Here is a 57671-nt window from a genome sequence, read left to right on the forward strand (position 1 = left end):
CAAGACATGTTTGTCGCCTTTACCTAGCGACTGCACTGCATCGTTGTCATTATCGAGTTCAAAAGACCAGCTGCCATCCGCTTCTAGCTTGAATGTGCCGTATTCATTGGTCACTTCTTGTGGAGTAACAAACGCTTCGCCCGCATCTTTGTCTGAGATATCAAGCTGACCTTCAACAAACTGTTTGCTATCCACGTCTTCTTTTAAGACAACGCGCTCATCGCTGACGGTTGCAAGATCATTCGTACCTTGTACAACTACTGTTACAGTGCCTGTAGCCGTGCCATCGAGTGAAGTAGCATCAAATGACAGTTCGATCTCTTCACCTTCCGCGAGAGACTGAACAGTGTCGCTTTCATTGTTAACGGTGAACGACCAGTTACCTTCACTATCTACAGTGAAAATACCGTATTCATTAGTAATAGATGTAGGTTGAACAAAAGCCTCTCCTGCATCTACATCGACGATGGTTAGCTTACCTGACGCAACTTGTAATGCTTCACTGTCTTCAACAACTATGCCTGAGTCATCACCTACTGTTGCAGGGTCATTAACCGGTGTAACACCAATATTGACGACTAGCGTATCAGTACCACCGTTACCATCATCTACTGCCACTTCAAAGCTATCAGGGCCGTTGTAGTTTTCATTTGGTGTATAAGTCCAAGAACCGTCTGGGTTTACGGTTACAGAGCCATTAGACGGAGAAGAGGTTTGAGTAAATGTTAGTGTGTCGTTCTGGCTTGCATCTGTCGCGGTTAACTGGCCACTGATCGGAGTGTCTTCATCTGTAACTACCGCTAAGCTTTCGCCTAATGGTGAACTGGAGGAGTCTACAAAAATAGGATCGTATAAACGGAATTGTTCTAGTAAGGAGAGGCTTTGTGTTTCAGAAAGGCCTAATGATGCAAAGCCCGAAGTAACAAAGTCCGTTGACGCAATAGTTTCGGTACCATCACGAGTAACACTGCCCGAAGCAGTCAGACTTGACCCACTTTGCCCACCAGCAGCGGTTGCAAAATCTTCACCCAGCTGCGTCGGATCTTGCCCTTCTTCTAAAGCAGCAAAGATGTCATCGATCTCTGCTGTAAGATCTTGTGGTACACCACTATCATCGACCAAGCTTACCTGAGGTGATTGTTCCTCAATCGCATTCGGGTCGAAAACCACTTCACCTGGTTTTGGTAGCTCACCTTCACCTAATACTCGTAGATTTCCATTGATGTCGATTACGATAACTTGGTTAATACCTGAGTTACCCATTACTACGTAAGTACCAAATCCCATACTAAAGCCCTTTATCCTTGACTAACACAACACCTGCCTACGATTACACGACAAATGTTTGACTAATTATAGATTCACTTGCCTTATAAATTATCATTTTTCAGGCTACAGCCAAAACATTTTATTCATAGTTTTTAACATTAAACGCGATACAAGTTGCATTTCTCATCATTGAGATTCTGACTTAAGGTCTCATTTTTTGCCCATTTCTAAACGAAACGGCATACACATGTATCAAATTTGAGACAAATGTGCACTCGCACCAATAATTAACACCTGATTAACAGTAATTTACCCAAATGCATTAGTTTTCTTATTTCAAGAGTGTTACTTTATTGGCGCTATTTATGGATATGTATCAAATTTAAGACGGTGAATTTGATTACTATCCTCTACGAAGAGCACTTGAGGAGAACCAAAGTGAATTGGAATAAGTTGAAAGTACTAAGCTGCGCAGTTGCACTTAGCTTTCCAGCACATAGTCAGACACTAGAGCAAGCAGTCGCTCATACAATTACAACTAACCCAGAAGTTAAAGCTTCATACAACGAATTCAGAAGTAAGTTTTTTGATTCAGAAGCATCATCTGGTGCTTATATGCCAAGAATCGATTTAGATGCCGGTATTGGATATGAAGCTATCGACCCTGCAACCAATACGCCTTCAACAGAACTTACTCGTAAAGAAGCCACTCTTACGCTTACACAGTTGCTTTGGGATGGTTCCGCAACATTAAATGATATGGATAGAACCTCTGCCGATGCTGAATCGGTTCGCTTCCAATTACTTTCTGATGCTCAAGACATCGCTTTACAAGTGACAAAAATTTATCTCGATGCGACAAAAGCTTATGAAGTACTAGCGCTTTCTGAAAGTAACCTAGCCGTTCATAAAGACATTTATAGAGATATTAAAAAGCGAGTGGACTCTGGTATTGGCTCTACCGCGGATATGTCTCAAGTAGAAGCTCGTCTTGCTAAAGCCCACGGTAACCTGCTTGCTGCTCAGAACAACCTCTTCGATGCTCACACCCAATTTAAACGTATCGTTGGGCAAGCTCCTCAGGGCCTTATTTTCCCACGTGCTGATGAAACAGCGATCCCTTACACAGTTGACGAAGCAATTGATACGGCATTTAACCAACACCCTGTTGTAAAAGTCGCTCAAGCAGATGTTGACTCTGCCCGCTTCCAATACGATCAGACAAAAGGCGTTAACTACCCGACTCTTTCTATCGAAGCAAATCAAACATGGCGAGATGATGCAGGCGGCATCGAAGGCAGCAGCGATGAGTTCTCTGCAATGCTTCGCATGCGATACAACCTCTATAACGGCGGTTCTGATTCAGATCGTTCGGAAAGTGCAGCTTACCAGTTGAATAAAGCGAAAGACTTCCGCGACCGCACCTACCGCGCAGTTGAAGAAGGCCTTCGTTTATCTTGGAGTGCTCTGGACTTAACGGTTCAACAAAAAGAATTTTTATCAGACCACGTAGATTCGGCATCTGACACTGTTATCGCTTACGAAAAGCAATATCGATTAGGTAAACGTACGCTACTTGACCTTTTAAACACGGAAAACGAACTGTTTGAAGCGCGTAAAGGCTATTTAGACGCTAAATATGACGAACAGTACGCCAAGTATCGAGTGATGAATGCAACGGGTAATTTGCTTGCGTCTCTACGTGTTGACACCCCTGAAGAGTGGAATGAGAAGGTAGAATACTGATATGAACAAATCACTACTAACGATGGTTATTGCTGCGACAGTATTTACCGCGCCGCTTAAAGCAGAGGATGCGTACGAATACAAAGAGACACCAAAACCAAACCAAGTTGATGACCTACTTGATGACGATAAAGATGGCGTTATTAATGCGCGAGATCTATGTCCTCAAACCCCTGGTAAAGCTGATATTGATAATGATGGCTGTGGTACTTACATCAAAACAGAAGAAGAGATGAATCTTCACATTTTGTTCCAAAATGATTCGTCTGTTATTCAACCTATGTTCTTAACGCAGATCAGAGAGATGTCTGAGTTCCTAGAAGCGTACCCGTCTACTTCGATTGAGCTTCAAGGATACGCGAGTAAGGTTGGTAATGCTGAGTACAATCAAAAGCTTTCAGAGCGACGCGCAGAAGCCGTACAGGCAGCCTTACTCGACAACGGCGTTGCTTCGTCACGCGTACGTATTGTTGGCTTCGGCGACACTAGACTGGACGAGCTCGGTGATGACGAAGTCAGCCATGCGATTAACCGTAAAGTGGTCGCAACTGTGGTTGGACTTAAAGGCAAGGTCAAGGAAGAGTGGTCTATCTTCACTAAAATCGAAAAATAACGTTGAATACGATTTAAAGGGGGCTTATGTCCCCTTTTTTATTTGGCTTTTCAACGATGAGTGTTACTCTAGCAGCGAAATGACTTACGAGATTATTCCAATGAGCAAATTAACTTCTGATATTCAGGCAAACCTTGAACTATTCGTAGCTGAAACCAAGCAAAACAAACTTGTTTGGGGTATGCGCAATGAAGAAGGCTGGCTAGCTTGCGACTCTACTGAGTTTGAAAACAGTGAGGTTATGCCTTTCTGGTCGTCGAAAGAAGACGCAAAAGCACACAACGTTGAAGAGTGGGCTGACTTTGAAGTACTGGAAATTCCACTTGATATCTTTGTTGAAGATTGGCTACTTACTCTTGCTGAAGATGGTGTGCTAGTTGGAACAAACTGGAATGACCAACTTGAAGGTAAAGAGATGGAACCTTCAGATTTAGCAAAACTATATATTGCTTAATTGATACTAGGAAAGCGCTCTTAAGGGCGCTTTTCTTTTTCAGCCTCCCCCTACTTACCTCGTATTTCTCCAGCTTCTTTCGAACAATACATTGCACTCTATTTGTAGAATACTGAAAACAATTAGAACAACTCTACAATGAGACATTAATTCGTCAGTCCCTTCTTCATTTTAATTACTATCCTATTCTTTGCGCCAACGTGATTGGCAAAAGTGGGAGCACGCCTACCATGAAGTTTCCGCTAAAAGCGACAGCCGCGGGCTCATTCTGCTCGACCTAGATGACTTTAAAAGTATTAATGACAATTACGGTCACCCAAGCGGGAATATCGCACTGGCTCATGTTGCTGACATCATAAATCGCCACCTTCACGCAGGAGACATATTTGACCGATTAGGCGGCGATGAGTTTGTTGTTATTGTCAGGGAGGTCGACGAGTTAGATGTATTGGAGAAGGGAGAGAGCTTGCATCAGGCTATTTGACAGATACCTTTTGAAGTTGAAAACAAAGAGAAGGTTAACGTGACTGCAACCTTCTCGTATCTCGCCACTTCTATGAGCCTTTATGATTTTGATGAGCTTTATTCAATATTGGAGCAAGCTCTGTATCAGGCAAAACAAAGCAGCAAAAACTCTATCATTGATGCCTTAAACGAGCCTATTTATCTGCCTGCTTCTGCTTACGTACCAATTCAGCCATGATCTGCGCTCGGTTATCAAGGTAGCTATTTAAACCAACCTTACGCAACTCACAGGATGGACAATCACCACAGCCGTCACCAATGATGCCATTGTAACAGGTCAGTGTTTTTTCACGCACCAGTTGCAAGGCATGATATTGGTCTGCTAGCGCCCAAGTTTCCGCTTTGTCTAACCACATTAGTGGAGTAGCAATTTCAAGGTCACGATCCATACCTTGGACAAGCGCATTGTTCAACGCTTTAACGAAATCATTGCGGCAATCCGGGTAACCAGAAAAGTCCGTTTCACACACGCCAGTTATCACTGTCTGCGCGCCAATTTGGTAGGCGTAAATCCCTGCTAAAGTCAGAAATAAAATGTTACGTCCAGGAACAAAAGAATTAGGTAGGCCATTTTCTTGAAGTTCATGAGAGACAGGAATGTCATCACGCGTTAAAGAGCTAATAGCAAGCTCGTTAAGCAGACCAACATCCATCACTTTATGAGCAGCAACACCCAGCTCTTTCGCTAAGCTCTGCGCGATTTCGATTTCGAGTCTATGGCGCTGACCGTAATCGAATGTAATCGCATGCACTTCATCGAACTCTTTTAGCGCTTGCACTAAGCAGGTAGTCGAGTCTTGACCACCACTAAATACTACAACGGCTTTTTTCATCTTAATTTCCTTTATGCAATGCTAAGGTACTTGTGAGTTTGAATCGACAAACGCCAATTGCGCGCAACACAAACATCAATACATAGTTGAGTGGCACGTGGCTTTTGACTGATCGGCTGTAGGGCGATTGTTGTCTTATCAGAAACCAGAGCTCTTTCAATAAGCTCATCTAGCTGATCGATATCTTTTTGAGTTGCAACTGGATGCTTAATTTCATTGGCACGTAACAATGCACTATCAAGTACTGGCAGCTTACCTTTCATTGCCACCTTTGGTGACACTGTCACCCAAGTGTTTTTCGTAGCAAACACTTCAGACGTTCCACTGGTTTCGATCTGGCATTGACAATCAATATCTTCAAACGCCTGAGTCAAAGGTCGCAAGTCATAGATACAAGGTTCGCCACCAGTGATAACTATATGCTTGGCAGTGTAGCCTTGTTGTTTGTACTCATTAACAATCTCTTCCGCGCTGACGCTGCACCATGTCGGTGAATCTTCGGTCTTAGCGAGAATTTCATTTAACGGGCGTTCATCTGTTGGAGTCGCATCCCATGTTTGTTTTGTGTCGCACCATGCACACCCTACTGGGCACTCTTGCAGGCGAACAAACACAGAAGGAACGCCTGTAAACACGCCTTCACCCTGAATGGTCTCGAACATTTCGTTAATTTTGTACAATTTGATCTCAGCCTAACTCATCTACTAATTTCTGCAGGAACGAGACATTAAAGGGTTGGGCAAGCTAGGTCAACCCATTCATAAATTGATCAATCTAACTCAAGCGATTATGCTGCCTTCTTTTGCAATTTTTAACTCAACGTTTTTAGGTAAGAGATGTACAAACTGATCGCTCTGGATATGGATGGCACCCTGCTAACCAGTGACAAAACTATTTCGCAAAGAACTCAAAATGCAATTGCTCAAGCGAGAAAGCAAGGCGTTAAGGTGGTACTCGCCTCGGGGCGCCCTCTTGATGGTATGCAAGCCAAAATTGATGAACTTGATATCACTGGCGAGAATGAGTTTGTCGTCTACTTTAATGGCTCAATGGTACAAGAGATTGGTAGCGGTAAATTGATTCATTCCGCTATCATTTCAGGTCGAGACGCAAAACGCGTAGCCAACTTAGCTCGTGAACTTGGCGGGTACTGTCACGCATTCAGTACTGAACTGGGTCTGATCACACCAGAGTTAAACGAATTTACTGATATTGAAGCTAACATCAACAAAATCCCAGTCACCATTAAAGACTTTAATGAGCTGGACGATGATCACCCGATTATTAAGGTGATGATTGTTGCAGACCCGGATACGCTTACTCGTATTAGTCAAACGCTCCCAGCTCAATACCGTGAAGAATTCACCGTCGTGCAGAGTGCTCCAATCTTCTTAGAGTTTCTTAACAAACAAAGTAACAAAGGGGTTGGTGTCAAAGCGATTGCTGACCACATGGGCATTAGTGCAGAAAACGTGATTTGTATGGGTGATGCAGAAAACGATCACCACATGATCAAATATGCAGGCTTAGGCGTTGCAATGAAAAACGCGATGGAAGAAACCAAACATATCGCAGATATTATTACCGAAAGCAACAATGATGACGGCGTAGCGAAAGTTATTGAGCAATACGTACTCAATCAGTAAAAGACAAGGCAGCGATATGCTGCCTTGACTTTATTTAGGGTAATTAGCGCTGAAACTTGGTATTGATGTGAAGAATCATCACAAACAGAAAAATTATAATTGGATAACGAACAGTTTCAGCAATTAGAGACAACAAACCACTGTGTGATAACGTTACCACGAAATTATCCCACACTATATCCAAGGTAATAATCAACAGGCCAGCGATGGCAATTGCGAAACCCGAAGCTTTACTATGGTCATGCTTTAACGTTGCAACCAAAGCAGAGACAGTGATTGTAATCGCTAACCAATAGGTAAATGCCGGAATTGGCCAGAAGAATGTCAATACCGCGCACAGTACAACTAACGACAACCAGACCGCTTTTGACGATAACAGCTGCATTAGATTGACATCTCGCTTCACGTCTAAACGAATAATATGCCATGCGCACAACGCTCCTAAAAGAGCACCGCTGATACTATCCATCAAGAAGGCAGCACCACTATAAAACCTTGACAAACTCATCCAAGCAACCACGAGAATTAAGGCTACCGACCATTGATTAATGGAGAGTCGATTGGTGGCGTTGAGCGCGAGCGTACCGACACAAAACCAGATCGCTACCGACAGGCTAGGTAAACTGTAGCCATAGCTTTGCTGCAATTCGACGGCAGGAATATAGACATGCGGCCTTGGGTGCGCAAAACCCTGCTGAGCCACCAACGCCAGTAATGATGTCACCGTCACAGCAAAAAATACTTTGTAAGCAAAATGCTTACCGAACTTCCAGTAAAGTAGAGGTAAGATGATAAGTAATATCACAGGACTCGCTAGCAGCCCCCCAGAAAAGATCATCTGCTCGATTGTAAAACTCACATTACTCGGAAGGTGGTGAACCGCATTTTGAAGCTCAACCATCCAGCCGAGTTCAACCTGATTTATTTCAGGCGCAGCTTCGACGAGATTGCCCACATAGATAACCGGTTGATCGGATGCATTCGGTAGTGCATCGATAAGCCATGTTAGTTGCTGAGGGAAACGGTAAGATTCTTTTGGCACTACGCGCGGATCAATCAGCATGGCAGAGGCAACCTCCACGCCATAGTGGGGTGCAAACCAAACCGGAAGCTCATTACCATCAAGATGATTATTAAACTGGAATGCAACAATGTCCGAATCGGAGACACAATCAAAAATTATGGCTTCATCGGTTCGCCCTAACTCAGCAACAATTGAAACCACAAGCCCGGTTTCCTCCCAGGTTTCGCGCTGGGCGGCGATTGCTGGATCCTCCCCTTCAAGAATCGTCCCGGCAGGAAGAGCAAGCTTTTTGGTCAGTATTTCATTGACCATTACAACTTTATCATCAGAACGGATTACGCAAACTGCCCCTTTTAGATTTGTTGTTTCATTCGCCGACGCAATAGGTGGTGATGCAAGTAAGAACAAACCGATAAGGAATATAAAAAGGTTTCGAGTCAGTGTCATAATGTCCATGATTTAAGCGGTAACGGCTTTACGCATCCAATGGATGTGATGGTTAAAGCCTGAGTGGTTATAAAATTCAATAGCAAGCTGGTTAAACTCCCATACTTCAACGAAGATTTGTTTAACACCATACTCTTCAAATCGAGTTTCGAGTTCATAGCAAAGATGTTTAGCAATACCCTTCTCTCGATAAGCCGGCTTTACGTAAAGCTCATCGATACTTCCCATTTGTACAGGCTGACTCACCGTCGATACTAGCTCGCAAAAATGCCCGGAGATAAAGCCAATGACACTCTCTCCTTCACACGCAACCAAAACGATGCATTCAGGATCATCAATATAACGTGCAATGCTCTTCTCTTGCTCGATTTCCTGCGCACTTTTAAAGTGATCTGGGCATTGGCGGTGATGCTCATCATGCAACTCAAACATTTGATCATTAAGTTGCTCTAAATCGTTCATCGACGCCGCGCGAATAGTTACTTTCTGCATAAATATTTTCGCGTAACGAATAAAGTCATAGTTTGGCTGTTTAATAAAAATATATCAATAAAAAAGCCCCTACAATTAGGGGCTTCACTTTATATTTCCACAGCTTAAGCTTTTAGTACGCGCTCTATTTCTTCTAAGCTAGTCGGGTCATCAATCGTCGATGGCACCGTGTACTGTTCTCCATCCGCGATTTGGCGGATCGTCCTACGCAAGATTTTTCCTGAGCGTGTCTTCGGCAGGCGCTCAACCACCAATGCATACTTAAAGCAGGCTACCGCACCAATTTCATCACGAACCTTACCAACCAGCTCACCTTCGAGCTGATTGTCATCAACCTTAACGCCATCCTTGAGTACCACAAGGCCAAGAGGCATCTGACCTTTAAGTTCGTCATGTACGCCGACTACTGCACATTCGGCGATCGCAGGGTGGCCTCCAACAATTTCTTCCATCTCACCGGTTGATAATCGGTGACCAGCAACGTTAATCACGTCATCAATGCGGCCCATAATGAACAGATAACCCTCTTCGTCAAGGTAACCACCATCACCTGATACGTAGTAACCTGGGAATTGGCTTAAATAGCCAGACTCAAAGCGGTCATGGTTACGCCATACCGTAGGCAGACAGCTTGGTGGGAGTGGGCGCTTAAGAGCCACAAACCCCTGTTGGTTTGCTTTTACACTCTCACCGAGCTCATTAAGGATCTCAACCTGATAACCTGGAATTGGTTTAGTTGCAGAGCCCGCTTTCACTGGCATCAATTCAATACCTGTCGGGTTACCGGCAATCGCCCAACCTGTTTCTGTCTGCCACCAATGGTCAATCACAGGCTTATCCGCTTTACTTTCGACCCACTCTAGAGTCGGCGGATCAAGGCGCTCACCCGCCATAAAGATAGTTTTTAAGCTTGAGAGGTCATACTGGTTAATAAAGTTACCATCGGGATCTTCTTTCTTAATCGCACGGAACGCAGTTGGAGCCGAGAACAGCACATCAACTTTATACTCTTCACACACTCGCCAGAATGCGCCCGGATCAGGAGTTCGAACTGGCTTGCCTTCAAACAGTACCGTGGTACAACCATGAATCAGTGGCGCGTACACAATGTAAGAGTGACCAACCACCCAACCAACATCCGATGCAGCCCAGAACACGCCATCCTGAGGAATGTTGTAAATAGAGGTCATTGAGTACTTCATCGCGACCGCATGACCGCCATTATCACGTACAACGCCTTTCGGCTTGCCTGTCGTACCTGATGTATAGAGGATGTAAAGCGGATCCGTCGCTAAAACAGGTACACAAGCATGAGGAAGTGCAGCATCATACGCCGATGTCCAATCTACATCTCGCTCATTGTTTAGCTCAGCTTCACACTGAGGTCTTTGTAAAACCAAGACACTTTCTGGCTTCCAGCGACTGTCCATAATCGCTTTATCCACTAGCGGTTTGTATGGAATAACTTTCGCAACTTCAATCCCACAAGACGCCGTCATCACCACTTTTGGCTCAGCATCTTCAAGACGCACCGCAAGCTCGTTCGCGGCAAAGCCACCAAAGACCACCGAATGAATTGCGCCAAGCCGAGCACATGCCAGCATCGCCATTGCAGCTTCTGGTATCATCGGCATATAGATTACGACTCGGTCGCCTTTGGTTACGCCTTTCTGGGCAAGCATACCGGCGATTTTTGCGACTTTGTCTCGCAGTTGACAATAGGTGTATTGCTGCTTTGTCTCAGTCACCGGCGAGTCATATATCAAGGCAACATGATCACCTCTTCCCTGCTCGCAATGGTAATCTAACGCTAACCATGAGGTATTGAGAACGCCATCAGGGAACCATCGTTCTATGCCACTCTCATCGCTCGCTAGAATCGTTTTCGGGGTTTTAAACCAATCAATATTATTCGCCTGTACGCCCCAAAATGATTCCGGTTCACTGAGTGCCCATTGATATTCTTTCTGATATGCAGACATATTGCTTCCTCCAGTATGTCCTGACATTGCTTAATCTATGTCGTTAGGTAGTCGACCTATTGGCAACTACGCAAATATATCGGAGGGTACACGCACAAAGCCCTCCATTAAGATGCGAGCGCTTCGGCTCATTGACGCTTTTTCTGCGGTCCAGCCATCGCCAGTATTCAACGCTTTGGCACCGACTTTAAGTGTGCCTGATGGATGACCAAACATGACGGATTCACGTTCTCCACCACCACAGGCACTATTCACTATCGTGCCGGGAACACATGCTGCGACAGCGATAGCAACCGCCGCGGTGCCCATCATCGCATGGTGGAGCTTGCCCATTGATAACGCTCGCACCAGTAGATCAACCTGCTGTTTATCAATCTTCTTACCACTTGATGAAACATAGCTTTTGGGCTGTGATACAAACGCAATTTTAGGCGTGTGCTGTCGGCTACTGGCTTGCTCGACAGACTCAATGAGGCCCATTTTTAACGCGCCATGGGCTCGGATGGTTTCAAAACGCTCTAATGCAGCTTGATCACTGTTGATCACCTCTTGTAGCTCAGTGCCTTGATAGTTTAATGCCTCTGCATCAATAAAGATGGTCGGGATCCCAGCGTTAATCAGGGTCGCATTGAAGGTCCCCACATTAGGCACTTCCAAGGTGTCCACTTGGTTGCCAGTCGGGAACATACTTCCTTCACTTGCTCCCGGAGACATAAAGTCGACTTGTATTTCGGCAGCAGGAAACGTCACGCCATCAAGTTCAAACAACCCTGCTTCTTGAACGCAGCCGTCAACAATAGGAACATGAACGACAATGCTCTTGGCGATATTTACCTGCCAAACTCGCACCTCAACGATGCCGTTGTGTGGAATGCGCTGTGGGTCTATCAGGCCAGCATGAATGGCAAAAGGCCCGACAGCGGCAGACAAGTTGCCGCAATTGCCACTCCAATCGACAAACGGTTTATCGATTGATACCTGCCCAAACAAGTAGTCCACATCGTGATCAGGTCGAGTACTTTTCGAAACAATCACCGTCTTACTGGTACTCGATGTCGCCCCGCCCATGCCGTCAATATGCTTACCATAAGGATCAGGGCTACCAATGACGCGTAGCAATAACTTATCTCTTACCTGACCTGGCTGTTGCGCTTGCGCTGGGAGCTCTTCGAGATTGAAAAAGACCCCTTTGCTGGTGCCCCCACGCATATAGGTAGCGGGCACTTTGATTTGACTTGATGCCATGATTTCCTCCTACCTATTGTGCTAAGAAGTCTTGAGCAAAGCGTTGTAATACGCCACCTGCTTTATAGACATTCACTTCGTCTTCGGTATCTAAGCGACATGTTACCGGAACATCGACTTTTTCACCGTTTGTGCGGGTCACCACCAGCGCTAAGTCTGCTCCCGGCGTTATTTCACCAAGCACATCATAAAGTTCGCTACCGTCTAGTTGGAGCGTCTTACGATCTGTGCCTGCTTTAAACTGCAGTGGCAATACGCCCATACCCACCAGGTTAGTTCTGTGAATGCGCTCAAAACCTTCTGCTGCGATAGCTTCAACACCAGCCAAACGGACACCTTTCGCGGCCCAATCACGCGATGACCCTTGGCCATAATCCGCGCCTGCGATAATGATCAAAGGTTGCTTGCGCTGCATATAAATCTCGATGGCTTCCCACATACGGGTCACCTTGCCTTCAGGCTCGACTCTCGCCAGTGAGCCTTGAGCCACTTCACCTTCCTCTAATACCATTTCATTGAATAACTTAGGATTAGCAAACGTTGCTCGCTGCGCTGTTAAGTGATCGCCTCGGTGGGTTGCGTAGGAGTTGAAGTCTTCCTCCGGTACGTCCATAGAAGCAAGGTATTCACCGGCGGCACTACTCGCTAAAATGGCATTAGACGGTGATAGATGATCAGTGGTGATGTTATCCCCTAACACCGCTAACGGACGCATTCCTGACAGGCTGCGCTCTCCTGCCAGTGCTCCTTCCCAATAAGGCGGCCTGCGTATATAGGTACTCTTTGGTCGCCAGTCGTATAAAGGATTGCTGCTGCGCTCATCGTCATCAAGCTTAAACATTTGGATATAGACTTGCTTAAACTGCTCGGGTTTGACGTGCTTACCCACGACAGCATCAATCTCTTCATCCGTTGGCCATAAGTCATTGAGATAGACTGGATTGCCGTTTTGGTCAGTGCCTAATGAGTCACGTTCGATATCAAAACGCATCGTCCCAGCTAATGCATAGGCAACCACGAGTGGAGGTGAGGCAAGAAACGCCTGTTTCGCATACGGGTGGATACGCCCATCAAAGTTACGATTACCTGATAACACGGCTGTGGTGTAAACATCTCGCTCGATGATCTCTTGCTGAATGTCTGGGTCGAGTGCGCCACTCATGCCATTACATGTCGTACACGCATAAGCCACGATACCAAAGCCGAGCTTTTCCAATTCCGGTAACAGCCCGGCATCTTCTAAGTAAAGTTTGGCAACCTTTGAGCCCGGAGCAAATGAAGACTTCACCCAAGGTTTTCTGATAAGGCCTAGCTCATTAGCTTTCTTAGCCACAAGGCCCGCTGCAACTACATTACGTGGGTTACTGGTATTAGTGCATGAGGTGATCGCCGCGATAATGACCGCACCATCTGGCAATTGCAGAGAGGAGTGCTCTTCTTGCGTATTACCGGCAATGCCGCGTGCAGCAAGCTCAGAAGTAGGAAGTCGACGATGAGGGTTCGATGGCCCCGCCATATTGCGAGTTACCTGAGACAAATCAAACTCAAGCACACGCTCATACTGAGCCGTTTCCAAATCATCAGCCCACAAGCCAGTTTGCTTAGCGTACTGCTCTACCAGTGCAACCTGCTCTTCATCACGACCAGTCAACTTAAGGTAATTGATTGTCTGCTCATCAATATAGAACATACCCGCAGTGGCACCGTATTCTGGCGTCATATTAGATATTGTCGCTCGGTCGCCAATCGTAAGATTCCTTGCTCCTTCGCCAAAAAACTCAAGGTAACAAGAAACCACACGTTCATTGCGCAGAAACTCAGTGATTGCTAAAACGATATCCGTCGCGGTAATACCTGGTTGGCGCTTACCTGTAAGTTTCACGCCGACAATATCTGGCAGTCTCATCATCGAAGGACGCCCTAACATTACCGTTTCCGCTTCTAAGCCGCCGACACCGATAGCAATAACGCCTAATGCGTCAACATGGGGCGTATGACTATCAGTGCCCACACAAGTATCTGGGAATGCTATTCCTTGTTTCGCTTGAACAACTGGCGACATTTTCTCTAAGTTGATCTGATGCATGATGCCGTTACCTGCAGGTATCACGCTGACATTTTCAAATGCCGTTTTACACCACTCAATAAAATGAAATCTGTCTTCATTGCGACGCTCTTCAATCGCGCGGTTTTTTTCAAACGCGTCAGGATCGTACCCGCCATGCTCTACCGCTAATGAGTGATCAACGATGAGTTGCGTTTCGACCACAGGGTTCACCTTAGCGGGATCTCCCCCCTGCTCTGCAATGGCATCTCTTAGACCAGCAAGATCGACAAGTGCCGTCTGGCCAAGGATGTCATGACACACCACACGGGCCGGATACCAAGGAAAATCGAGGTCTCGTTTACGATAAATAAGCTGCTCTAGGCTTTGATTTAATTTGCTAGGCTCACAGCGTCGAACCAGTTGTTCGGCTAATACGCGCGAGGTATAAGGCAGTTTTTCATACGCACCATCGGCTAGTGCATTGACCGCCTCTCTGGCATCGAAATAGTCAAGTTCGGTTCCCGGGAGCGCTTTTCGGTATAAAGTATTATTGCTCATATCTGCTTCCATTCAGGTAATAGGTTATTCGCCTCACCGCGTTGTGAGGCGAATCGTTGACAATTACCTAGCCGCCTAGCGACTTTCGATATCAACCCAGTCTTGATGATCGGGTCCGGTATAATCCGCACTTGGGCGAATAATGCGGTTATTCGCGCGTTGCTCATAGACATGTGCAGCCCACCCAGTCAATCGACTCATCACGAAGATTGGCGTGAACAATTTTGTTGGAATGTCCATAAAGTGATAGGCAGAGGCATGAAAGAAATCGGCATTACAAAATAGGCCTTTCTCGCGTTTCATCACAGCTTCGACACGCTCAGACACAGTATAAAGGTGCGTATCGCCCACCGCTAAAGAGAGCTCTTTCGACCAACGTTTAATGAGCGCGTTTCTTGGATCACTCTCGCGATAAATAGCGTGACCAAAGCCCATAATTTTGTCTTTGTTTGCTAACATCTGCATGATGTTGGTTTCGGCTTCTTCTGGCGTTTGCCAATCTTGGATCATCTCCATTGCTGCTTCGTTTGCTCCGCCATGCAAAGGACCACGAAGTGTACCAATCGCCGCAGTAATGCATGAGTGAATATCAGATAACGTTGAAGCACACACGCGTGCGGCAAAAGTTGAGGCATTAAACTCATGCTCTGCGTATAAGATAAGTGAACAGTGCATCACTTGTTTGTGGATCTCTGTTGGCTCTTTATCCGTTAGCATCTTGAGGAAGTAGCCGCCAATACAAGGCTGTGATTGATCTTGGGTATCGATGCGAACGCCGTCATGACTAAAACGGTACCAGTAGCAGATGATGGCAGGAAACAGTGCCAGCATTCGCTCTGTCGCATCGAGTTGCTGATCAAAACTCATTTCTTGCTCAAGATTTCCCAATACTGAACACCCGGTTCGCATTACATCCATTGGGTGAGCCGATGCCGGTATCAATTCAAGCGCTTGTTTTAGCTCTGCCGGTAGACCACGCAAACTGGTTAAGCGCGTTTTATACTCATCTAGCTCTTTTTGATTCGGTAAGTGACCGCGTAACAGCAAATGGGCGACTTCTTCAAACTGAGCGTTGTTGGCCAGATCGGTGATATCATAGCCGCGATAAGTTAACCCTGTCCCCGTTTTCCCGACAGTACACAAAGCTGTGCTACCAGCGCTTTGACCACGTAGGCCTGCGCCACCTAACTCTTCATTCTTTTTTAATGATAGAGGCATTTTTTGAACTCCTTTTCTGTTTGATCTCGCTCTCTTATCGGAGCATTTTGTTATCAAACAATTTCACGTTATTGGTTTGGTTTCGAAACTCTTTTCCTGGACTTCCGTTTGTTTCTACTTTCCTTCAGAAAACAGCTGATCAAGCTTATCTTCATAGTCATGGTATTTAAGATGGGTATAGAGCTCTTTGCGCGTTTGCATCGCATCGGTCAACGCTTCTTGATTGCCCACTTCTAATAAATGTTTGTAGACCATCTCAGCCGCTTTGTTCATAGCGCGGAATGCACTGAGTGGATAAAGCACCATGTCGACCTTTGACTTAGCTAGCTCTTCACAGCCATACAGTGGCGTTTGACCAAATTCAGTAATATTGGCCAATATTGGCACGTGCTTGCCTGTTGCCTGCTCTAAAGCCTCAGAGAACTGAACATATTGATCCAAGCGGCTCATCGCTTCTGGGAAAATCATATCAGCGCCCGCCTGAACACAAGCTATCGCTCGCTCAATCGCGCTATCAATGCCTTCGACAGCCAGTGCATCGGTTCTCGCCATGACAACAAAGCTTTCATCGGTTCGTGCATCAACGGCTGCTTTAACGCGATCGACCATTTCTTGCTGACTAACAATTGCTTTATTCGGTCTATGGCCACAGCGTTTTTGCGCGACTTGGTCTTCCATATGAACCGCACCCGCGCCCGCTTTTTCCATCGCTTTGATAGTACGTGCAATATTAAAAGCGCCACCAAAGCCGGTATCAATATCGACAAGAAGCGGCAAGTCACACGCATTGGTGATGCGTTCTACATCAACAAGAACATCATTAAGCGTGGTAATGCCTAAGTCAGGTAGTCCATACGATGCGTTGGCAATCCCCCCACCGGAAAGATAGATCGCTTGGTGACCTAAATTTTTCGCCATCATGGCGCAATACGGGTTAATCGTACCCACGATTTGTAATGGGTCATTTTGTTCAACCGCGAGCCTAAACTTAGCTCCTTGAGATAAACTCATGTTGTCTTCCTCTAGTCCCTTAGGATTTGTTGCTCAATCAAGGTTCGGCTGCCCGAAATATGACGTCTCATCAACATCTCTGCTAACTCTTCATCTCTATTTCGAATCGCCTGTAAGATGTATTTATGCTCGTCTAATGCCTCTACGGGGCGAGACTGAGCTCTTGGAGATTGGTAACGATACATGCGCAATAAGTGGTAAAGCTCATCACAAAGCATTGAGATAAGCTTGCTGTTGCGACTGGCCAATATAATGCGGTAGTGAAAATCGAAATCGCCATGTTGATGGAAATATGAGGCCCCCTCCACTTCATCAATATGCTTTGAGTGTGTCGACAATACAGACTCTAACCCCACCAACTCATCTTCGGTGATGTGTCTTGCCGCCAATCTTGCGGCCATGCCCTCTAACGCTTCACGCACCGAATACAGCTCAATGAGTTTCTCCGGCGAGAAGGTGATCACTCTTGCCCCAACATGAGGGATACGCTCAATAAGACCGAGACCTTCAATGCGCATGATGGCTTCTCTAAGCGGACCACGACTGACTTGATATAACTTGGCTAACTCAGGCTCTGAAATCTTGCTACCCGGCGCAATCTCGCCGCTGACTATCGCTTCTATCAAAGATTCTGTAAGGCTTTCAGACTTGGTATTTTCCTTATCAGGAACGCCCTCTTTTTGTCGAGTTTTAAGTTCTATATTCATAATCAATGCACTCGTATAAAGACAACACACTGTCTACAATTTTTTCTGATACACTTAAAATAGACCACAACATTGTCGACAATCAATCATATTGTCGACAATTTAGACTAAGGTATAAATAAACGGATAACTGAACTAAGTAACACCATGTATGCAACCGTACGTCTAGTGTGACGCGCATAGCTTTATTGATACTTACGCAGTGAGTCATTGCCTTATTCAGATTAGTATCTGAAAACCAACAGCGACTCTCGTAACCTAAACTCTATGTACTTCCGCAAAGCTCTCGCATTTAGCACGATCACCACAAGCTTATTGCTAAGTGGTTGCGCTTTTTTCTCCTCTCCTGAACGTGAGCCTTATTATCCTCTGTTAAGTGAAGCGACCTATTCTGATGACGAGATCGCCGTGATTGAGTCAAACAATGTTCTCAAATCGGCCATCAAACAAAATGCGTTAATCGAGCTAGAGAAACGAAACGAGGTAGAGGCATCGTTCAGTAAAGTGTTTGCTGAAGTCGAAAACAGTGAAGGTTTTTCATTCGAAGACTTGAAAACACCATCGTTTCACCAAGCGTTAAAAACGATAGTTGAGCAGTTTTCTTGTGAGGTTTATGCAAGCCAACAAGATGCAAATACCATCCAGCTCTGTCCGCAACACGAAAAGATTGTGGACAATAATTTGTCCTACCTTCCCTTTAAAGGTGGAGTGAGGGTGATCCAACGCTTGGCGGCCGATGAGTTAAATGAACAAGGCACACTTCAATTAGAGATGTTTTTAAAAAGTACCCACGAGCGTCCGCTTGAGTCGCTTTGGGGCGCGGTGCACGAGTTGGGAAGGTTTAAAGGCAGCGAGTTGTCGGCAGAAAGTTTGGTCTTAACCATTAACCTCTCTGCGTATAAAAAAGACCGTTATGCTCATGCTTGGCGATCTGCGTACCATGAGCCACTGATTTTCTTTGTGGTTCTTCCACCAGTCGACGAGATTTCCAAGCAACCCAATGAAATCGCCAGCATGGCGTACAGCTTCAACAACGCAAAGTTAATTGCTGCAGACAGCCGAGAATAAGCGTAGGCACCTTTACTCTGGTTAACATTCTACTAACCTGACATTTCAACAAACATTGGAGCTTATTTAAAAAGCACATAAAAAAATAGGCATCACCAGTGTGATACCTATTTTAAATTCGATACGAAATTAAATTCAGCTAATAAATAGTGCGACCGCCAAAAACTGAAATACAAACCCAATCGCAACAGGAATTGAAGTCCGTTTAACCACTTCAAACGTGGATAGCTTTGCCCTACTTGCAGAAACAATAACACATGCAGCCACAGGAGACGCTGCACGCCCCATAGCACTGACTTGTTGTACCGGTAACATCATTGAAAGTGGGTTTGCGCCCATTGAATGCGCTATCGTTGGTATTACTTCGACAAAAGCTAAGAAAGCCGCATTACCAGACCCCATAACAACAGACGATGCCCCAACAACAAAACAGAACAAGAGCGTTAAACCCATAAATGGCATGCCTGCGTTCTTGGCACCATTGATCATAAACTCAATAGCGCCTGTTGATTGGATACCATGAGCAAAAACACCAGCAGCAATAAGTAGGAATACGACACTTGTGAACGCATCGCCCATCCCTTTCATAAAGACACCAAATCCATCAAACAATGATTTTAACGAGCGAGAACGGATCCCTTCAAAAATCATCGAGATAAACACTGAAATCAACACGATAGTTGTCACATCAAGTTTCACAGAATCAACCACTAACTTACTGAAAACCACTGTGAAGATGATCGGCAAGAAAGGCAGAACAAAGTAGATATTCGGAGCCATATTTGAATCAGCTGTTGATGCATTTTCCAACACCGAGTTGTCAATTGATTCTCCCCCCTTTTTATCGATATGCGATTGCCAAAACACATGCGCAATACCGATAGCAAGCGTAGCAATAATAGACGTAGGTGCCTGATAGTTGATTACGTAGTCCATCAATTCGATATTAAGCGCCTCACTGGCACGAATAGCATCGACACCCAGTGGAGTGAAAGTCGTCGCCAAAGTCGAGGCAATCACTGCCGCTGCTGCCCCGCGAGAAATTCCGAGCCCTGTCATGATTGGGAACAAGGTAACAGATAGCAATACCGCTAAGGCCGTTGCACTTGGAATAGCTAACTGTAGAATTGCACCGACCATGTAGGCAAAAAACAGTAAGATATTCTTATTTTTTATTATCGATAACGGTTTGATTGCTTGCTTAACGACGACTTTATCTGCACCAATATGACTCATGTATTCAGAAAATCCTACCAACGTCATAATCATCAAGCCTAATGCACCAGCACGATAGCTCATCAGATACTGTATATATCGAAACGGTTCAAATACTCCTACATTTGTCGATGTCACTTTCGATGGAAGCACTGCTCCCCAACCAAATAAGGAAGCGGCTGACATCAAGCAAAGGCCAGAGACTAACAAAATTGGCTCTGTTTTATAGCCTTTGAGAATCAATCGCGCTGCAAACGTAATAACTACAATAACAAGAATAATTGCAAACATATCGACTATCCTTTTGCGTTATTTTTTACAATGGTTGTAATCACTGTTGCTGCGGCTTTAAGACTATTCAGTGGCAAATATTCAAAGATCGAGTGGAAGTTATGAGCACCGGTAAATATGTTTGGACAAGGGATACCATCTTCAGAAAGTACCGCGCCGTCATAGCCCCCTCTCATAGGAATTATTTTCGGTTGAATGTCGTTTTCAGCATAAGCATTTAGTGCAAGATTAACAGGGGATTTTTCACTACTTTCTTGCGACAAAAAGTTGGCTACATTCTGATATCTATCAGAAAGAGACAGTGTAATACTCTTGTCACCATAGAGGGCTTTGAAAGCGTTAACCGCATTGACGATAAAATCACAACGAGCGGAATACCCCTCTTTAGTAAAGTCTCGAATATCAATGTTGAGCGTCGTTTTAGCGCTGTTACCTTCGATTTTCTTCATCCAGAAGTAGCCTTCACGGCCTTCAGTTGCTTCAGGCGTTTCAGTCGATGGGAAGAGTGCCATGAATTTTTGCGCAGATAGCAACGAGTTTTTCAGATTCCCCTTACTATTCATTGGGTGCGCTGACTGGCCAATAAATTCGACAACAGCGTTTCCTGCATTCCAATTTTCGTACACAAACTCTCCAATACCACAGCAATCTAATGTATATCCAAAGTCAGCGAAATCAGGAGTTTTAAATGCTTTAGCGCCAAGTAAGCCTTGTTCTTCATCAGGTAAGAAAGCAACACGAATCGTACCGTGTTTTTGGTCTGGGTTGTCATTGAAATACTGCAGCATATGCATGATTGCGGCGATAGCGGCCTTATCATCGGCACCTAACAGGCTCTGGCCGTCCGAGACAAAGATCTTATCGCCAACATAATTTTTGAGCTCTGGATTCTCGTTTTGAGATAAAACCTTTCCATTAGCTAGAGTAATATCGCCTCCCTGATAATCGATTAGGGTTGCATGTGTGTCAGCAGTTTGCTCTGCACTCGTATCAAGGTGCCCAAAGAAAGCGATCGTTTTAACAGGGTAATCACAATTAGAAGGTAGTTCAGCAGTCACTATGCCGTTTTCTCTGTGGCTAATATTTACCACAGAATCCAATTGTTTTAGTTCCTCAACCAAAAGTTTACCAAGTTCCCATTGCCCAGAGCTGGATGGACACACTGGATTTAATGGGTTGGTCGTTGTATTGATTTGGGTATATCTTAAGAATCTATCAGAAATGTTCATATTATTATCAATCTAATCAGTTGTTTGAGTGAGTCAATGTACATCTCTTATTAATGACTGAATTGATCGAGATCAGCAATTGTAACAAAATATGTCCACGTGAACTTTATGAACAAAACCCCCAAAATGCTCAATATTGTTTTTATCAACGCATTAGAGACAGGAATGTAACAACCTCTTAACCTTAATCACATCTATCAACAAGCTTCCCTCCCTTGCTGATAGTAAATTCATAATGATAAGTACATTTTCAATGAAGAATGTACACATACATAAGGAACGTGAATCATGTTTAAGGTACTAAAACCAACACTGGCGGCTTCGATCATCGCAGCTTCATTTTCGTTTAGCGCAATGGCCGCTGATGTAGAGAAAATCCACTTTCTAATCCCTGGTGGTGCTGGCGGTGGCTGGGACATGACAGCTCGTGGTACTGGTGACGTATTAGTTAAATCTGATATCGTTGAAAATGTCTCTTTCCAAAACCTTTCTGGTGGTGGCGGCGGTAAAGCAATCGCACACCTAATCGAAACAGCAGAACGCCAAGAAGATACGCTGATGGTGAACTCAACGCCTATCGTAGTTCGCTCACTAACGGGTATTTTCCCCCAGTCATTCCGTGATTTAACGCCAGTCGCAGCGACGATTGCTGACTACGGCGCTATTGTGACTTCTGTTGACTCTAAGTACGACACTTGGGAAGACGTAGTAAAAGAGTTCGAATCGAACCCACGTAAAGTAAAAATCGCTGGCGGCTCAGCACGTGGCAGCATGGACCACCTAGTTGTAGCAGCAGCGTTCAAAGGTGAAGGCTTCGACGCTAAGAAAGTGCGTTACATCGCCTATGATGCGGGCGGCAAAGCAATGGCTGCTCTCCTTTCAGGTGAAACTCAACTACTTTCAACAGGTCTAGGTGAAGTTCTAGAAATGTCGAAATCAGGCCAAGTTAAGATCCTTGCGGTTACAGCACCTAAGCGTCTAGATGCAGCTCCTGAGATCCCAACTCTAACTGAATACGGCAACGAAACCGTCTTCGCTAACTGGCGTGGTTTCTTTGCCGCTCCTGGCACTAGCCAAGAGAAGATCGACGAATGGAACACTGCCCTAACTAAGATGTACAACACTGACGAGTGGCAAGTCGTTCGTGACCGCAATGGTTGGATCGACAACTACAAAGCAGACAAAGACTTCTACGCTTTCTTAGAAGACCAAGAGCAGCAAATGGGCGACCTAATGCGTGAGCTTGGTTTCTTGAAGTAATTTCCTGCAAAGAAGTTTAAGGGCGACTTGCACCGCCCTTATACCAATCAGGATAAATAGATGCTCAACAGATTGCTCAGGAAAAAACGCTTAGAGCAAGGCATAGATTGAAGCTAGCTAGTAAGCCTACCTACAAAATCTATAACGAAGTTATACGCGTTTTTAACGAGCAAGATTGACCAGATATTTGTGCTGATTGGTATGTACCCCTTTCGCCGTACATGAGCTAACTACACAATCTCCTCTGTTTATTTATAGACAGTTAAGCCTTTGACTAGCAGCAAGTGGCTTATTTGTTAGTGATACATGCTCATTAACCCTCATGTACGGCTTTTTTCTTTCTATACCTGTCACATGGAGTTGGATATGTCGGATTTGCCAACGAACTCTTTCAATAACGGGAACTTTTTCTCTAAAGAAAACCTCCTCAGCCGCGATCGTGTTGGCGCGATGATTTTTCTGCTTGTCTGCCTATGCTACGGCTACCAGACCACGCAGATCCCACTGTTTCCCGGAGACGAATACGAACCCTTTACGGCTAGAACGTTACCTACTTTGCTGACGTTCATTGGTATTGGACTTTCCTTACTTTTACTTGTGACTGGCCAACCTGATGTAAAAAGTGGTGCGGTTGTTGAATTTAACTGGAAGCTTCTGATTGGTTTCTTAGTTCTAATGGCTCTCTATGGCGTAGGTCTTACCTATGTTGGTTTTGTCATTGCGACTAGTTTATTCCTATTAGCCGGTTTCTACTTACTGGGTGAACGACGTAAAAGCGTGCTGCTTGGCGCCTCTTTTCCGTTCGTTATCGCTTTTTATCTTCTTCTTACCCAAGGCCTGGATATCTACCTAGAGCCTGGTGTTATTTTCACCATTTGGTCGTAATTTAAGGGAAATGACATTATGTTAGACGGAATCTTACAAGGCCTATCTACTGCGGTAATGCCAATGAACATCATGATGGTGGTGGTTGGTTGTTTCGTAGGTACATTCATTGGTATGTTACCGGGTCTAGGCCCTATTTCTGCCATCGCACTGATGATCCCAATCACCTATGGCTTAGACCCTTCTTCTGGTCTGATCCTTATGGCGGGTGTTTACTATGGCGCCGTATTTGGTGGTTCAACCTCTTCAATCTTAATTAACGCGCCTGGCTGTTCTTCTACCGTTGTAACCGCGTTTGATGGCTACCCGATGGCTCAAAAAGGCCAAGCGGGTAAAGCACTGGCTCTAGCGGCCTACTCTTCATTTACTGGTGGTACATTGTCAGCAATCATGCTGCTCATTGCCGCTCCTGCTCTAGCAAACGTATCGCTGAGTTTCCAATCATCGGACTACTTCGCTCTGATGCTTCTTGGTTTATCTGCAGTAGCTGCATTCGCAGGTCCTGGGCAGGTAATCAAGGCATGGATGATGACAATTCTTGGTCTGATGCTATCAACGGTTGGTATTGATAAAGGTGTAGGCGTTGAACGTTTCACTTTCGGACTGACTGATCTGATGGATGGCTTTAGCTTCCTTCTTCTTGCGATGGCGACCTTCGCGCTGGGCGAAACCTTGATGGGTATTCTTAAGCCTGAGCAAGATACTCGCTCTGATGAACAAGATAAGATGAGCAATATCGGCAGTATGAAAGTCACCAAAGAAGAGATTAAAGAAGTCGCTCCTGTTTCAATCCGTTCTTCTATTCTTGGTTTCTTCACTGGCGTTCTGCCAGGCGCAGGCGCAACAATCGCGGCATTCTTAAGCTACGGTATGGAACGTAACCTTGCTCCTAAAGAGAAAAAAGAGGAGTTTGGTAAAGGCAGCATCCGTGGTCTAGTTGCACCAGAATCCGCGAACAATGCGGCATCGAGTGGTTCATTTGTCCCGCTATTGACGCTTGGTATCCCAGGTTCTGGTACCACCGCTATCATGCTTGGTGCTCTTATCGCTTACGGGATTCAGCCTGGCCCTCGCCTGTTTGTTGAGCACCCAGATGTCTTCTGGTCGGTCATCATTTCTATGTACTTTGGTAACATCGTACTGGTTATCTTAAACCTGCCACTAATCCCTTATATCTCGAAGCTGCTAGCTGTACCACGCACAGTATTACTGCCAATGATTTTATTCTTCTCTATCACAGGCGTGTATCTGGTTTCATTCAATACCATGGATGTCTTCATCATGCTGTTGATTGCGATGGCAGCCATAGCTCTGAGATTGGCTAACTTCCCGCTTGCACCGTTACTACTTGGCTTCATTCTTGGCGGCTTGATGGAAGAAAACCTTCGTCGCGCATTAATGATCAGTGATGGTGAGCTTAGCTTCCTATGGGAACGCCCTATCACAATGACATTTACCATTTTGGCTGTTTTGGTGCTGTTTAGCCCAATCTTGGTAAAGCTGTTCCAAAGGTTAAAACTGAGTCCGACTAAAGTGGAGCAATAGTATCTATGTTCTTATGTATTGGGGCCTCACGGCCTCTTTTTTTTTTGCACTTTTTAATCTATACTGTGGTGCTCTGTTGTACACAAAACAATTAGAGTATAAACTCTATTATTTAACAGTTAGGGAACATTAGTATGTCATTGCGTCCATTTGCGCTATTGATAGGTTGTGCCAGCGTCGCCTCTTCTTTCGCATACTCTGCGCCAATCAGCTTTGACCAAGCTTGGCAGGTCTTGCAGCAAGAAAACAACTCACTCGCAGCACAACGTTCTAATGTCGAACGCTATCAGCACCTTGAAGGTGCAACTGATAACCTAAACCTTCCTTCTGTTTCGATTGGCGCTAATTTCACCCGCCTCGATAACGATGTCACCGTATCAGGCAAACAATTATTTGAAAGTACCGGACAACATCTGCCAAACCTTGGTCCTATACTTAATCCTATTCTTGCGCAGATCGGTGGCGTAACATCCACGATCAGCGAGCGAGACATTTTCACCTCTTCCATTCGGGCAATTTGGCCCATTTTCACCGGTGGGCGTATAAATGCAGCCCAATCCGCTGCTGAAGGGAAAAAAGAGCAAGCGATCAGTGAGCTTGCGATGGAAACTCAAGCGCGCTTCGAAGATTTAAGTAAATACTACTTTTCCGTTCTTCTCGCCCAAGAAGTCGTTAAGACACGCCAATTAGTTGAGCAAGGGTTGACTAAACACCGTGACAATGCGGTTAAGTTAGAGCAGCAAGGTCAAATAGCGCGTGTAGAACGCTTACAGGCTGAGTCTGCGTTAGATAAAGCCACTATTGAACGCAAGAAAGCCGAAAAGAGTTTGGAAATCGCACAGTCAGCTCTGACTCAAATTCTTAATCAAACAACTACAGTTGAGCCTGCCGACGGCCTTTTCATTAACCAGAATTTACCCGAGCAAAGCGTGTTTATTGAGCGCACATTGGCCACCTATCCTGGGCTGGCACTGCTTGATTCGAAAGAGAAGCAAGCCAATAGTCTAATTGAAGCAGAGAAAGGCAAATATTATCCAGAGGTTTACCTTTATGGTGACTATAGCCTGTATGAAGATGACTCCCTTGCTAGCCAAATGAAACCAGACTGGCTAGTTGGTGTTGGCGTCAATATTCCACTGATTGAAAACAGCGGACGCAGTGAGCAAGTGAAAGCGGCCCACAGCGCCGTTTCTCAAGTGCGCTACTTAAAGGCTCAAGCTAAGCAAGACCTATCGGTATTGGTGCAGAAAACGTATCTCGAAGCGCAACAAGCTCAAGAGGAAGTACTTGGCCTTCAGTCAAGTATTGAGCTAGCACAGGAAAACTTAAACCTTAGAGAAAAAGCATTCAGTCAGGGTTTATCGACCTCAACAGATGTGGTTGATGCGCAGCTCTATGTCGCGAGCGTACAAACACAAAAAGCCGCAGCAAGTTTTAACTACCTAATTTCACTTTCCAAGCTACTGGCCCTCTCCAATGAGATGGGTTCATTTAGCCAGTACCAACACAACGCAATCAACGTTTCGAGTTTATAAGGACCCAAGATGAAAAATGCAAAAACACTTTTACTGACTGCCGCTGCATTTGGTATCGCTTCTTGGGTCGGCTATAGCTTTTATCAAGCTTATCAGCCACAACCGATTCGCTTGCAAGGGCAAATCGAATCTCAGCAATACAGCATTTCTTCCAAAGTCCCGGGGCGTATTGACCAAGTACTGGTTCGCAAAGGGGAAATGATTAAGCAAGGTGATTTAGTCTTCACACTTCACAGCCCAGAAATTGAAGCCAAGCTAGAACAAGCTAAAGCAGGCGAGAAAGCAGCGGGCGCATTAGCGATGCAAGCGAACAAAGGCGCTCGTAGCCAACAGATTCAGGCCGCTAAAGATCAATGGTTAAAAGCCAAAGCCGCAGCTCAGCTTATGGAGAAAACCTACCTTCGCGTCAACAACCTCTACACCGAAGGCGTTATCGCCGAGCAGAAACGCGACGAGGCCAAAACCCAGTGGCAAGCAGCTAAATATACTGAAAGCGCAGCGCTTCAAATGTATAAGATGGCCGAAGAAGGCGCGCGTAGCGAAACTAAACTTGCCGCTGCTGAGAAAGCACGTATGGCCGCAGGTGCGGTAGCGGAAGTAGAAGCGTACGCCCAAGATACCACGATTAAAAGTTGGTTTAGCGGTGAAGTTTCTCAGGTTCTGTTGCAAAGTGGCGAGCTTGCACCACAAGGTTTCCCGGTCGTTACTGTCATTGACACTCAAGACTCGTGGGCAATGCTTAATGTGCGTGAAGATCAGCTTAAGTATTTCGAAAAAGGCCAAACTTTCGATGCCTACCTTCCTGCTTTAGACAAAACCATCGAGTTTAAAGTGAGCCATGTGGCAGTCATGGGTGATTTTGCAACTTGGCGTTCAACTGATGCCTCACAAGGTTTTGACCTAAGAACATTTGAAGTGGAAGCGCGCCCTACTGAGCCACAAAGCGGTCTTCGTATGGGAATGAGCCTCGCGGTTGAAATCAACTAAGCGCATCAGCAATTATGCATACTAACCCAACCTCTCAACTGGATATCATTCGCCGAGATAAATGGCTGCTATCAAGTTTAACTTGGATCCCTCTGCTGCTAGCCGTAATGATTTGGGCAATCTTTTCACAAGGTGTTGCTCGCGATTTGCCCGTTGGCGTCGTTGACCTTTCGTCAAGTACCCTTTCACACAGATTGGTGCGCTATTACGATGCGACGCCCGCGATGCACGTTAGCACTGCATTTGCTGACGTTCATCAAGCAGAGCAAGCGCTTATCCAAGGGGATATCTATGCCTATGCAGTGATTCCCTCTCGGTTCGATGAAGAGATCTACAAGCAGTTAGCGCCTCAAGTCAGTGTGTTCTACAACAGCCAGATGATCTTAATCGGAAAACTGTTAAATTCAGCGTTTTTGCAAGCCCAAGGCACATTTAACGCAGAGCTAAGCACGATGAAAGGCCTTGCTGCCGGTAACTCAACCTTACTGTCTGCCATGGGTAACGCAGTTCCGGTGCGCACCCAAATTACTCCGCTATTTAATAAGAACTCGAATTACGCGCAGTTTTTAGTCTCAGCGATCATTCCGGCTCTGTGGCAGATAGTGATAGTGGTCACCACGATTCTAATCTTAGCGGCCAATTTAAGGGACCGCCGACTATCACCTTGGTTGGCAACGCAGCCAATTCGAAGCCTATTTTCTACACTCGCACCTTACTATTGGGTATTTGCGCTGCAAGGTTTCGGCTTTTTATGCTGGTTCTATCTAGGATTTAAATGGCCGATGAACGGGAGCTTTATAACGCTCGTGATTGGGCAATCAGCGACGATTCTTGCGTGTATGGTGATGGGCAGTGTGTTTTTCTTTTTGACCTTGGACGCCGCTCGCGCAATGAGCTTCGCTGGCGCATTCACCGCACCAAGCTTCGCATTTATGGGCATCACCTTTCCCGTGACCGACATGAGTAGTCTTGCGCAGATGTGGCGCAGCCTGCTGCCAATCAGTCACTATATTGAAGTCCAAGTGAGCCAAGTTAGCTACGGTCAAGCATGGACAACGTCTCTTAGTCACCTACTCCCAATGTTTGGCTATGCCTTACCTTTGCTTCTTACCTTCGCACTGATCAAAAAGCATCTAACGAATGAGGTAACAAAATGACCATCATCGAATTGATTAAGTCCGAGATCAAAGCAATTGTCGCAAACCCTGTAGTAGCGTTAACCGTGTTTGGTGGAGTATTGTTTTACTCTTTTCTCTATCCACTCCCATACAGTCACCAGACTCCGCGAGAGCAAGAAATCAGTATTGTTAACCTCGACAACAGCCAAACCAGTTTTAAGCTAGAGCGAATGGTTGATGCGACACCGCAGGTTAAAGTAGTTCAGCGTGACTACAGTATCGAGGCAGCTCGCCAAGCGTTCCTATCTGGTAAAGTTAGCGGGATTTTGGTCATACCTGAGCACTTCTATAAAGATTTAATGCTTGGAAAAAGTCCGACTCTTGCTTACGCGGGCGATGCATCCTATTTCTTGGTATACGGCACTATTGTCGAAGGATTAGCAAAAGCCGGCGGAACATTAGCGGCTCAGACGACGGTCGCTAAGCTAGTGCTCGACGGTCAGCCTTTATCATTAGCCAGTGAACAATACGCAGCGACAAAACTGAACTTAAAGCCGACCTTTAACCCGCGTATGGGTTATGTCGATTATGTTGTTCCCGCAGTGTTTGTACTGATTTTACAGCAGACCCTTGCGATGGCGGCAGGCTTAGTCGGCGGTACTCAAAAGCACGGCAATGGGTATTGGAACCAAGTATCGCCCTTGAAACTTCTCACCGTAAGAATAGGCGTCCTTGTTGCTATCTACTACGTACTGAGCTGTTACTATTTTGGGGCTAGCTTTACAATGCATGGCGTCAATCAACTTGCTAAGATTGGCGATCTACTCACCCTACTACTGCCATTTTTAATCACCTCTAGCGCTATTGGAATCTGGCTTGGCAACATTACACCGCGAAGAGAGTTGGTCACCTTAGTTGTATTAATCAGCTCTATGCCACTTATTTTTAGCGTGGGTTTTATATGGCCGATTGAAGCGATACCAACACCGATTGTTTGGCTATCACAGTTGTTCCCAAGTACGCCGGCTATTCAAGGCTTCCTTAGACTCAATCAAATGGGCGGAGAATGGCCAAGCATTGCCAACCAATATAGCTTGTTGTGGCTTCAAGCAATAGGCTGGACAGCCATCGCTTGGATGTCCTTTAATACAAAAAACTAATATTTTGATGTATTAGAGATAAATGGCTGTATTAACGACATAACTCCCTATAAGGGTAGACTTACATCAATCTCTGAGCCATTGATACTCTTCATCATCATTTTGGCTACCGAAAAATGAAGCGTGCTGCTGTTTAAACTGATCTGCTTTAATTTCAGAAATTGGCCATAACATAAAGTTTTCATGAATAGAGTTATCGTCGATACGAAACTCAAGTGCTCGCAGTTTATTACTTATAAATTGATAGGTGTACGTTTCACCCGAACTATCACACACCATTGGCACGCGAGACATAGGCTGTTCATTAATGGAAACCAATACCCACTTACTGCTCTGTGGCTTACACAAGGTTTGGTTGACGACATCCACTTCGAATTTATTGTCAAATGTGGTACTCACAAAAACGACTGTAGAATATTTCAAATAGACGCGTCTCAATAGAAGTTGCTTTGTGTCTCGTGTACGTGTGGTTTGAATACCATTAGAAAACGGTTCGAAGTAAAACCAGTTCCATTTCCATTGCATACTTTTTTCGACAAATTTTAGTTGTGGTATGGTGTTCCAGGCCACGGCAACCACAATCAGCGCAATTAGAGCAGTCAGGACAAATAGAATTCGAACAAGTGTGTGCATTAAACAAATCTTCCTCAAGTAATTTGGTATCAAACCACAATGGTGAGCCATTGAAATCATCACCGGCAACGTCAATAGACACCTTTAGCCAAATAGATTTCTGAACATAATATTCGAATTATCTAGAACCCGCGCTTTTTCCAAAACTCCCCTTCATCCCTAGCATACACGTCGAATGCTTTATCTGATATGAGGGAACCATTGAGCATAATTGTCATGCGCCACTTACCAATATTGGATTCATACCCATCAATAGGGTCAAGTAGCTGGATAGTATCGCCGAGATAGAAATCCCAATCATTACTTCCGACGTGCAGTTCACCAGTAAACGGCTCTAAGAGCTGTCCTTTTTTGCCTCTAATCCCTGGGTGTTCAATACAAAACTCAATGACTTCACCCTTGGCCTTTTTGATATTGACGATATAGCCAAATTCTATTTCTTCATCGGCGGGCACTTTGGTTGTGAACTCTTGAATCTTTGGTAGGTACTTAGACTTAGAATCCCACTCTTTATAAATGCCGTAAGAGAGCATTTCTACTACTGGGCTTCGCTTCGCCATTCTTGCCACCTTTTCTTCATTGTTTCAATAACATGAGGCTCAACACCGTGAACATTGCCATAGTTTTTATGGCACTCAATCACTTCAAATTCTGTCCCAAGGCGCTTAGCCATTTTGTAATAAGGCATTATTTCCCAACGCCTTACGAAGGTATTGGAAACCACGACATTATTATTATTTGATAGGGATTGTTCCGTCATCAATTGGCACCACTGGTGCGCTTCCGCGATTTTATCTGCTTGAAAGCAATAATTACCATCGGCATCAACGAAATACATATCCGCTTCAAAGTGGTCGACTTCTAACGTCTTGGCTAAGGTGCTTTTCCCTGAGCCGGGAAGGCCTCGGATTAGGGTCAGTTTCGCAGTCATAGTAACGTTGAATAGATATCGGTAGCCGAATATTAATACAAATGAGACTAAAATTGCTATCGACATCTCATTCTGATTACGTTAAGTTTAGAAGTATAGACGTCCATAATAACACTTAGGGAGTAAGCTGTGCCAATTAAGATCCCCGATCAACTACCCGCATCAGACGTATTACGCACTGAAAACATCTTCGTGATGTCAGAATCTCGTGCATCCACTCAGGAAATCCGTCCACTTAAGGTTTTGATCCTCAATCTTATGCCTAAGAAAATTGAGACGGAAACTCAATTCTTACGTTTGTTATCTAACAGTCCATTACAAGTCGATATCGAACTACTGCGTATTGATAATCGCCCTAGTAAAAATACGCCAACTGAGCACTTAGATAACTTTTATCGCCAGTTTGAGATGGTCAAAGAGCGTAATTTTGATGGCCTTATCATTACCGGTGCCCCACTAGGCCTTGTTCAGTTTGAAGATGTCATTTATTGGGACCACCTGCAAACCATCATGAACTGGGCTAAAGACCACGTCACCTCAACACTTTATGTTTGTTGGGCGGCGCAGGCAGGGCTAAAACTCCTTTACGATTTACCTAAACGTACACGCAAAGAGAAGCTGTCCGGTGTTTACCACCATAAGATCCACAAACCTTATCACCCAGTTCTGAGAGGCTTTGACGATACTTTCTTAGCGCCACACAGCCGCTATGCTGACTTCTCTCCAGAATACTTAGCAGAGCACACCGATCTTGATGTTTTGGCAACGTCAGACGTTGCAGGGGTTTATTTAGCCGCAACCAAAGACAAACGTAACGTGTTTGTCACTGGCCATCCTGAATATGACTCGCATACACTGCACAACGAATACATCCGTGATCTTGGTGAAGGCATGGAACCTGCGATTCCAGTTAACTATTATCCAAATAACAACCCTGACAACCCACCATGCGCAAGCTGGCGTAGCCACGGTCATCTGTTGTTCTCAAACTGGCTAAACTACTGCGTTTACCAACAAACGCCATACGATCTGGATAAGTTCAGCGAAGCAAACTTCACGAAAGATGATTGATTCCCTACACCAATAGTTAGGTAATCAAGGTCAGAAAAGGTGCTACTCACATCGTAATGCGCCTTTTTTCATTCTTCTGTTTCATACGATTAACGGCTATAGACCACCTCTGTCGCATCCCGATCTCGACAGAGTCAACCTATAGGACTTAAGGCGTACACTACTCGTTGCGATCCACAATGAGTCAAACCATGCGCCTAGTATTACTCACCCTTTCACTGCTTCTAAACGGTTGTATAACTGTCGAAGCACCATCAAAAAATATTATTAGAGAACGCTCTGAAGCAAGGATAGAGCTCGGTATTGGCTACCTTAAGCAAGGCAATATGATTAAGGCGCGTGAAAACTTCGACATCGCCCTGCAACATGATCCCAACTATTACCGAGCTCAGCTTTCACTCGCTCACTACTTTGAGCAAGTCGGCGAAACTCAATCCGCGCAAAGTTTGTATTCCACTGCTCTCAAGCAACATCCAGACAATGGCGATGTACTCAACAACTACGGCACGTTTTTATGTAAACAGAAACACTATGACCAAGCCGATGCTCTGTTCAACCAAGCAATTGAACAGCCGAGTTATTACTTAATACCGATGAGTTATGAAAACGCGGCGCTTTGTTCGCTAAAAGCCGGAAATAAGCAAAGGGCTCAAGAGTATTTTCAAAGCGCTTTGGCACACCAACCAGATCGCCCTATATCATTGCTAAACTTAGCCAAATTAGAGATTGAATATGAGGAGTATACAGAAGCTAGGATCAGACTTTTACGATTCCATCAACGATATGGCGTGAAAAAGTCATCATTATATCTGCTCATCGAGTTAGAGCACAAAGTGGGAAACAAGGTGTTGGAAGATAAATATAGAGATCAATTAGAGCAGTTATATTAAGGCTTATTTTTACGAGAAGCATCCCGCTGCGTTTTACGCTTCTTTACCCGATTGATACGGCGGTATTCCTTATAAAGGATATAGATAAACGCCACTAGCCCAATCGCCAAAAGAACAGAAAATAGCGCTAGAAAGCTATCGCAAATCCAAGCAGGCTCACAGGGCATATAAATTTCAAACTCCATATGCCCTCCGCTCTATCCGATTAACTTTTTAGCTTCAGCCATTGCTGGCGTTCCGCTTCTGATTTAAACGTCCACGCCATAAAACGACTGGCTTTCTGGCCTTGGCTCATTTCGATAATACGCACTTCACTCGCGCCCACTTTTTCTAGATTTTTGCGCATCCAACGTACGTTCTCTTTCTTGGAAATCAGTGTCGAGAACCACAAAACCTGCTTGGAGAAATCTCGACTTTCAAACGCCAAATTCTTGATAAAGGCAGCTTCTCCACCCGGACACCAAAGCTCGGCTTTTTGTCCACCAAAGTTAAGTATAGGTGACTTGGTTGGCTTCGATTTCTGTGCCACTTGATTTCGTTTGTTCTTATTTGCCGCTAAGTTATTAATTTTTCTTTCAGTGCCTTGCTGCGCTTCTTGAAGAGACTTATGGAACGGAGGATTACATGTGGTGACATCGTAAAACTCGTTCGGCTTAATGATCCCTTTAAAAAAATTGCGGCTATCACTTTGCAATCGGCACTCTATACGCCCATTAAGCACTGAGTTCTGATTCGCGATTCGATTCGAATTATCTACCGACTCAGCATCAACGTCAGACCCAATGTAGTGCCAACCATACTGAGTCGCACCCACAATCGGATAAATGCAATTAGCGCCGACACCAATATCAAGCGCTCTCACTTGATTATGTTTTAACGACTTTGATTCATTGGTTAGCAGCTCAGCCAACCGGTGAATGTAATCCGCTCGACCGGGAATAGGTGGACATAAGTAACCTGGCGGAATATCCCACGACGTGACACTGTAATGGTGAGCGAGTAATACTTTGTTGAGTAACTTTACCGCCAGCGGATCAGAGAAATTAATACTCAACTCCCCTTTAGGGTTCTTTACCACATGCTTTATAAGCTCTGGCAACGCGACAGTTAGCTTTTCAAAGTCATAGCGACCTTGATGCAAATTGCGTTTATGTAACCCTGCTTTTCCTTTAAGGGTAATGACCTTCATCTGTGACGCAGATTGCTCTGGATTCTTGTTACGTAGCTTTGTTTTCTTAGATTGATGGATCATAAGGTTACTTTTTCTTGGCGATTTCTTGATAAATCATAAACAGGCGCGCATCGAGCTCAAGTTGATGATAGTCAGGCTCCATATGACAGCATAGTTGGTAGAAAGATTTATCGTGATCTTTCTCTTTTAGATGAGCCAGCTCATGTACCACCAGCATACGTAATAATGGCTCTGGCGCGTTCTTAAATACGCTCGCAATACGAATTTCGTTTTTCGATTTGATCTTGCCACCATGAACTTTAGCCACATAGGTATGTAAACCTAATGCGTTGTTGATCAGGTGGATTTTGCTGTCGTAAATCACTTTGCTCAGTGGCGCCGTTTTCTTCATGTAGCGATTTTTAATCGCCATCGTATATTCAAACAGGGCTTTTTCACTTTTGATGTCGTGATTCGTTGGGTAACGCTGTTCAAACCAAGTATTGAAGCGGCCAGACTCTATCATTTGAGTCACTGGCTCTAGAATATGTTGAGGATAGCCTTGAATATAACGAAGTAACGGATTCATAGTCACAGTAATAAAAATAGAGCCAACGGCACAAATAATGGGGCGTAAGTCTACCCTATTCATACTTGCCATTCACGGTCTTTTCGTTAAACTCTGAGCCAGAGATAACCCGTAGGAAACCACCATGAAACGACTTGTCCTGTACGTAAAAGATAAATGCCCGCACTGTAAAGACGCGCAGCGCTACTTAGATTCAAAAGGCTACAAGTACAGAATCACCAATGCAAAAATGCAGCGCGGTCGTAAAGAGCTCGATGCGATTGGCGCTCGCTCGTTACCTGTTCTTAAAATTGGTGACCGTATTATGATTGGTTGGAATCCGGGGAACTTTGAGAAGATCTACAACGCTAAATAATCTCAGCGTTGTGAGTTATTTGTACGACCTGAAAACGTAAATGCGTCAGGCCGTACAATTCACCTCACTCTATTCAGTGGCGGTTTGTGAATCACTTCGCTTACGCGTTACCACACCTTTCAGCTTTGAAAACAGCCCTTTAATATCTTCAAGCATGAGATAGAGACACGGTACTAGTACCAAGGTCAGTAAGGTGGCAAACAGCACTGCGAAACCGAGTGCAACCGCCATTGGGATGACAAACCTTGCTTGCAAGCTGGTCTCAAACATAATCGGCAAGACACCCACAAAGGTCGTAATTGAGGTCAGTGTGATCGCTCTAAATCGCGCACAACCTGCTTCAATCACCGCTTCTTTGATAGCCACTCCCTTTGCTCTGACTTGGTTGACGTAATCGGTCATCACTAAAGAGTCGTTGACGACTACACCCGCCGCAGCAATAAGACCAAAGGTCGACATCATGCTGAGATCAAGCCCAAACCAATAGTGTCCCCATATTGCGCCCGTTAAACTAAACGGGATCACCGACATAATAATCAATGGTTGAGCGTAGCTCTTAAGCGGCACGGCAAGCAGAATGTAGACGATAATCATGCCGGCAATAAAGAAGATGATCTGCTCATTTTGCTGGGCTTGCTGCTCTTCTATAGAGCCACCTAATTCACTCTTAACACCGGGGTAATTAGCAAGAATATCCGGGATGATTTCACTATTCACTTGCTCGACGATTTGGTTTGGTTCAACCAACTCTTCATCAATAGAGCCATAGACATAGACACTGCGATAACCGCCTTCACGACGGATGCTGCTAACGCCGGGCTGCTGATTAATCTCGACCACATCGCCAAGCATCACTTTCTTACCTTCTGGGGTAGTGATAACCGCATAACGCAGCGATGAGAAGGCTTCACGGGTCAATTTAGGATAACGCACCATGACTTTAATCTCTTCACCATCGCGCAATACTCGCTGTGCCTCGCCACCATAGAAGCTGCCACCAACTTGAGTGGCGATATCAAACAGATCCAAACCAAGATCATAAGCGACAGGGGCAAGCGACAGTAATACTTCCTGACTACCAGAGTCGATAGAGGATGAGATATCGAACAAACCTTGTTGCTGCTGTAGCGAGATGATCAAATCGCGCCCTGCTGCGTTGAGACTCTCAATATCTGAGCCATACAGTAGAAAGCCAAATTCATCGCCCTTTTCATCATCATTGACGTTATCTGACACGTTCAACATATTTAAGCCAGGGATACTTGGCAGTCGTTCACGCCATCGTCTAGCTAGCTCAAAGGTGTTGAACGGCCTTAGATCTTCATCAACCAGAGGGATCACTAAACGCCCTTCTTTACGCCCTTGGCTGAACGTCAGAATATCACGCACCATTTTCTGACCTGTTTCCTGCTCAATCTCGCTATCTATGGCCAATACTGTAGATTCGACCAACTTAAGCGCTTCAATGGTTTGCTCACTTGACACATTGTCATTCATCACCAACTTAATACTAGGGAAATCATGAGGAACTTTAGGTGAAGGGACAACGCGAACATAGCTCGCCATCACCATCGCGATGCTTACTGCTAATATGCCGACAAAGGTCGCGAATACGCTCCAACGCCAATGTGTACACCACTTGACGAAGTTTTTGTATGGACCATTGATGAAACCAAAGAAGCGAGTGTTAAAGCGGTCTCGCCAACTGCCTTTCTTAATTGGCTTAAACTTCGAGTGCGCTAAGTGTGAAGGCAGGATCAGCTTAGATTCAATCAAGCTAAAAAACAGACAGAGAATTACGATGGATGCGATGCCAAAGAAGAAGGCTCGCTCTATCCCTTTGGACATCAAGAACGGCGCAAACACCGCCATTGTTGTCAGCACGCCAAAGGTCGCAGGGGTTGCAACTCGCTTAGCGCCACGTACGACATTTTCAACGCCACCACCATATTTCTCGATTTCACTGTAAGCGCTTTCCCCTATGACAATCGCGTCATCGACAACAATACCTAACACCATAATGAACGCAAACAGAGAAATAATATTGATACTGACGCCAATCGCAGGCATCAACATAACTGCGCCTAAGAAGCATACCGGAAGGCCGACCATCACCCACATAGCAAGCTTTACGCGTAAGAACAAACTCAACATTAAGGCAACCAGCACCGCACCTTGAAGCAGATTTTTGAGCATCATGTCTAAGCGAGCATTCAAGTAGTAGGTCATATCGACCAAGGTTTTTATCTGCAAGTCCGCTGGCAGGGTTTGGTTTTTCTGCGCTAAATAGGCTTTAACGGATTCAGCAACCGTCACCATATTCTGATCTTTGGTCGCTTTGACTGAAAGATACATCGCGTTTTGTCCAGAATAACGGAAGTAACGGTCATCCTCGGTAAAGCCATCTTTAATCGTTGCAATGTCTTGCAGAAGCACCTTGCCGCCATTGGCTCCGATCTTAACTGGAATATCTCGAAACTCTTCTCCGCTGTAGTATTGGTTTTCAATACGTACCGAGATCATCCCAGCATTGGTGCGTACCTCACCGGCAGAATAGTTAGCCGAGTATCGTTGAATCGCCTGACTGACATCATTCAAGGTGAGGCTATATTTCTGTAGCACCCTTGGCTCGATTTCTACCGCGATCTCATATTCAGGCGCACCGAGGTCAACCAAAGCCACGTTGTTTAACTGCAGCAGTTCATCTTCAATTTGTTTCGCTATCGGTTTAAGCTCAAGCAAAGTACGATCACCGACCAACGCCATCTCAATAACATCTTGTCGCCATTCATATTGATAAACTTGAATCGGCTCCATCGCGTCAGGGAAATTGGAGGTCGAATCAACTTTTTGTTTGACCTTGTCCAACACCGAATCAATGTCTTCATCAACGTTGATTTCAAGCTCAATATTGCCGCTACCACGATATGCCGTTGACACTGTTTTTTTAATACCAGTCACGTCTTTAAGTGACTCTTCCAACTTGATCAGGATACTTTCTTCAATCTCTTGTGGCGAAGCGCCCGGATATTGGGCACTGACATTGATGTAGTTGACCTCAATATTCGGGAACATCTGTCGCTGGATAAAGAAAAAGCTCACCGTACCAATGATCAGTATGAACGCCATCATCAAGTTGGCGGCAACTGCGTTGTTGGCAAAATAAGCGATCAGCCCTTTCTGTTTAGACTCTTCCATGACCGACCTCTACTTATCTAGCTGACTGTCTTGAACAGCCACTTCAACTTGTAGCCCAGCTTGCGGATATTCAGGCACAGTCAAAACGATTTGATCATCCTCTCTCAAACCTTGATTAATCAGCATAAATTCTTTTTCAGCACGTAACACATTGACCGTTCTCGGCTCTAATTGGTTTTCACTATTCACCACCCACACTTGGCGGTTATTGACCAGTTCCTGAGGAAGACGGTAAATGTGTTTGAGTTCCTTACCTGTGAATTGCACCTCAACATAAGAACCAAACTTCATTGGCGTTTTATCACTTTCTATTGCGTATGGATTGTCTACCCTCACAACCATATTGATCATTCGCGTACTGCTATCAATCACACCTAAATCTCGATCGATAATCCCTTCGCGATGGGTATTTTTTATGCCTCTCTGGATCACTTGTGCCGGAAGTCCTGCGTAATCTTGCGGTAGAAATGCACTGTCAAAACCCGCAATCGGGATGTGAATTTCACCCGCTTCAACATTGTTTAATGTGGCTACATGCGCCCCTGCTGAAATAAACTGACCGACACCGATATCTTTTGCGACCACTAGCGCATCGTATGGAGCAACGATTTTACAGTTTGCTAGATCTCGCTTTGCGCGTTTAAGTTCAGCTAACGCTGATTTAACTTGCGCATCCGCACTTAATAACTGCGGTTTACGAAGATAGAGGTCCGTCACTTGTTTCTTCGGAAGGTTTTTTGCTTGGCGCGCTGCAACTTCTGCTCGGGCTTTCTCTTCAATCAACGTAGCTCTAGCTCCCGCTAACTGGGCTTCAGCTTGCAGCACTGCCGCTTGATAATTGTCGCTTTCAAGACTGAATAGCACTTCACCGCGTTTGACGATGCCACCAACGACAAAATTGGGATGCCAGCTAACAACCTCTCCAGAAACTTGCGAAGAAAGCTGGGTGACTTCAACGGGTTGAAGCTCTCCATGGCTGGTAATTACGACCTTGTGATCGCTAGAATTCACTTTGGAAACTTTAACCATAGGCGGAGCTTTCGGCGGTTTACTTTCTAGTGACTCCGGAGCACTTGATGCAATCGCAGAATATCCAGCATAAGCCCCACCTAAAATCATGAAAGGCAGCAACCAACGTAACGGCTTAGTCGTCATTTGAGTTCCTTGTCAGTATATTTATTATTTATATGAATAGTTGTACGTCTGAGTAGTGCTTCGACATCAATTAGAGGAAAACTATCCCATTGATTGAAACATTTTTATAGGTACAACTTATATCTTAAACATGAATCATTACTGAGACTGGAGGAAGTAATGCTCAAAGCAGCGCAACTTGATTATATTCTGCGGGAGTATTTGATGACCTAACGAGTGTCAGGCCATCGGATATTGATTTAGGAAGCTAATCGAATCTCTTGAGTTGAAAGTGTGGGTTATCCACCAGAACTTGCAGTTTTGACAGTGTATCAAGCTCAAAAAGTAGCTCGGTGGAATCCACGACCAGCTTAATACACTCTTGTTTATCTTCATTGCGCGCAGTATCTAGCGCCTTCCCTTCTAGGCTTTCACCGTCTTTGAATGTCAGGCGAACCGGATAACGGTGCATACACGCTATCTCAATATAGTCATAGTCACTGCAGCTAATCATCGCACTTACCTACTCGCACTTGTGGTTTATAACACTGCACATCATCATTATAGATAAACTCAACCTCATTTTTGATGCTGTCTAGTTTATCCTTTTGGTAATGAGAGACATAAAGTAGCTGACTTAAATTTTCTTTCGCTATCAGCTCTAAGGTGTTTTTGACCAAGCGACGACCAAGATAATCTAACCCTTGGTATGGCTCATCTAGAATCAGGATTGCTGGTTGCTTGACGATGGCTCGCGCGATCAAAAGCAGTCTCTGCTGACCATACTCTAGCTGCCTAAACGAGGTATTTTCATGCTCTGACATGTGCAAGATCTCAAGCCATTCCCGCGCCACGATAATCTCTTTTTTACTTGGTTGTTGATAGAGACCAATCGAGTCATAAAACCCGGATAGAATTACATCAATTGCTTTGCAACTAACCCGGTATTGTAAATGCAGCGCTGAAGAAACCATGCCAATGTGCTGCTTGATCTCCCAAATTGACTCACCGCTACCACGCTGCTTACCAAAGATCTGAATGTCGTTAGAATAGCACTGCGGGTGGTCGCCAAATATCAAACCAAGCAAGGTACTCTTTCCGCAGCCATTAGGGCCTTTGATCTGCCAGTGCTGCCCGTTTTCAATCCGCCAATTTAAATCGGTGAAAATGGTTTTCTCTGTGTACTCGACTCGACCATTTTGTATTTCGAATACTGGATTTTCAAAGTGATGGGAATGCTGATAGCGATGGATCAGCTCCATCATTTGCTCACTCTGATGCTGAGACTGAGCTTTGATTTGGCTGATGATTGGATGTGACTCCCACTCATGCTTGTCCATCGTGCTTTCAAGCTTGCCATGATTGAACAGAGCAATATGGTCGATCCATTCTGGGATATCTTCTTCACGGTTGAAGGTGACAACCATTTGCACGCGCTGAGACAGCTCAGATAAAAACTGAGCCAACGCAGCACGATGGACGACATCCAAGCCAGTAAACGGGTTATCCAATACAATCAGGTTTGGCTCAGTTGCCAATGCCCTTGCAAGCATGACCCGGCGCGTCTCTCCGGTAGAAAGCACTCGAAAGCCACTCTGCTTTAGATGCTGCAGATCCAGCTGTTCAATTAATTGCTCGGTCAGTGACTGCGACTGACATTGCTCAAAGATCAAGTCATAAACAGCGGTGCCACTATCGACCTTGTCGAGATAATCCGTTTCGTCTTTTGCGATTTCTTCTTCCAACAGACGCTGCTGCTCGACCAAGGAAACTTGAGCGATACGACCTTGGGTTAGCTTAAGTGATGCTGCATCTGCCGCTAACTCGCCACAGAGAAAGCAACCGAGCGCAGAACCAATGTCGCCCTCGGTACTAAAGACGCCCCAAGATTGTTTCTCTTCAATTGTCCATTGCTCAATATCGAGCTCATGGGTGCCTAGGTCCAAGTGAAGCTGTTGAATATCAATTTGCATGAAACAGTGTCCCTACCTTTCAAGATTTTGCGAGTGCTAACTGCAAATTACTGTAATTGTTTGATAAGTGCGATAGAGATTAAGCAAATTGTGATATTTGCAGGTAAGTGCCTTAGGGTCTGTTGATCTTTTGAGATGATTTTTGCAGCAGTTTGTGGGCTTTTTCTGCAAGGCAGAGGCTTTGAAATGTAGTTGCCCTACCTGATAAGCCGATAACGCAGCAGAAAGAATCCACAAACGCTGCCCGAAGGGTTCGGCTGAAAGCATTTTATACTTTGTTGAGTGTTTTTTACTTAGACCCACTAGGCTTCAAACCACTCGCCGCGTCTAAAATGCTTTTTGCTCGAACAAAATTTAACCACAAAAGAGCAACAGACCCTAGTCACACGTACTGCTTAACAAAATCGATAAAGGTTTTGTCGGCAATTGAGAGATAACCGCTCTTTCGCCAAGCCAGTGCCAGATCCAGCTTTACCTTGGGTTCAAAAGAAATGCCGACCACGTCTTTTTCATGTTGAGTGACCAGCTCTAATAACGCGGTAATCGCAAACTCATGCTTGACGATACTTAAGATCATCGGCAATAAATTGGTTTCAAATGAGAACAGCATTTCTTTGTCACACAGCTTGGCTTGATTCTCGATAAAGTCTCGGTGGAAATAACCCGTTTTAAACATCACAAGTTCATGTTGAAAGAACTCATCAAACGTAATCGAATCTTGATTAGCAAATTCGTGCTCCTTGGAGACAACCGCTACCATTTCAGAGGTGAGCAAGTGATCGGTTTCTAGGTCGTCAGGCACATTTTCATCATTGATTACGCCTATATCGAGCTCTCCATCTAACAGCATTTGCCTGATCGAACGCGTCCCGGCATCGACTAACGTCAGCTTAAGGTGCGGATAGCGACTCTTAAATGCCATGAGCACTTCGGGGAAAAAGTAGGAACCCATCATGCTCGGTGCACCGAGACGAACTTCTCCTTTCTCTAGCCCTTTTAGCTCATCGATCGCAAGCTGAGCGTCTTCTAACTGTTGCAATACCCGCTTTGCATGCTCATAAAGGATATGCCCCTCGTCAGTCAATGAGACTTGTCTGTCTTCTCTGCGAAAAAGTTCGACACCCAAACTCTGCTCTAGTTTTTTAATCGATACACTCAGCGCTGGTTGGGCAATATGAAGAGCTTTTGCCGCTTTGGTAAAGTGTTGATGTTCGGCAACAGCGACAAAATGTTTTAACGGTTTTGATTCCATAGGGCTATATCAAAAATGTATTAGGTTTATATTTTTAATATATTTTATATATCAGCGTTAGACTGATATTTTGCTCACATAGTTTCCAATCAGATACCGACCATGATCGAACTCAAGAGCAAAGATTACCGCCGCGTCACCTTCAGCCTAGCACTAGGATCTTTCTTAGTGTTTTGTAATCTTTACCTTTTCCAACCAATGCTGCCTTATATGGCAAATTACTTTTCCGTTAGCGAAACTCAAATCAACTGGCTGTTTGCCGCCAGTACATTAGCACTCTCTGTCTGCTTGGTACCTTGGGCCGTTGCCTCTGAAGCGGTTGGACGACGCAATGTGATGCTATTGGGCCTGCTCGCTATGCCGTTTATCGGTGGCATTATGTTGCCAAGCGAGTCATTACTATTACTCGTGGTCGCCCGAGCACTAATGGGAGTCGCCTTAGCGGCATTTGCCTCTGTCGCAGTGGCTTACATGGTAGAAGAGCTTTCAGAAACCGCCTTTAGTCACGCCATTGGCGGCTACATTGCTGCCAATTCGTTGGGTGGCATTGCTGGTCGTATTGTCGGTGGGACGCTCACGGATGCTTACGGTTGGCAGCAAGCAGTGACGGTAATGGCAATATTCACTTTGATCGGTGCTATTTGTGTCGTGTTTATTTTGCCTAAGCAGAAAAACTTTACCCCGCAAAAAGGGATGCTACGTCAGCACAATCGCGCACTCATAAAACATCTATCGAACAAGACTCTCTGGTTTGCCATGCTCATCGGCGGCGTAAATTTCGCCCTGTTCGTTAACCTCTACTCAGTAATGGGCTTTAGACTGGTTAGTGAACCACATAACCTGCCTATCGGTTTGGCTTCGCTTATCTTCCTGTGCTATTTAGCCGGGACTATCAGCTCCAAAATGACCTCACTTTGGACAAAGACTCGTAATGACATTCTCGGAATGGTGACGGGCACTGTCATCAGTTTACTCGGCATGCTCATCGCCTATATTGATGCATTGCCGTTTATGCTATTGGGATTGCTACTGATCAGTTTTGGCGCATTTTTCACTCATACCTTGGCGTATTCGTGGGTAAGCCGTAAAGCAACCCATGCCAAAGCGACCGCAACCGCGCTCTATTTAGTTCACTATTATGTTGGTGGCAGTATTGGTGGATTCTTCCTGATCTATTGCTGGCAACATGGTGGCTGGGGAATGGTCATCACAGGTGGTCTGTTCCTGTACGCTGCGAGCTTCCTGTTATGCCAACTATTGAGCAAATCCGAGCAAAGCACTGCACAAGCAGGGGAGCATCCCTCAACCGATTCTGCTATTCTTGCGCCAAATACTAAATTGGAAGCAAAATGACAGCCAATAACTCAACACCTAACAATACTGAAATCGTCGCTAATGCTGTCGAGCAATGGCTAAATGATGTCGTGATTGGTCTTAACTTGTGCCCGTTTGCAGCAAAGCCTCAACGTAACAAACAAATTAAGATCTTCGTTAGTGAAGCCACAACCGAAGAAACATTACTCGAAGATATTTTGACTCAGTTACTAGAGCTTGAATCAACGGAGCCTGAGCAGTTAGAAACTACACTTGTCGCTGTGCCAAACATGCTGCAAGATTTCTATGATTACAACCTGTTCATTGATTGGGTCGAAGCGCTGATTCGCCAACAAGAGTGGGATGGAATTTTCCAGTTAGCGACCTTCCATCCGGATTACTGTTTTGGTGGCACTGAGCCTGAAGACGCAGAAAACTTAACCAACCGCTCTCCGTATCCGGTGTTCCACTTGATCCGAGAAGAGAGTATGGAGAAGGTACTTAAGCATTACCCTAACCCCGAAGCGATCCCTGATACCAATATCGCCCGCGTTGAGTCTCTAAGCGCGCAAGAGAAAGCCAAGCTTTTTCCATATCTTGTCTAGTTGAAGTAATTTTTGAAGCCATCGTTTACAGGGTGGCTTTTTATCCCGCAGTTTATTTTAGTTTCGGGCTAAACAATGCTCACTATATGCGTTCACCCGCGATTTATTGGTTTTCGCCGATAGCGAGAAAAGGCCCGCTTTGGTAATATTGGCACAACATAATGACATCCGGACCTATTGGATATGCACCTTTCAAAACTGACCACAGACATTTTTAACCATCTTTACCGCGACATTTCTGAATTTCGCAGCACGTTTGATCTACCTGTTACCGCACCAGAAAGCTTAGATGACAAAGCTGACACGCTGCACACGTCACTTGCGATTGAAGAACTGACAGAACTAGCAGAAGCGGATAACAAAACAGAGCAAGCTGACGCGATCATCGACAGTGTTTATGTTTTGATGGGTCGTTTGGTGCACCTAGGTCACGATAAAGTCGAAGACAACCTAGCGATCAATTACCTCATTGATCTACTGTTAAACGTTGCGGTAAACCGTGGTATCGACTTTATCCCTTGCTGGGATGAGGTTCACTCAAGCAACATGAGCAAAGTATGTCGTAACGAAAAAGAGTACGCTGAAACTGAAGCTCATTATGCAGAGCAAGGCATTAAACTAATGGCGGTGCAGAAAGGCGATTACATCATCGCAAAATGTGCTGAGGACTTTGTTGCTGAAGGCAAAACAATTCGCCAAGGTAAAGTTCTAAAATCGGTTTACTACCGTCCAGCTGATTTAGCGCCACTGACCAAATAGTTGCTATAGACGCCAGATAAAAAACCGCCACCTAAAGGTTTCCCTTAGGTGGCGTAAGCTGCCGTAGTACCAAAAGTATCATCTAACGCGACAATCGCGTTTCAAGTGCAAACCGCACTCAACCAGAATCCACCTAACAAGAACGAGAATGTTTCAATTCTATTCTTGCCAAGAACATGCCAGCTTCACACTAATTTTAAGCGTTTGATTTAAAAAGACTTTTCATTTGACATCGAAATTCATATAGCGTCCAGTGAACCTTATTGGGGCACCTGCACCATTCTACTTCGCTTAATTGCGGGACTTACTAATCGAATAATAGTACCGAGCGACCTTTCACTTGCACCTTTTGTACTTGAGTGTTGAATACTCGAGAGAGCTCTTCAACAGATAGCACTTCCCTCACTTCACCGACTGCTTGTAACACTCCTAGCTCAAGCAATAATGCTTTATCCGCATGCTTAAGTGTTCGATTTAAGTCGTGATTAGACATGATGACGCTAATCCCCATATCCGCCACACGTCTAATCAAATTATACAGCAAGGTTTCTTGACCAATATCGAGTGGGGCTGCTGGCTCATCAAGGATCAGCAGCTTTGCATAAGGGTTTAGTGTTGGCCAGATCTGCAAACAAATTGCGCACAGTCGAACCCGTTGCCACTCTCCCCCTGATAGGTGATGAATGGAGCGATGGAGCTTGTCATCGATTTCAAGCAACTGGGATAGCTCACTGATTACTGACTCGACATCTGGCGAGTGAGAGTCAATATGTGCAGGCAAAGACAGTGCCAAATACTGAACAACATCGAGATTAAATGCTGGTCGGTCACTTTGGCATAAGAACGCGCGGCAAGTGGCAAGTGATTCGATAGAACTACTGGCGACATCTTGATCAAAGATGGACGCCTGACCATCAAAATCTAACAAACCTGCCACCGCTGACAGCAAGGTGCTTTTGCCACTGCCGTTAGGGCCAATTACATGCAGGATTTCACCTTGATTCACCTCAAAGGAGAGTGGTAGCAATCGAGAGCCAACCGATAAGCCATTAACGTGAATCATGATTGTTCACCAACATCCAAATAAAGATCGGCGCACCGATTGAGGTTGTGACTACACCCAATGGAAGCTCGGCAGCGTCAAGTGCGGTTCTTGCAACAAGGTCAGCAAACACCACCAGCGTGGCTCCAGATAGTGCAGAAAGCGGGATCAAATAACGGTTTTCGCTGCCTAATGCCAGTCGCAAAAGGTGCGGTACCACTAGCCCAACAAACCCAATCACACCACCTAACGCAACTGCACCACCAACAAGTAAAGACACTGCTAGAATCAACTTCCAACGTACGGCGTCAATATCTACACCGAGCTGCTTTGCGTGCAATTCACCCATCATTAATTTATCAAGCAAGGAGCCTTTGAAGCACAGCCACAACAGTACTGGGATTAGGATAAGCGTCAGTAGGTGGTGATACCAACTAGCCGCACCTATGCTTCCCATCAGCCAATACATCAATTGACGCAGGCTTAAGTCATCGCTGAAGTAGAATGCCCAAGTTACTACCGCTCCTGACAATATGCCTAGTGCCACACCGACCAATAGTAAGCGAGTGGTGGTCAAGCGCATCGCTTTGGCGACAAAGACAAGCAGCATTGTGAAAGCCAATGCACCAAGCACTGCAGCAATCATAAAGCCAAAGGGGGTCGCTAGCGTCGGCGCAAAGAAAAGCAGCAATACCATGAGCACGCTAGCACCGCCAGATATACCAAGCACACCAGGTTCTGCGAGAACATTACCCAGTAAAACCTGTAACACAGCACCAGAAACGGCAAGCGAAGCCCCAACTGCAATTGCAGCAAGTAAGCGAGGTAGACGTAATTGAACTATTAACTGTTCTTGTAAAGATGAAAGAGAATCAAACGGTGAGATAAACACTTCACCCACCATTAGGTAAAGCGCACTAATGATGAACAGTGAAACGGCGCAGAGACCACCAAAACGTATCCATCTTTGTTGCCTGCGATTGAGTAGCTGAGTAAATTCCATGTGGTTGCTGAGTAACCGAGCCTAGCCCCTAAAAATAATGGCTTAACGATACCGTTAAGCCATTAAAATAGAAAGTGTAATCACGAAATTCAACTTGAATGATTGTTATCAATCGTAAACAAGCTGGCCTTCTTCATAACGAGTTTTCACCGGGCATACCATCAAGGCGGCACGCTGACCGACAGCAACATGACGATTAGGGAAAACAATTGCTTCCCCTTCATTTTTCGCCATCAGTGGCTTATCGCCATCATGACCAAAGACTTCGCCATGTTTAAAGGCGGTGAAGTTTGCTACGTCATCATCAAACAAAAAGTCAAAATCATCATGCAAACGCACAATAGTACGACTGACTCGATACATAACGGGTTTTCGCGGCAAATGCTCTGGTTCACTGTCTGAGATCAAATCACGCAGTGACAGATCAAATGCGACCAGCTTATCAAGATCGTTTTGGCCAATCTTAGCCACGCGGCCTAGCTCAACAGTCAGTGCCTGCGCGCCAAAGTTCTCAGCGCTATACCAACTAAACGTACTGGATGGCGCATTTGAAAACATCACCGCTTCTAAATGAGCGCTAGAGACAAACTCCATTAACGCTTGACTGCGCACTGGATGCCTCACCTTCGGACTAACGACAAATGAGTAATGTTTTGAATCACGAATCGCACAATGTAGGTCAAGGTGCCAACGCTGTTCTTGCTGAGTATTTTCAAAGAAATCAGTGACAATTTGTTTTAGATTATTCGCAATGTCGAGTTCTTTCGAAGGCTCATACTCTTTGTCGTCAAACAGACGATTTAAGTTCATTTCAATGAAGCGCGTATGGGCATTCGTTGCCTCAGGGTGCGCATTGATGAACAAAAGTCGCTCGGTTACGATTTGAAAACCTGTTTGGATATCTGTGATGATCTTATCGACGATCTCCATTGGTGCTGTTTCGTCACCATGGATACCGCAAGAGATAATGATGTGTTTACTCTCTGGGGAGAGGTTTGAAGGAATTACCTCCAACACACCACGTTGATGTAATTTGAATACTGTTCCACCAGCCACAGTCATTTCATTGGCAGGCATTTCTTGTTCTAAGTCTAAGCTGTCAAAAAGAAAAGATTGGCGAAAGAGATTTTTCGTCATGCGCTACTCCTTTATTGCACAGCGGGTATGTTAAAGAATTGTTCATCTAAATTATGTAGGGGCGATCCCACTTATGGACACAAATTTTGTGCTTCATCGTAATTTATTAAGTTACCACCACCTTCTCGGCTGGTAACGTCGCTGTACAAATTAGCCGAGCAATTGCCCGGCTAATGATAATACCATGATTTAGAACCTGTTATTTTTGATCTAGCAACAACTCAAACTCATCTATCTTGGCTTTTACTCGATCGATACTTTGCTGCCAAAAATCCGCATTCGATAAATCCATACCCAAATGTTTTGCGACGACCTCTTCTGCCATCATTGAGCCTGTATCGCGTAATAGGTTCACATAATCGGTATAAAAAGACTCACCTTTGCTTTCGCGTTGAGCATAAACGCCAATGCTAAATAGATAACCAAACAGATATGGATAGTTGTAAAAGCTCACCTCAGAAATCGAGAAGTGCAGTTTACTGGCCCAGAAGTAAGGATCCGGCTCTGACATGGAATCCCCGTACCACTCGCTCCACGTTTCACTCATCAGGTTACAAAGTTCGGGACCTGATAGCTCTCCGTTACTGCGCTGTTCATAGAATTGTTTTTCAAATTCAAAACGCACCGGAATATTAATCATCAACGCATAGCAGCTTGAGAGTTCTTCCCATAACATTTCTAGCTTTTCTTCTCGGCTAGACACTTGATCTAGCAGGTAGTCACGTACAATGTTTTCCGCGAAAATCGACGCCGTCTCTGCCAAGGTCATAGGGTAACGTGTCTGACAAAGTGGCATATCACGCATCACCCAGTTGTGGAAAGCATGGCCAATCTCATGAGCCAACGTTAATAAGTCTGAACGACTACCACCCCATGTCATAAAGACAAGCGGCGTTCTTGTTGCAGCGAACTTAGTACAGTAGGCTCCTAAGCGGCGATTTTCGGTTGGCTCAGCATCAATCCAGCCGTTTTCAACCATGCGGGTAACAAAGCTCGCCATCTCTGGTTCCACTTGTTCAAACGCAGCATAGATGATCTCAATTGCTTCATCGAATGAGTACACTTTTGGCTCTGCGTCGGTCAAACTTGGCATTCCGGCTAGATGATTCCAAGGGCGCATTTGGGGCAAACCATGAACGCGTGCCATCAACTGCCCAGCTTTCTGCCCAACCGCCCTATTCGCTTTGGCAGTCTCCATCATCGCATTTAATGTCGAAGCTTGAATTCGACTGTCATGAAGGCTTGGATCTAGAAAGCTCACATCAGCAACTTTTGAACGCTTTTGATATTCCGTTAAGCGCCAACCTGCAAGTGCATTGAGGATTGCAGCGAATGACTCTTGATTGTCTTTCATCGACTCCTGAATACCACGCCAAGCTGGCTCTTGCGCTTCAAAATCCGTCCCGTAAAGGGTACTCGCCGCTTGAGAGAAACCTACTTTTGTTCCTTGGCCATCTTGCAAGGTGACTTGTAGCGAGCCCGTGATGTTATCGTATAATCGACCCCAGGCATCTCGACCATCCACTTGCATTGCGGTCAGGAGCTGCTCTTCTACAACCGATAATTTGGTATCAGCAATCTTGCGCGTACATTCAATTTGGAAGGATTGGCCATTTACATCACCACTTTCATGGTTGAGCACATCAGCAATAAAGCTCTCTGGCGCAACCGTTAGGGCGTTTTCATAAGGCGTAAATGCCTGAGCCAACTCGGAGTTTAGTTTAGCAATACGGCCAATCAGTGCTTTGGCCTGAGCATTGGTTGCATCAATCGAAGCGTTGCATTGAGCAAAAGTATTAACCGTCGCCAGCAGCTTTCCTGCCGCTTCACTGGTTTGAATGGCATTTTGCATAACACTGACGGCGCTGCAGTTATCGATATGAAGCACCAATACCTCAATGCACTGCTTAATCAGCTCAATGTCTTGTTCTATCTTTGGGTCTTCAAGGTGTTGATAAGCAATTGATAAATTCCAACTCGGTGCTGTCATCTTGTTTCCTTACCTGAAATTAACGGTTTACCAATCATACAAACTCGTAGGTAGTTTTTATCCGCTTGAGTGAGTTGTATGTGGGTCAGTGTTTGGTGACCTATCTGTAGGGTCGAGTAGAGCGACGGATTGGCATAATCGAGCTGCAATACGTGCGCGAGAATCATTCGAATCGTGCCACCATGACATATGATCAATGTATCTTGGTCAAGCGTTTGGATAAAGCTTTCCCAAGCCTTAGATATTCGATTGTAGAACGGCTCTAGAGGCTCTGCATTAGGTAGCACATTTGTCGCTGGATCACGCCAAAAAGCTTCAAATCTAGGCCAGTCAGATTGCGCCTTTTCAAACGGCACGCCATCTAAATCGCCAAAGTGGGTTTCTTTCCAATTGTCGGTCACTTTGAGAGCAAGATCTGGGCAATCGTCCACTAGCTGCTGAGCTAATACGTGACAGCGCTTTAATGGCGAGCTTTCAATTGCCGTGAAGCTTAATCCCTCAGCATTTAATGCGTTACAAATCGAGCGCTGCGTCACCGAAGGAACTTCAACATCGGTATGGCCATAAAGAGCTGGTGCGCCTTGTGTTTTACCGTGGCGCAATAGATAGATATTGAACGTCTTCACTTCACTCATTGGCTGCGTCACGCCTTAGTTCCTTTAAGAGTCATAGGTAGACCAGCGGCAACAAACGTCACTTGCTCAGCCACCTTCGCTATCGCTTGATTCATCCAGCCGGCATTATCGACAAAGAGCCGAGAGACTTCGCCCATAGGTACAACGCCTAAACCAACTTCATTGGAAACCAGGATCATTTGCGCAGATGTCGCGCTAAGAGCTTGCACTAATTCAGTCACTTGCTGCTGGATCTTCTCCTCATCTAGCGTAGCACCATCATTATAGATAACGTTATTTAGCCACAGCGTTAAGCAGTCAACCAGGACCACATCGTTACTGTCAAAGCGAGTTAGTAAAGTAGCCAACTGAGTCGGACACTCATGCTCTACCCAACTATCGCCTCTGGATTGTTGGTGATGAGCAATACGCGCTTTCATCTCTTCGTCGAAAGCGATAGCCGTTGCGATATAGTGCTTGTTTGATTGATGGGCTGATTCGCTAACACAGTGTTCAGCGTAACGGGACTTTCCTGAACGTGCTCCGCCTAAAATAAGATGTACGCTCATACGCCGTTCACCATCCATGCAATCAAGGTTAAATAGATCAGCAATTCACTAAGTTGCTGCGCTGCGCCTAGGCAGTCTCCGGTAAAACCACCAATTCTCGCTAGCAGCCAACGCTTAAACAGCACTCTAAATATGACGACAACCGTCACTAATACAAAAGCAACGGGTAAGCCCAGTAGCAAACAAGGCACGACACCTGTTGCCAGCAATGCTGCAAGTTCCAGTTTCGACTGCTGTTGAGCAAGCGGCTTACTTTTACTGGCATCTGCATCACTGACATACGGCATATCATAAATCAGCGATGCTGCAACGGCGCGCGACAAGGTATAAGCGATAATAATAAACGTCGCAATTTGTTCAAACTTAACCAGTTCGGACAGCAGTACATACTTACCAAGGAGCGCCATCACCAACGCGCTCGCCCCATAGGTACCGATGCGGCTATCTTTCATAATGGTTAGGCGACGCTCTAAAGTCATACCCCCACCGATACCATCGGCCATATCCGTCAAGCCATCCTCATGGAACGCGCCGGTCAACATAAGGCTAAACGCCATCATGATAATAATTGCGACTGAAGGCGGCAGAACAGCCGATAGCAAACCGTAAACAAGCGCGCACAGGCTACCTAACAGTAACCCCACTAGCGCAAAGTAACGCCCCGCTTGATTCATCCGCTCTTCACTGTAAGGAATTGAAGCGGGAACCGGAATGCGAGAAAAAAAACCAAGCGCCAGCATAAACAGTTGGTACTGGTATTTGAGCATCATCATTACTCGACAACCACTCCCGCTTCTTCAAAGCTGGCCATATTGTTGTAGAACTCCGCCGCCGCGCGAAGCAGTGGCATTGCCAATACCGCGCCCGTCCCTTCACCTAATCGCAACGACAGATCTAAAATCGGCTCCGCATCGAGCTCTTTGAGTAGATACTGATGCCCGGTTTCATGGGATTGATGGGCAAAAATCATGATATCCCGACACTGCGGATTGATCAGAGCCGCCGCATACGCCGCTGCCGTGACGATAAAACCATCGACCAGCACTGGCGTATTGCACTTAGCTGCGGCAAGGAAGCCACCGACCATTTGCACAATCTCGAAACCACCGACTTCAGCCAATATCGACAATACGTCCTGGTTACGACAACGAGAGACGCCTTGCTCCACTAACTCAATTTTTCGCTGCCACTGCTCATCACTGATTCCTGTGCCGCGACCGACACAATCTTTGGCATCGCGCTTTGAAAGCGCACTTAAGATTGCCGCCGCGCTGCTGGTATTGCCGATACCCATTTCACCAAACATGACGATGTTGCTGCCATCTTCAATCAGCTGAGTGATCAACGTCTGACCAAGTTCGATACCTTGTTCGACTTGCTCAGTTGTCATTGCGGCTTGTTTAGCGAAATTTTCGGTTCTGTTGCCGAGTCGCTGAACGATAAACTCTGAAGAGTCATGCTCGACAGGAAGCAAGATCCCAGTATCAACGACCTTGAATGCCACATCATTCGCGCGGCAGAAACAATTGATCGCCGCGCCGCCCGTTAAGAAGTTTAAAACCATTTGCTGTGTGACAGCACTTGGCGCGATGCTAACACCTTCATCGGCGATACCATGATCACCCGCGAAGACAATAGCGGTCGGGTTCCTTAACTCAATATTTGTGACAAGGTCACCTGAATCACCACTTTGAATCATCGCAAGTTGGTGCGCGATGGTTTCTAGCTGGCCTAATGCGCCTACTGGTTTGGTTTTTTGATTGATACGATGCCAAATAGCATCAGAAAAGCGTTGCTCTAACATAAGGAGGTTACCTAGGCCTTGCGACTGAAAAAACGTTGTTAATGGTAGCATACTGGCTACCGCCAAGGCGCGATAATGGATTCACTTTCAATGCATCCACAACTAGTCTGTCACTTCGCTCACCGATCACTTCAGGCGCAATATAGATTTGTTCAATTTCAGCGAAGATCAGGCTTTGTGGTGTCTCGCCAATTTCTTTCACTTCAAATAGCTTACAGCCAAACGCAATCGGGCAGTCTTTCACGCGAGGCAACTCAAAACCTTCAAAGTCGACAAGCTCTAACTCTGATGCATCCACCTCCGATTCGCCATGCTCAAGCGTAGCCGCGGTTTGAGTCACGTCATTGGCTAACGCTTCGTGAGCAATATGAACAACCATTCGCCCTGTTTCAAGAACATTGCGAGTGGTATCCTTCACTTCTCCGCTTGGCTTTTTTCCCACAGAAAACATTAACAACGGAGGGGTGCTAGAAACAGGCGTGAAGTAAGAAAAAGGCGCAAGATTATAGTTACTTTCCCCTGACTCTGTTAATACCCAAGCTATAGGTCTCGGTATCACGGTTTGAGTCATCAGGTGGTAGATTTGGTTAGGTGCCAATGTACTGAGATTGATATTCATCTCTGATCCTTTCGCTGAAATCCTTAGCTCCGAGTGTAACGTGAAATCAGAGAGTTAACATCCCTTATCACCGCTTGCATCCCCTGTTTTCAACTAATTTGACTCCTATTCTGATTGGAAAAATGAAAGTTTTAGCGGTTGTAGTCTATCTTGTTAAATAAGATGAGGAATTATAACGGCATGAACTCTGCATTCTTTTAGCGGTGATATCGCTTATCTCATCTGTAACGTAAAGGAGGCTTTATGTTTGCCAACCAACGATCAAATAAGCAAAAACCGAACAAATCTCCACAACGAAATCAAAAAAAAGTCCCTATGTCTCTCACATAACTGTAAAAAGACCTCGCGAATTAGGCGAGGTCTTCCGTACTCCCACAGAACTGTAGCATTCAAAATCTTCTGTTATTGTTTACTCACTATCTATTCAGTGTTAGGCAGTTTGTTTTCGATCACAGTAATTGCATGGCGTTTGTTGGATGCTTACCGATTAAGCGCGGATTTTTCCGCAGGACTGAAACGCACGACACGTAACCTATGACAGATAACCTAATAGTGATCACCGCCGGTAGCACAGGACTGGTTGGTAATGAGCTTCTCAAGCAGATGTTGGACACAGACCCAATTAAACGCATCTACGCGCTGTCACGTAAAGAGTTACCATTTTTCCATTCAAAGCTAACCACTATCAAACATCCTGAGCTGCGCGTGCTTGATTGGCATTCCGATGAGCCTCAACCTAAATACGGGTTTATTTGCCTAGGAACCACACGAAAAGAGGCAGGCTCAAAGCAAGCATTAGAGAAGATAGATCATGAGTTAGTCTGCCAAGTCGCTCAAGAGATGAAACTTCTTGGCGTGACTCATTTAGCCGTTGTATCAAGTATTGGTGCCTCTTCCCGCTCGTTTTCTCACTACTTACGCTGTAAAGGACGCATGGAGTTAGCCATTGAAAGAATGCAATTCGACCGAGTGGTATTCGCAAGGCCGGGACCTTTAAAAGGACTAAGAGAGAGCCCGCGTAAAGACGAAGTCGTCACCCAAACTATGCTAAAAATTATGCAACCTTTGATGATTGGCCCATTGGCTAAGCTGATCCCGATCGACGCCGCTGATGTTGCTCAAGCGATGCAATATCAGTTATTCGCCCAATCAAACAAAAGGGTCGAATTCATCGACTCAGGTGATATGAAAAATCTACTCAAGAAATATCGCTAATCTATTAATATTTATAAATATTTGTCTAAATTTCCTTCAAACCCTCCCTCTAATAACTGAGGGTTATACTTAATACCCAAATATCACTTCATTTGAGTACATCAAATCCATTAACCTCCCCACAAACCACACTACATAAGGTATAAAAGCCACTTATGCCTTACACGAAAAAACATAAGGACAATTTATTATGTCAGTCATGGCTATCGCTGCTCTAGCAGTATTTGTCGGCATCCTCTTCTTTCTCTACGGGCAGCAGAAAAAAGACCACACGCTGTCTCGCTTGGTGTTATTAGGTTTAGTTTTTGGTAGTACATTTGGTCTTGCACTTCAACTTATCTTCGGCGAAGGAAATCCAGTTATCGCCCAAACCCTAGAGTGGGTGAATATTGTTGGCCGCGGCTACGTCGGTTTACTGAAGATGGTCATCATGCCTCTTGTGCTTGTGTCGATGATCGCGGCCGTTGTTAAACTTGAAAAAGGCAGCGCTCTGGGTAAGATCTCCGGCCTGACCATTTCTGTACTACTGGCAACGACAGCAATCTCGGCGATTATCGGTATTCTAGTCGCGCAATCCTTTGGTCTGAGCGCAGAAGGTCTAACCGAAGGCGCACGCGAAACAGCTCGTATTGCCGCACTAGAAAGCCGCGTAGATAGCGTTAGTGATCTCACTATCCCTCAAATGCTGGTGAGCTTTATTCCAACCAACCCATTTGCTGATTTAACGGGCGCACGCTCTACATCCATCATCGCTGTGGTTATCTTCGGCGTTTTAACAGGCATTGCTGCTCGCAAGGTAATGGCTGAGAAAGAAGAGCTTGAATCGCCAATCCGCACGTTTGTGGAAGCCTCTCAATCGATCGTAATGCGTTTAGTTAAGATGATCATGGCACTAACACCATATGGTATTGCTGCTCTTATGGCGAAGGTAGTTGCGACATCGAGTGCTTCAGACATTCTTAACCTGTTAGGCTTTATCGTTGCCTCTTACGTTGCGATTCTATTGATGTTCATAGTACACGGTATTTTGGTCTCTTTTGTTGGCGTGAGTCCTAAAGAGTACTTCCAGAAAATCTGGCCAGTACTCACGTTCGCGTTTACCTCTCGCAGCTCGGCAGCAACCATTCCGCTAAACGTCGAAGCGCAAATCAACAAACTGAATGTACCACCTGCAATTGCCAACCTATCGGCTTCATTTGGCGCAACCATCGGTCAAAACGGCTGTGCGGGAATCTACCCTGCGATGCTTGCGGTAATGGTGGCTCCAACGGTTGGCATCAACCCAATGGAAATTAACTTCATACTGTCTCTTGTGGCAATCATTGTGGTGAGCTCATTTGGTATTGCTGGCGTTGGCGGCGGCGCAACATTTGCTGCTCTTATCGTGCTGCCAGCAATGGGCTTACCTGTTACTATCGCAGCGCTACTTATCTCTATCGAACCATTGATCGATATGGCTCGTACGGCGCTGAACGTATCAGGTGCGATGACAGCGGGTACAATTACTAGCCGTTTGATGAAGAAAAAAGCTACCGACAAACAGTTGGAAACTCAGCAAGCGTAAGCGCATTTAGTTCTAATTTAATGGCCGGCATCATTTGTCGGCCATTTTTTTATCATTTGAACTGATTTGCCCTTATCTCGTTTGCTATGACGTTAACGCAATGGTCTAATACTCAAGTGAATTTCAAAC

54 protein-coding genes are annotated in these 57671 nt (G+C 45.2%); 21 read left to right on the top strand and 33 right to left on the bottom strand.

Annotated features, from left to right (window positions below; all coding sequences use genetic code 11):
* On the bottom strand, window positions 1–1287 hold a 1287-nt coding region (locus ACU01J_RS15735), incomplete at its 3' end, for a VCBS domain-containing protein (protein ID WP_481086571.1).
* Between the two features lie 420 nt (window positions 1288–1707).
* Between ACU01J_RS15735 and ACU01J_RS15740 the strand changes: the two genes are divergently transcribed.
* The 4 genes from ACU01J_RS15740 to ACU01J_RS15755 all read left to right on the top strand — a co-directional run bounded on the left by ACU01J_RS15740 (window position 1708) and on the right by ACU01J_RS15755 (window position 4566).
* Complete coding sequence (locus ACU01J_RS15740) at window positions 1708–3015, top strand: TolC family outer membrane protein (RefSeq protein ID WP_481086572.1); 1308 nt, start codon at window positions 1708–1710, stop codon at window positions 3013–3015.
* A gap of 1 nt (window position 3016) precedes the next feature.
* The gene (locus tag ACU01J_RS15745) at window positions 3017–3628 is read left to right on the top strand and encodes an OmpA family protein (protein ID WP_481086573.1); all 612 of its coding nucleotides are present in this window, start codon (window positions 3017–3019) and stop codon (window positions 3626–3628) included.
* A gap of 100 nt (window positions 3629–3728) precedes the next feature.
* Window positions 3729–4082 (top strand): DUF2750 domain-containing protein, encoded by a 354-nt coding sequence (locus ACU01J_RS15750; RefSeq protein ID WP_481086574.1) that lies wholly within the window; start codon window positions 3729–3731, stop codon window positions 4080–4082.
* A gap of 190 nt (window positions 4083–4272) precedes the next feature.
* Complete coding sequence (locus tag ACU01J_RS15755) at window positions 4273–4566, top strand: GGDEF domain-containing protein (protein ID WP_481086575.1); 294 nt, start codon at window positions 4273–4275, stop codon at window positions 4564–4566.
* A 175-nt stretch (window positions 4567–4741) separates the two neighbouring features.
* Here the strand turns inward: ACU01J_RS15755 and queC are convergent, their stop codons facing one another.
* On the bottom strand, window positions 4742–5440 hold the full coding sequence (gene queC, locus ACU01J_RS15760; RefSeq protein ID WP_481086576.1) for a 7-cyano-7-deazaguanine synthase QueC: 699 nt from the start codon (window positions 5438–5440) through the stop codon (window positions 4742–4744).
* An 11-nt stretch (window positions 5441–5451) separates the two neighbouring features.
* Entirely contained in the window at window positions 5452–6120 is a 669-nt protein-coding gene (gene queE, locus ACU01J_RS15765; RefSeq protein WP_481086577.1) for a 7-carboxy-7-deazaguanine synthase QueE, read from the bottom strand.
* Between the two features lie 156 nt (window positions 6121–6276).
* Between queE and ACU01J_RS15770 the strand changes: the two genes are divergently transcribed.
* Window positions 6277–7086 carry a Cof-type HAD-IIB family hydrolase gene (locus ACU01J_RS15770; RefSeq protein WP_481086578.1) on the top strand — a complete coding sequence of 270 codons (810 nt, stop codon included), beginning with the start codon at window positions 6277–6279 and terminating at the stop codon, window positions 7084–7086.
* 43 nt (window positions 7087–7129) lie between these two features.
* On the opposite strand, the gene ACU01J_RS15775 is transcribed toward ACU01J_RS15770, so the two are convergent.
* From ACU01J_RS15775 to ACU01J_RS15810, 8 genes are all read right to left on the bottom strand, one after another.
* Entirely contained in the window at window positions 7130–8557 is a 1428-nt protein-coding gene (locus tag ACU01J_RS15775) for an NUDIX domain-containing protein (RefSeq protein ID WP_481086579.1), read from the bottom strand.
* A gap of 12 nt (window positions 8558–8569) precedes the next feature.
* Window positions 8570–9049 carry a GNAT family N-acetyltransferase gene (locus ACU01J_RS15780; protein ID WP_481086580.1) on the bottom strand — a complete coding sequence of 160 codons (480 nt, stop codon included), beginning with the start codon at window positions 9047–9049 and terminating at the stop codon, window positions 8570–8572.
* Window positions 9050–9153: 104 nt separating this feature from the next.
* Window positions 9154–11031, bottom strand: coding sequence for a propionyl-CoA synthetase (locus ACU01J_RS15785; RefSeq protein ID WP_481086581.1), 1878 nt, complete (start codon window positions 11029–11031; stop codon window positions 9154–9156).
* Window positions 11032–11097: 66 nt separating this feature from the next.
* Window positions 11098–12276 (bottom strand): 2-methylaconitate cis-trans isomerase PrpF, encoded by a 1179-nt coding sequence (gene prpF, locus ACU01J_RS15790; protein ID WP_481086582.1) that lies wholly within the window; start codon window positions 12274–12276, stop codon window positions 11098–11100.
* A gap of 13 nt (window positions 12277–12289) precedes the next feature.
* Complete coding sequence (gene acnD, locus ACU01J_RS15795; protein ID WP_481086583.1) at window positions 12290–14881, bottom strand: Fe/S-dependent 2-methylisocitrate dehydratase AcnD; 2592 nt, start codon at window positions 14879–14881, stop codon at window positions 12290–12292.
* 75 nt (window positions 14882–14956) lie between these two features.
* Window positions 14957–16099, bottom strand: coding sequence for a bifunctional 2-methylcitrate synthase/citrate synthase (gene prpC / locus ACU01J_RS15800; protein ID WP_481086584.1), 1143 nt, complete (start codon window positions 16097–16099; stop codon window positions 14957–14959).
* A 114-nt stretch (window positions 16100–16213) separates the two neighbouring features.
* The gene (gene prpB, locus ACU01J_RS15805; protein WP_004413931.1) at window positions 16214–17110 is read right to left on the bottom strand and encodes a methylisocitrate lyase; all 897 of its coding nucleotides are present in this window, start codon (window positions 17108–17110) and stop codon (window positions 16214–16216) included.
* Between the two features lie 11 nt (window positions 17111–17121).
* On the bottom strand, window positions 17122–17817 hold the full coding sequence (locus ACU01J_RS15810; protein ID WP_481086585.1) for a GntR family transcriptional regulator: 696 nt from the start codon (window positions 17815–17817) through the stop codon (window positions 17122–17124).
* A gap of 267 nt (window positions 17818–18084) precedes the next feature.
* On the opposite strand from ACU01J_RS15810, the gene ACU01J_RS15815 reads away from it, so the two are divergent.
* Window positions 18085–18885 (top strand): hypothetical protein, encoded by an 801-nt coding sequence (locus ACU01J_RS15815; protein ID WP_481086586.1) that lies wholly within the window; start codon window positions 18085–18087, stop codon window positions 18883–18885.
* Between the two features lie 135 nt (window positions 18886–19020).
* Here the strand turns inward: ACU01J_RS15815 and dcuC are convergent, their stop codons facing one another.
* Together dcuC and pepT are read right to left on the bottom strand one after the other, a co-directional pair.
* On the bottom strand, window positions 19021–20391 hold the full coding sequence (gene dcuC, locus ACU01J_RS15820) for a C4-dicarboxylate transporter DcuC (protein ID WP_481086587.1): 1371 nt from the start codon (window positions 20389–20391) through the stop codon (window positions 19021–19023).
* A 5-nt stretch (window positions 20392–20396) separates the two neighbouring features.
* Window positions 20397–21620, bottom strand: coding sequence for a peptidase T (gene pepT, locus ACU01J_RS15825; RefSeq protein WP_481086588.1), 1224 nt, complete (start codon window positions 21618–21620; stop codon window positions 20397–20399).
* A 288-nt stretch (window positions 21621–21908) separates the two neighbouring features.
* On the opposite strand from pepT, the gene ACU01J_RS15830 reads away from it, so the two are divergent.
* From ACU01J_RS15830 to ACU01J_RS15860, 7 genes are all read left to right on the top strand, one after another.
* Window positions 21909–22880: a tripartite tricarboxylate transporter substrate binding protein gene (locus ACU01J_RS15830; RefSeq protein ID WP_481086589.1), complete on the top strand. Its 972-nt coding sequence runs from the start codon at window positions 21909–21911 to the stop codon at window positions 22878–22880.
* A gap of 366 nt (window positions 22881–23246) precedes the next feature.
* The gene (locus ACU01J_RS15835; RefSeq protein WP_481086590.1) at window positions 23247–23765 is read left to right on the top strand and encodes a tripartite tricarboxylate transporter TctB family protein; all 519 of its coding nucleotides are present in this window, start codon (window positions 23247–23249) and stop codon (window positions 23763–23765) included.
* An 18-nt stretch (window positions 23766–23783) separates the two neighbouring features.
* A complete protein-coding gene (locus ACU01J_RS15840; RefSeq protein WP_481086591.1) occupies window positions 23784–25310 on the top strand; it encodes a tripartite tricarboxylate transporter permease in 1527 nt (508 codons plus the stop codon).
* 134 nt (window positions 25311–25444) lie between these two features.
* Window positions 25445–26845: a TolC family protein gene (locus ACU01J_RS15845; RefSeq protein WP_481086592.1), complete on the top strand. Its 1401-nt coding sequence runs from the start codon at window positions 25445–25447 to the stop codon at window positions 26843–26845.
* 9 nt (window positions 26846–26854) lie between these two features.
* Window positions 26855–27832: an HlyD family secretion protein gene (locus ACU01J_RS15850; RefSeq protein WP_481086593.1), complete on the top strand. Its 978-nt coding sequence runs from the start codon at window positions 26855–26857 to the stop codon at window positions 27830–27832.
* 14 nt (window positions 27833–27846) lie between these two features.
* Window positions 27847–28989, top strand: a complete 1143-nt coding sequence (locus tag ACU01J_RS15855; protein WP_481086594.1) for an ABC transporter permease — start codon at window positions 27847–27849, stop codon at window positions 28987–28989.
* Complete coding sequence (locus tag ACU01J_RS15860) at window positions 28986–30110, top strand: ABC transporter permease (protein WP_481086595.1); 1125 nt, start codon at window positions 28986–28988, stop codon at window positions 30108–30110. The genes ACU01J_RS15855 and ACU01J_RS15860 overlap by 4 nt, the downstream gene beginning before the upstream one ends.
* Window positions 30111–30176: 66 nt before the next feature.
* Here the strand turns inward: ACU01J_RS15860 and ACU01J_RS15865 are convergent, their stop codons facing one another.
* The 3 genes from ACU01J_RS15865 to ACU01J_RS15875 form a co-directional block, all read right to left on the bottom strand.
* A complete protein-coding gene (locus ACU01J_RS15865; RefSeq protein ID WP_481086596.1) occupies window positions 30177–30743 on the bottom strand; it encodes a threonine transporter RhtB in 567 nt (188 codons plus the stop codon).
* 122 nt (window positions 30744–30865) lie between these two features.
* On the bottom strand, window positions 30866–31303 hold the full coding sequence (locus ACU01J_RS15870; protein ID WP_481086597.1) for a DUF3859 domain-containing protein: 438 nt from the start codon (window positions 31301–31303) through the stop codon (window positions 30866–30868).
* Window positions 31282–31674 carry an AAA family ATPase gene (locus tag ACU01J_RS15875; protein WP_481086666.1) on the bottom strand — a complete coding sequence of 131 codons (393 nt, stop codon included), beginning with the start codon at window positions 31672–31674 and terminating at the stop codon, window positions 31282–31284. Before ACU01J_RS15875 ends, ACU01J_RS15870 begins: the two co-directional genes overlap by 22 nt.
* Before the next feature lie 129 nt (window positions 31675–31803).
* On the opposite strand from ACU01J_RS15875, the gene metA reads away from it, so the two are divergent.
* Entirely contained in the window at window positions 31804–32745 is a 942-nt protein-coding gene (metA, locus tag ACU01J_RS15880) for a homoserine O-succinyltransferase MetA (protein WP_481086598.1), read from the top strand.
* 191 nt (window positions 32746–32936) lie between these two features.
* Window positions 32937–33635: a type IV pilus biogenesis/stability protein PilW gene (pilW, locus tag ACU01J_RS15885; RefSeq protein WP_481086599.1), complete on the top strand. Its 699-nt coding sequence runs from the start codon at window positions 32937–32939 to the stop codon at window positions 33633–33635.
* On the opposite strand, the gene ACU01J_RS15890 is transcribed toward pilW, so the two are convergent.
* Genes ACU01J_RS15890 through ACU01J_RS15900 form a run of 3 tightly spaced genes read right to left on the bottom strand, consistent with a single transcriptional unit; the run spans window position 33632 to window position 35395 of the window.
* A complete protein-coding gene (locus tag ACU01J_RS15890) occupies window positions 33632–33820 on the bottom strand; it encodes a hypothetical protein (protein ID WP_481086600.1) in 189 nt (62 codons plus the stop codon). The two genes, pilW and ACU01J_RS15890, sit on opposite strands and share 4 nt — an antisense overlap.
* 20 nt (window positions 33821–33840) lie before the next feature.
* Window positions 33841–34887: a 23S rRNA (adenine(1618)-N(6))-methyltransferase RlmF gene (gene rlmF, locus ACU01J_RS15895; RefSeq protein ID WP_481086601.1), complete on the bottom strand. Its 1047-nt coding sequence runs from the start codon at window positions 34885–34887 to the stop codon at window positions 33841–33843.
* A gap of 4 nt (window positions 34888–34891) precedes the next feature.
* Window positions 34892–35395: a M48 metallopeptidase family protein gene (locus ACU01J_RS15900; RefSeq protein WP_481086667.1), complete on the bottom strand. Its 504-nt coding sequence runs from the start codon at window positions 35393–35395 to the stop codon at window positions 34892–34894.
* A 124-nt stretch (window positions 35396–35519) separates the two neighbouring features.
* Here ACU01J_RS15900 and ACU01J_RS15905 point away from each other — a divergent pair, with 124 nt between their 5' ends.
* Window positions 35520–35750 (top strand): glutaredoxin family protein, encoded by a 231-nt coding sequence (locus ACU01J_RS15905; protein ID WP_481086602.1) that lies wholly within the window; start codon window positions 35520–35522, stop codon window positions 35748–35750.
* 69 nt (window positions 35751–35819) lie between these two features.
* Here ACU01J_RS15905 and ACU01J_RS15910 read toward each other — a convergent pair whose 3' ends face one another.
* From ACU01J_RS15910 to ACU01J_RS15930, 5 genes are all read right to left on the bottom strand, one after another.
* Window positions 35820–38948, bottom strand: a complete 3129-nt coding sequence (locus ACU01J_RS15910) for an efflux RND transporter permease subunit (protein WP_481086603.1) — start codon at window positions 38946–38948, stop codon at window positions 35820–35822.
* A 9-nt stretch (window positions 38949–38957) separates the two neighbouring features.
* Window positions 38958–40103, bottom strand: coding sequence for an efflux RND transporter periplasmic adaptor subunit (locus ACU01J_RS15915; RefSeq protein WP_481086604.1), 1146 nt, complete (start codon window positions 40101–40103; stop codon window positions 38958–38960).
* A gap of 247 nt (window positions 40104–40350) precedes the next feature.
* The gene (locus ACU01J_RS15920; RefSeq protein WP_481086605.1) at window positions 40351–40596 is read right to left on the bottom strand and encodes a Rho-binding antiterminator; all 246 of its coding nucleotides are present in this window, start codon (window positions 40594–40596) and stop codon (window positions 40351–40353) included.
* Window positions 40589–42055, bottom strand: coding sequence for a molybdate ABC transporter ATP-binding protein ModF (modF, locus tag ACU01J_RS15925; protein ID WP_481086606.1), 1467 nt, complete (start codon window positions 42053–42055; stop codon window positions 40589–40591). The genes ACU01J_RS15920 and modF overlap by 8 nt, the downstream gene beginning before the upstream one ends.
* A 382-nt stretch (window positions 42056–42437) precedes the next feature.
* On the bottom strand, window positions 42438–43307 hold the full coding sequence (locus ACU01J_RS15930; RefSeq protein WP_481086607.1) for a LysR family transcriptional regulator: 870 nt from the start codon (window positions 43305–43307) through the stop codon (window positions 42438–42440).
* A 102-nt stretch (window positions 43308–43409) separates the two neighbouring features.
* Between ACU01J_RS15930 and ACU01J_RS15935 the strand changes: the two genes are divergently transcribed.
* The 3 genes from ACU01J_RS15935 to ACU01J_RS15945 all read left to right on the top strand — a co-directional run bounded on the left by ACU01J_RS15935 (window position 43410) and on the right by ACU01J_RS15945 (window position 45985).
* A complete protein-coding gene (locus ACU01J_RS15935) occupies window positions 43410–44660 on the top strand; it encodes an MFS transporter (protein ID WP_481086608.1) in 1251 nt (416 codons plus the stop codon).
* Window positions 44657–45226: a DUF1415 domain-containing protein gene (locus ACU01J_RS15940; RefSeq protein WP_481086609.1), complete on the top strand. Its 570-nt coding sequence runs from the start codon at window positions 44657–44659 to the stop codon at window positions 45224–45226. The genes ACU01J_RS15935 and ACU01J_RS15940 overlap by 4 nt, the downstream gene beginning before the upstream one ends.
* A gap of 183 nt (window positions 45227–45409) precedes the next feature.
* Window positions 45410–45985 carry a nucleoside triphosphate pyrophosphohydrolase family protein gene (locus ACU01J_RS15945; protein ID WP_481086610.1) on the top strand — a complete coding sequence of 192 codons (576 nt, stop codon included), beginning with the start codon at window positions 45410–45412 and terminating at the stop codon, window positions 45983–45985.
* A 307-nt stretch (window positions 45986–46292) separates the two neighbouring features.
* Here the strand turns inward: ACU01J_RS15945 and btuD are convergent, their stop codons facing one another.
* The 9 genes from btuD to ACU01J_RS15990 form a co-directional block, all read right to left on the bottom strand.
* Window positions 46293–47048, bottom strand: coding sequence for a vitamin B12 ABC transporter ATP-binding protein BtuD (gene btuD, locus ACU01J_RS15950; RefSeq protein WP_481086611.1), 756 nt, complete (start codon window positions 47046–47048; stop codon window positions 46293–46295).
* The gene (gene btuC, locus ACU01J_RS15955) at window positions 47035–48030 is read right to left on the bottom strand and encodes a vitamin B12 ABC transporter permease BtuC (protein ID WP_481086612.1); all 996 of its coding nucleotides are present in this window, start codon (window positions 48028–48030) and stop codon (window positions 47035–47037) included. The genes btuD and btuC overlap by 14 nt, the downstream gene beginning before the upstream one ends.
* A 108-nt stretch (window positions 48031–48138) precedes the next feature.
* Window positions 48139–49167 carry a succinylglutamate desuccinylase gene (locus ACU01J_RS15960; protein WP_481086613.1) on the bottom strand — a complete coding sequence of 343 codons (1029 nt, stop codon included), beginning with the start codon at window positions 49165–49167 and terminating at the stop codon, window positions 48139–48141.
* A gap of 199 nt (window positions 49168–49366) precedes the next feature.
* Window positions 49367–51157 (bottom strand): M3 family oligoendopeptidase, encoded by a 1791-nt coding sequence (locus ACU01J_RS15965; RefSeq protein WP_481086614.1) that lies wholly within the window; start codon window positions 51155–51157, stop codon window positions 49367–49369.
* Complete coding sequence (locus ACU01J_RS15970; protein ID WP_481086615.1) at window positions 51154–51804, bottom strand: histidine phosphatase family protein; 651 nt, start codon at window positions 51802–51804, stop codon at window positions 51154–51156. The genes ACU01J_RS15965 and ACU01J_RS15970 overlap by 4 nt, the downstream gene beginning before the upstream one ends.
* Entirely contained in the window at window positions 51801–52340 is a 540-nt protein-coding gene (gene cobU, locus ACU01J_RS15975; protein WP_481086616.1) for a bifunctional adenosylcobinamide kinase/adenosylcobinamide-phosphate guanylyltransferase, read from the bottom strand. Before cobU ends, ACU01J_RS15970 begins: the two co-directional genes overlap by 4 nt.
* Window positions 52337–53113, bottom strand: coding sequence for an adenosylcobinamide-GDP ribazoletransferase (locus ACU01J_RS15980; protein ID WP_481086617.1), 777 nt, complete (start codon window positions 53111–53113; stop codon window positions 52337–52339). Before ACU01J_RS15980 ends, cobU begins: the two co-directional genes overlap by 4 nt.
* A complete protein-coding gene (gene cobT / locus ACU01J_RS15985) occupies window positions 53113–54144 on the bottom strand; it encodes a nicotinate-nucleotide--dimethylbenzimidazole phosphoribosyltransferase (RefSeq protein ID WP_481086618.1) in 1032 nt (343 codons plus the stop codon). The genes ACU01J_RS15980 and cobT overlap by 1 nt, the downstream gene beginning before the upstream one ends.
* Window positions 54145–54151: 7 nt before the next feature.
* Window positions 54152–54763 carry a flavin reductase family protein gene (locus tag ACU01J_RS15990; protein ID WP_481086619.1) on the bottom strand — a complete coding sequence of 204 codons (612 nt, stop codon included), beginning with the start codon at window positions 54761–54763 and terminating at the stop codon, window positions 54152–54154.
* A 534-nt stretch (window positions 54764–55297) separates the two neighbouring features.
* On the opposite strand from ACU01J_RS15990, the gene ACU01J_RS15995 reads away from it, so the two are divergent.
* Both ACU01J_RS15995 and ACU01J_RS16000 read left to right on the top strand, forming a co-directional pair.
* The gene (locus tag ACU01J_RS15995) at window positions 55298–55978 is read left to right on the top strand and encodes a Rossmann-fold NAD(P)-binding domain-containing protein (protein WP_481086620.1); all 681 of its coding nucleotides are present in this window, start codon (window positions 55298–55300) and stop codon (window positions 55976–55978) included.
* Between the two features lie 190 nt (window positions 55979–56168).
* Window positions 56169–57542, top strand: a complete 1374-nt coding sequence (locus ACU01J_RS16000) for an L-cystine transporter (protein ID WP_481086621.1) — start codon at window positions 56169–56171, stop codon at window positions 57540–57542.
* The last annotated feature ends 129 nt before the right edge of the window (window positions 57543–57671 follow it).

The sequence above is a fragment of the Vibrio sp. 2433-A1 genome, assembly GCF_056726085.1.

Coding starts and splice junctions, on each gene's coding strand:
- ACU01J_RS15900 (WP_481086667.1), bottom strand. CDS start 35,395: ATGAATCCGTTACTTCGTTATATTCAAGGCTATCCTCAACATATTCTA.
- btuC (WP_481086612.1), bottom strand. CDS start 48,030: ATGGAATTTACTCAGCTACTCAATCGCAGGCAACAAAGATGGATACGT.
- ACU01J_RS15875 (WP_481086666.1), bottom strand. CDS start 31,674: ATGACTGCGAAACTGACCCTAATCCGAGGCCTTCCCGGCTCAGGGAAA.
- ACU01J_RS15965 (WP_481086614.1), bottom strand. CDS start 51,157: ATGACAGCACCGAGTTGGAATTTATCAATTGCTTATCAACACCTTGAA.
- acnD (WP_481086583.1), bottom strand. CDS start 14,881: ATGAGCAATAATACTTTATACCGAAAAGCGCTCCCGGGAACCGAACTT.
- ACU01J_RS15810 (WP_481086585.1), bottom strand. CDS start 17,817: ATGAATATAGAACTTAAAACTCGACAAAAAGAGGGCGTTCCTGATAAG.
- pepT (WP_481086588.1), bottom strand. CDS start 21,620: ATGAACATTTCTGATAGATTCTTAAGATATACCCAAATCAATACAACG.
- cobT (WP_481086618.1), bottom strand. CDS start 54,144: ATGTTAGAGCAACGCTTTTCTGATGCTATTTGGCATCGTATCAATCAA.
- ACU01J_RS15850 (WP_481086593.1), top strand. CDS start 26,855: ATGAAAAATGCAAAAACACTTTTACTGACTGCCGCTGCATTTGGTATC.
- ACU01J_RS15870 (WP_481086597.1), bottom strand. CDS start 31,303: ATGGCGAAGCGAAGCCCAGTAGTAGAAATGCTCTCTTACGGCATTTAT.
- ACU01J_RS15960 (WP_481086613.1), bottom strand. CDS start 49,167: ATGACGAAAAATCTCTTTCGCCAATCTTTTCTTTTTGACAGCTTAGAC.
- dcuC (WP_481086587.1), bottom strand. CDS start 20,391: ATGTTTGCAATTATTCTTGTTATTGTAGTTATTACGTTTGCAGCGCGA.
- ACU01J_RS15945 (WP_481086610.1), top strand. CDS start 45,410: ATGCACCTTTCAAAACTGACCACAGACATTTTTAACCATCTTTACCGC.
- ACU01J_RS15775 (WP_481086579.1), bottom strand. CDS start 8,557: ATGACACTGACTCGAAACCTTTTTATATTCCTTATCGGTTTGTTCTTA.
- ACU01J_RS15935 (WP_481086608.1), top strand. CDS start 43,410: ATGATCGAACTCAAGAGCAAAGATTACCGCCGCGTCACCTTCAGCCTA.
- ACU01J_RS15990 (WP_481086619.1), bottom strand. CDS start 54,763: ATGAATATCAATCTCAGTACATTGGCACCTAACCAAATCTACCACCTG.
- ACU01J_RS15860 (WP_481086595.1), top strand. CDS start 28,986: ATGACCATCATCGAATTGATTAAGTCCGAGATCAAAGCAATTGTCGCA.
- cobU (WP_481086616.1), bottom strand. CDS start 52,340: ATGAGCGTACATCTTATTTTAGGCGGAGCACGTTCAGGAAAGTCCCGT.
- ACU01J_RS15910 (WP_481086603.1), bottom strand. CDS start 38,948: ATGGAAGAGTCTAAACAGAAAGGGCTGATCGCTTATTTTGCCAACAAC.
- ACU01J_RS15845 (WP_481086592.1), top strand. CDS start 25,445: ATGTCATTGCGTCCATTTGCGCTATTGATAGGTTGTGCCAGCGTCGCC.
- ACU01J_RS15865 (WP_481086596.1), bottom strand. CDS start 30,743: ATGCACACACTTGTTCGAATTCTATTTGTCCTGACTGCTCTAATTGCG.
- ACU01J_RS15780 (WP_481086580.1), bottom strand. CDS start 9,049: ATGCAGAAAGTAACTATTCGCGCGGCGTCGATGAACGATTTAGAGCAA.
- ACU01J_RS15915 (WP_481086604.1), bottom strand. CDS start 40,103: ATGACGACTAAGCCGTTACGTTGGTTGCTGCCTTTCATGATTTTAGGT.
- btuD (WP_481086611.1), bottom strand. CDS start 47,048: ATGATTCACGTTAATGGCTTATCGGTTGGCTCTCGATTGCTACCACTC.
- ACU01J_RS15995 (WP_481086620.1), top strand. CDS start 55,298: ATGACAGATAACCTAATAGTGATCACCGCCGGTAGCACAGGACTGGTT.
- ACU01J_RS15890 (WP_481086600.1), bottom strand. CDS start 33,820: ATGGAGTTTGAAATTTATATGCCCTGTGAGCCTGCTTGGATTTGCGAT.
- ACU01J_RS15835 (WP_481086590.1), top strand. CDS start 23,247: ATGTCGGATTTGCCAACGAACTCTTTCAATAACGGGAACTTTTTCTCT.
- ACU01J_RS15920 (WP_481086605.1), bottom strand. CDS start 40,596: ATGATTAGCTGCAGTGACTATGACTATATTGAGATAGCGTGTATGCAC.
- prpC (WP_481086584.1), bottom strand. CDS start 16,099: ATGCCTCTATCATTAAAAAAGAATGAAGAGTTAGGTGGCGCAGGCCTA.
- queC (WP_481086576.1), bottom strand. CDS start 5,440: ATGAAAAAAGCCGTTGTAGTATTTAGTGGTGGTCAAGACTCGACTACC.
- prpB (WP_004413931.1), bottom strand. CDS start 17,110: ATGAGTTTATCTCAAGGAGCTAAGTTTAGGCTCGCGGTTGAACAAAAT.
- ACU01J_RS15745 (WP_481086573.1), top strand. CDS start 3,017: ATGAACAAATCACTACTAACGATGGTTATTGCTGCGACAGTATTTACC.
- ACU01J_RS15815 (WP_481086586.1), top strand. CDS start 18,085: ATGTACTTCCGCAAAGCTCTCGCATTTAGCACGATCACCACAAGCTTA.
- ACU01J_RS15770 (WP_481086578.1), top strand. CDS start 6,277: ATGTACAAACTGATCGCTCTGGATATGGATGGCACCCTGCTAACCAGT.
- pilW (WP_481086599.1), top strand. CDS start 32,937: ATGCGCCTAGTATTACTCACCCTTTCACTGCTTCTAAACGGTTGTATA.
- rlmF (WP_481086601.1), bottom strand. CDS start 34,887: ATGATCCATCAATCTAAGAAAACAAAGCTACGTAACAAGAATCCAGAG.
- ACU01J_RS16000 (WP_481086621.1), top strand. CDS start 56,169: ATGTCAGTCATGGCTATCGCTGCTCTAGCAGTATTTGTCGGCATCCTC.
- ACU01J_RS15785 (WP_481086581.1), bottom strand. CDS start 11,031: ATGTCTGCATATCAGAAAGAATATCAATGGGCACTCAGTGAACCGGAA.
- ACU01J_RS15855 (WP_481086594.1), top strand. CDS start 27,847: ATGCATACTAACCCAACCTCTCAACTGGATATCATTCGCCGAGATAAA.
- modF (WP_481086606.1), bottom strand. CDS start 42,055: ATGCAAATTGATATTCAACAGCTTCACTTGGACCTAGGCACCCATGAG.
- ACU01J_RS15940 (WP_481086609.1), top strand. CDS start 44,657: ATGACAGCCAATAACTCAACACCTAACAATACTGAAATCGTCGCTAAT.
- ACU01J_RS15930 (WP_481086607.1), bottom strand. CDS start 43,307: ATGGAATCAAAACCGTTAAAACATTTTGTCGCTGTTGCCGAACATCAA.
- ACU01J_RS15750 (WP_481086574.1), top strand. CDS start 3,729: ATGAGCAAATTAACTTCTGATATTCAGGCAAACCTTGAACTATTCGTA.
- ACU01J_RS15830 (WP_481086589.1), top strand. CDS start 21,909: ATGTTTAAGGTACTAAAACCAACACTGGCGGCTTCGATCATCGCAGCT.
- ACU01J_RS15905 (WP_481086602.1), top strand. CDS start 35,520: ATGAAACGACTTGTCCTGTACGTAAAAGATAAATGCCCGCACTGTAAA.
- ACU01J_RS15840 (WP_481086591.1), top strand. CDS start 23,784: ATGTTAGACGGAATCTTACAAGGCCTATCTACTGCGGTAATGCCAATG.
- prpF (WP_481086582.1), bottom strand. CDS start 12,276: ATGGCATCAAGTCAAATCAAAGTGCCCGCTACCTATATGCGTGGGGGC.
- ACU01J_RS15980 (WP_481086617.1), bottom strand. CDS start 53,113: ATGATGATGCTCAAATACCAGTACCAACTGTTTATGCTGGCGCTTGGT.